Origin of the sequence: Pedobacter africanus (assembly GCF_040548825.1) — a bacterium.
Classification (GTDB): domain Bacteria; phylum Bacteroidota; class Bacteroidia; order Sphingobacteriales; family Sphingobacteriaceae; genus Pedobacter; species Pedobacter africanus_A.
Genome location: NZ_JBEPSL010000005.1, coordinates 288357 through 346027 on the forward strand (window position 1 = coordinate 288357; position 57671 = coordinate 346027).

43 protein-coding genes (2 of these 43 cut by a window edge) are annotated in these 57671 nt (G+C 43.9%); 31 read left to right on the forward strand and 12 right to left on the reverse strand.

Annotated elements, in window-relative coordinates; all coding sequences use genetic code 11:
* The 4 genes from ABIE26_RS23025 to ABIE26_RS23040 all read left to right on the forward strand — a co-directional run.
* A protein-coding gene (locus tag ABIE26_RS23025) for a formimidoylglutamase (protein WP_310145922.1) crosses the window boundary here: on the forward strand, positions 1 to 497 show its final stretch. Its footprint begins 685 nt before the window's first position; the window shows 497 of its 1182 coding nt (coding positions 686-1182); its start codon lies beyond the left edge, outside the window; its stop codon occupies positions 495 to 497.
* Positions 498 to 578: 81 nt separating this feature from the next.
* Positions 579 to 1724 carry a TlpA disulfide reductase family protein gene (locus ABIE26_RS23030; RefSeq protein ID WP_310145921.1) on the forward strand — a complete coding sequence of 382 codons (1146 nt, stop codon included), beginning with the start codon at positions 579 to 581 and terminating at the stop codon, positions 1722 to 1724.
* 155 nt (positions 1725 to 1879) lie between these two features.
* Positions 1880 to 2374, forward strand: coding sequence for a DinB family protein (locus ABIE26_RS23035; RefSeq protein WP_310145920.1), 495 nt, complete (start codon positions 1880 to 1882; stop codon positions 2372 to 2374).
* Positions 2375 to 2421: 47 nt separating this feature from the next.
* A complete protein-coding gene (locus ABIE26_RS23040; protein WP_310145918.1) occupies positions 2422 to 2673 on the forward strand; it encodes a hypothetical protein in 252 nt (83 codons plus the stop codon).
* Between the two features lie 71 nt (positions 2674 to 2744).
* On the opposite strand, the gene purD is transcribed toward ABIE26_RS23040, so the two are convergent.
* From purD to ABIE26_RS23070, 6 genes are all read right to left on the reverse strand, one after another.
* A complete protein-coding gene (gene purD, locus ABIE26_RS23045; protein WP_310145917.1) occupies positions 2745 to 4019 on the reverse strand; it encodes a phosphoribosylamine--glycine ligase in 1275 nt (424 codons plus the stop codon).
* Positions 4020 to 4101: 82 nt separating this feature from the next.
* A complete protein-coding gene (locus ABIE26_RS23050) occupies positions 4102 to 5790 on the reverse strand; it encodes a sodium/sugar symporter (RefSeq protein ID WP_310145915.1) in 1689 nt (562 codons plus the stop codon).
* Between the two features lie 36 nt (positions 5791 to 5826).
* A complete protein-coding gene (locus ABIE26_RS23055; protein WP_310145913.1) occupies positions 5827 to 7104 on the reverse strand; it encodes a sugar MFS transporter in 1278 nt (425 codons plus the stop codon).
* Positions 7094 to 7906 (reverse strand): sugar phosphate isomerase/epimerase family protein, encoded by an 813-nt coding sequence (locus tag ABIE26_RS23060; protein WP_310145911.1) that lies wholly within the window; start codon positions 7904 to 7906, stop codon positions 7094 to 7096. The genes ABIE26_RS23055 and ABIE26_RS23060 overlap by 11 nt, the downstream gene beginning before the upstream one ends.
* Position 7907: 1 nt before the next feature.
* Entirely contained in the window at positions 7908 to 8810 is a 903-nt protein-coding gene (locus ABIE26_RS23065) for a phytanoyl-CoA dioxygenase family protein (RefSeq protein ID WP_310145910.1), read from the reverse strand.
* Positions 8811 to 8831: 21 nt separating this feature from the next.
* On the reverse strand, positions 8832 to 11975 hold the full coding sequence (locus ABIE26_RS23070) for a DUF5107 domain-containing protein (RefSeq protein WP_310145909.1): 3144 nt from the start codon (positions 11973 to 11975) through the stop codon (positions 8832 to 8834).
* Positions 11976 to 12326: 351 nt separating this feature from the next.
* On the opposite strand from ABIE26_RS23070, the gene ABIE26_RS23075 reads away from it, so the two are divergent.
* Positions 12327 to 13403: a substrate-binding domain-containing protein gene (locus ABIE26_RS23075; RefSeq protein ID WP_310145908.1), complete on the forward strand. Its 1077-nt coding sequence runs from the start codon at positions 12327 to 12329 to the stop codon at positions 13401 to 13403.
* A gap of 8 nt (positions 13404 to 13411) precedes the next feature.
* Here ABIE26_RS23075 and ABIE26_RS23080 read toward each other — a convergent pair whose 3' ends face one another.
* The 4 genes from ABIE26_RS23080 to ABIE26_RS23095 are packed head-to-tail and all read right to left on the reverse strand — an operon-like array spanning position 13412 to position 19876.
* Positions 13412 to 14320 (reverse strand): class I SAM-dependent methyltransferase, encoded by a 909-nt coding sequence (locus ABIE26_RS23080; protein ID WP_310145907.1) that lies wholly within the window; start codon positions 14318 to 14320, stop codon positions 13412 to 13414.
* A 36-nt stretch (positions 14321 to 14356) separates the two neighbouring features.
* Entirely contained in the window at positions 14357 to 14992 is a 636-nt protein-coding gene (locus ABIE26_RS23085) for a carbohydrate-binding family 9-like protein (RefSeq protein WP_310145905.1), read from the reverse strand.
* Entirely contained in the window at positions 14989 to 17151 is a 2163-nt protein-coding gene (locus tag ABIE26_RS23090; RefSeq protein ID WP_310145904.1) for a right-handed parallel beta-helix repeat-containing protein, read from the reverse strand. Before ABIE26_RS23090 ends, ABIE26_RS23085 begins: the two co-directional genes overlap by 4 nt.
* A 19-nt stretch (positions 17152 to 17170) precedes the next feature.
* A complete protein-coding gene (locus ABIE26_RS23095; protein WP_310145903.1) occupies positions 17171 to 19876 on the reverse strand; it encodes a glycoside hydrolase domain-containing protein in 2706 nt (901 codons plus the stop codon).
* A gap of 339 nt (positions 19877 to 20215) precedes the next feature.
* On the opposite strand from ABIE26_RS23095, the gene ABIE26_RS23100 reads away from it, so the two are divergent.
* From ABIE26_RS23100 to ABIE26_RS23145, 10 genes are all read left to right on the forward strand, one after another.
* Positions 20216 to 23407 carry a SusC/RagA family TonB-linked outer membrane protein gene (locus ABIE26_RS23100; RefSeq protein ID WP_310145901.1) on the forward strand — a complete coding sequence of 1064 codons (3192 nt, stop codon included), beginning with the start codon at positions 20216 to 20218 and terminating at the stop codon, positions 23405 to 23407.
* A gap of 10 nt (positions 23408 to 23417) precedes the next feature.
* Positions 23418 to 25082, forward strand: coding sequence for a RagB/SusD family nutrient uptake outer membrane protein (locus tag ABIE26_RS23105; RefSeq protein WP_310145899.1), 1665 nt, complete (start codon positions 23418 to 23420; stop codon positions 25080 to 25082).
* A gap of 93 nt (positions 25083 to 25175) precedes the next feature.
* A complete protein-coding gene (locus ABIE26_RS23110) occupies positions 25176 to 27395 on the forward strand; it encodes a glycoside hydrolase family 3 N-terminal domain-containing protein (protein WP_310145898.1) in 2220 nt (739 codons plus the stop codon).
* On the forward strand, positions 27392 to 28666 hold the full coding sequence (locus ABIE26_RS23115) for a DUF2264 domain-containing protein (protein ID WP_310145897.1): 1275 nt from the start codon (positions 27392 to 27394) through the stop codon (positions 28664 to 28666). The genes ABIE26_RS23110 and ABIE26_RS23115 overlap by 4 nt, the downstream gene beginning before the upstream one ends.
* Positions 28667 to 28680: 14 nt before the next feature.
* Positions 28681 to 31914, forward strand: a complete 3234-nt coding sequence (locus ABIE26_RS23120; RefSeq protein ID WP_310145895.1) for a SusC/RagA family TonB-linked outer membrane protein — start codon at positions 28681 to 28683, stop codon at positions 31912 to 31914.
* A gap of 20 nt (positions 31915 to 31934) precedes the next feature.
* Positions 31935 to 33854, forward strand: coding sequence for a RagB/SusD family nutrient uptake outer membrane protein (locus ABIE26_RS23125; protein ID WP_310145893.1), 1920 nt, complete (start codon positions 31935 to 31937; stop codon positions 33852 to 33854).
* A gap of 23 nt (positions 33855 to 33877) precedes the next feature.
* Complete coding sequence (locus ABIE26_RS23130) at positions 33878 to 35044, forward strand: DUF5000 domain-containing lipoprotein (protein WP_310145892.1); 1167 nt, start codon at positions 33878 to 33880, stop codon at positions 35042 to 35044.
* 17 nt (positions 35045 to 35061) lie between these two features.
* On the forward strand, positions 35062 to 36180 hold the full coding sequence (locus tag ABIE26_RS23135; RefSeq protein WP_310145891.1) for a DUF4998 domain-containing protein: 1119 nt from the start codon (positions 35062 to 35064) through the stop codon (positions 36178 to 36180).
* Positions 36181 to 36187: 7 nt separating this feature from the next.
* Entirely contained in the window at positions 36188 to 37387 is a 1200-nt protein-coding gene (locus ABIE26_RS23140; RefSeq protein WP_310145889.1) for a glycoside hydrolase family 88 protein, read from the forward strand.
* A gap of 25 nt (positions 37388 to 37412) precedes the next feature.
* Positions 37413 to 41081 (forward strand): glycosyl hydrolase, encoded by a 3669-nt coding sequence (locus ABIE26_RS23145; RefSeq protein WP_310145887.1) that lies wholly within the window; start codon positions 37413 to 37415, stop codon positions 41079 to 41081.
* A 67-nt stretch (positions 41082 to 41148) separates the two neighbouring features.
* Here the strand turns inward: ABIE26_RS23145 and ABIE26_RS23150 are convergent, their stop codons facing one another.
* On the reverse strand, positions 41149 to 41496 hold the full coding sequence (locus ABIE26_RS23150) for a hypothetical protein (protein WP_084238832.1): 348 nt from the start codon (positions 41494 to 41496) through the stop codon (positions 41149 to 41151).
* A gap of 320 nt (positions 41497 to 41816) precedes the next feature.
* A complete protein-coding gene (gene metK, locus ABIE26_RS23155) occupies positions 41817 to 43067 on the reverse strand; it encodes a methionine adenosyltransferase (RefSeq protein WP_310145885.1) in 1251 nt (416 codons plus the stop codon).
* Between the two features lie 233 nt (positions 43068 to 43300).
* Between metK and ABIE26_RS23160 the strand changes: the two genes are divergently transcribed.
* The 16 genes from ABIE26_RS23160 to nuoF form a co-directional block, all read left to right on the forward strand.
* Positions 43301 to 44191, forward strand: a complete 891-nt coding sequence (locus tag ABIE26_RS23160) for a diacylglycerol/lipid kinase family protein (protein ID WP_310145883.1) — start codon at positions 43301 to 43303, stop codon at positions 44189 to 44191.
* Entirely contained in the window at positions 44181 to 44534 is a 354-nt protein-coding gene (locus tag ABIE26_RS23165) for a translation initiation factor (protein WP_310145881.1), read from the forward strand. The genes ABIE26_RS23160 and ABIE26_RS23165 overlap by 11 nt, the downstream gene beginning before the upstream one ends.
* Before the next feature lie 144 nt (positions 44535 to 44678).
* Complete coding sequence (gene pckA, locus ABIE26_RS23170; protein ID WP_310145880.1) at positions 44679 to 46286, forward strand: phosphoenolpyruvate carboxykinase (ATP); 1608 nt, start codon at positions 44679 to 44681, stop codon at positions 46284 to 46286.
* 273 nt (positions 46287 to 46559) lie between these two features.
* Positions 46560 to 47399 (forward strand): MotA/TolQ/ExbB proton channel family protein, encoded by an 840-nt coding sequence (locus tag ABIE26_RS23175; RefSeq protein ID WP_310145879.1) that lies wholly within the window; start codon positions 46560 to 46562, stop codon positions 47397 to 47399.
* Between the two features lie 84 nt (positions 47400 to 47483).
* Positions 47484 to 48101: an ExbD/TolR family protein gene (locus ABIE26_RS23180; RefSeq protein ID WP_310145878.1), complete on the forward strand. Its 618-nt coding sequence runs from the start codon at positions 47484 to 47486 to the stop codon at positions 48099 to 48101.
* A 9-nt stretch (positions 48102 to 48110) separates the two neighbouring features.
* Positions 48111 to 48650 carry an ExbD/TolR family protein gene (locus ABIE26_RS23185; protein ID WP_084238845.1) on the forward strand — a complete coding sequence of 180 codons (540 nt, stop codon included), beginning with the start codon at positions 48111 to 48113 and terminating at the stop codon, positions 48648 to 48650.
* 31 nt (positions 48651 to 48681) lie between these two features.
* The gene (locus tag ABIE26_RS23190) at positions 48682 to 49503 is read left to right on the forward strand and encodes an energy transducer TonB (protein ID WP_310145877.1); all 822 of its coding nucleotides are present in this window, start codon (positions 48682 to 48684) and stop codon (positions 49501 to 49503) included.
* Positions 49504 to 49505: 2 nt separating this feature from the next.
* Positions 49506 to 49733: a hypothetical protein gene (locus tag ABIE26_RS23195; RefSeq protein WP_310145876.1), complete on the forward strand. Its 228-nt coding sequence runs from the start codon at positions 49506 to 49508 to the stop codon at positions 49731 to 49733.
* Between the two features lie 40 nt (positions 49734 to 49773).
* A complete protein-coding gene (locus tag ABIE26_RS23200) occupies positions 49774 to 50682 on the forward strand; it encodes a substrate-binding domain-containing protein (RefSeq protein WP_310145874.1) in 909 nt (302 codons plus the stop codon).
* A gap of 72 nt (positions 50683 to 50754) precedes the next feature.
* The gene (locus ABIE26_RS23205; protein WP_310145872.1) at positions 50755 to 52464 is read left to right on the forward strand and encodes a tetratricopeptide repeat protein; all 1710 of its coding nucleotides are present in this window, start codon (positions 50755 to 50757) and stop codon (positions 52462 to 52464) included.
* Between the two features lie 1229 nt (positions 52465 to 53693).
* A complete protein-coding gene (locus tag ABIE26_RS23210) occupies positions 53694 to 54065 on the forward strand; it encodes an NADH-quinone oxidoreductase subunit A (protein WP_310145871.1) in 372 nt (123 codons plus the stop codon).
* Positions 54066 to 54171: 106 nt separating this feature from the next.
* Positions 54172 to 54714 carry an NADH-quinone oxidoreductase subunit B gene (locus ABIE26_RS23215; protein WP_084238856.1) on the forward strand — a complete coding sequence of 181 codons (543 nt, stop codon included), beginning with the start codon at positions 54172 to 54174 and terminating at the stop codon, positions 54712 to 54714.
* A complete protein-coding gene (locus ABIE26_RS23220; RefSeq protein WP_310145869.1) occupies positions 54714 to 55217 on the forward strand; it encodes an NADH-quinone oxidoreductase subunit C in 504 nt (167 codons plus the stop codon). Before ABIE26_RS23215 ends, ABIE26_RS23220 begins: the two co-directional genes overlap by 1 nt.
* A 6-nt stretch (positions 55218 to 55223) precedes the next feature.
* Positions 55224 to 56438 (forward strand): NADH-quinone oxidoreductase subunit D, encoded by a 1215-nt coding sequence (locus ABIE26_RS23225; RefSeq protein WP_310145868.1) that lies wholly within the window; start codon positions 55224 to 55226, stop codon positions 56436 to 56438.
* Positions 56431 to 56943: an NADH-quinone oxidoreductase subunit NuoE family protein gene (locus ABIE26_RS23230; protein ID WP_310145867.1), complete on the forward strand. Its 513-nt coding sequence runs from the start codon at positions 56431 to 56433 to the stop codon at positions 56941 to 56943. The genes ABIE26_RS23225 and ABIE26_RS23230 overlap by 8 nt, the downstream gene beginning before the upstream one ends.
* Positions 56943 to 57671, forward strand: the 5' portion of a protein-coding gene (nuoF, locus tag ABIE26_RS23235; RefSeq protein WP_310145865.1) for an NADH-quinone oxidoreductase subunit NuoF. It continues 636 nt past the right edge of the window; the window shows 729 of its 1365 coding nt (coding positions 1-729); its start codon is at positions 56943 to 56945; its stop codon lies beyond the right edge, outside the window. The genes ABIE26_RS23230 and nuoF overlap by 1 nt, the downstream gene beginning before the upstream one ends.

Genomic DNA, 57671 nt, shown 5'->3' on the forward strand with positions numbered 1-57671 from the left:
ATGCCAGCATGATCAGTTTCGACATCAGCGCCATTCGCTCCTCTGATGCGGGCGCCAATGCCAATGCGAGTCCGAATGGCTTTTACGGAGAGCAGGCCTGTGCCATTACCCGCTATGCAGGGATGAGTGATAAACTTACCTCTATTGGTTTCTACGAATTTAACCCCGCATTTGATCAGAACGGGCAAACAGCGATGCTGCTGGCGCAAATGGTATGGTATTTTATAGAAGGCTATTATAACCGTAAAAAGGATTTTCCGTTGAGCCCGAAGTCGCAATACCTCATTTACAGGGCCAGCTTAAACGATGGGTCTGCCGAAATGCTTTTTGTAAAAAGCAAGAAATCGGACCGCTGGTGGATGCAGGTGCCTTACCCTACAGGTATCTCTAAGAATGAACGTTACCACCTGGTTCCCTGCCGTTACGACGATTATACCACTGCAGTAAATGGCGAAATGCCGGATCTCTGGTGGCGCACCTTCCAAAAGCTACTATAATATTACATTAAACCCTGCGTTGTAATTTCAGTCTATTGAGTAAATTTGAACTACAAATAACTTTAACTTATTATTGAAATTATGAAAAAGATCGTATTGATCGCAACCTGTTTGTTGCCTGCCGCTGTTATGGCACAAGGTAAATTTACCATTAATGGTAAAGTTGGCAACCTGGGTTCTCCCGCAAAAGCTTACCTGACGTATGGCCCAAGAGCCACTCCGGTAACAGATTCAGTTGACATTAAAGGTGGTAAATTTGCATTTACAGGTTCCACAGCAGGCATAAGCCAGGCTTCTATCCGGATTAAACACGATAGCGCTCCTGCAAAACGCGGCGTGGCTGGAGATATGCTTGGGTTTTACCTGGAGCCTAAAGCTATGGAAATCGTATCGGCTACTGACTCAGTGAAACATGCTGTAATCAAAGGCTCAAAAGTGAATGAGGACAATGCAAAATACAAAGCATTGACCAAGTCCGCAGATGAAAAAGGTGCTGCTTTAATGGCAGAATACCGTAGCAAAACTCCTGAAGAGCGTAAAGATGAGGCTTATATGAAAACGGTTTATAGCCGTGATGAAGCGATCAGGAAAGAAACAACTGAACTGAACAAAAAATTCTATGCTGCAAATCTTGATTCGTATGTAGGTTTAGTGGCTTTCAGAAGTATTATGGATGTTGATGGCGACCTGAAAGGAACAGAAACAGACTTCAATAAGTTCTCTGCTGCTGTTAAGGCGACAGACCTGGGTAAAAGCATTGCACAATCCATTGATGCGGCCAAGAAAACAGGAGTAGGACAATTGGCGATGGACTTTACACAAAACGATGTAAATGATAAGCCGGTTAAATTGTCCGACTTCCGCGGAAAATATGTATTGCTTGATTTCTGGGCTTCGTGGTGCGGTCCTTGCCGTGGCGAAAACCCGAATGTGGTAAAAGCATACAATGCTTATAAAGACAAAAACTTTACCGTACTTGGTGTTTCATTGGACAACCCTGGTAAAAAACAGGATTGGTTAAATGCAATTGAAAAAGACGGCCTGACCTGGACACACGTGTCGGATCTTAAAGGATGGGACAATGCTGCTTCAAAAATGTATGGTGTACGCGGTATTCCTGCAAACTATCTGATCGATCCTTCAGGAAAGATTATCGCTAAGAATGTAAGAGGCGAGGAACTGCAGAAAAAACTTGCTGAAGTTCTGGGCGCAGGACAGTCCAAATAACTTTGGTATCTTATTATAAAAAAGACCACTGGAGGCAGCACCTTCAGTGGTCTTTTTTATTTGTCGGAATTGGCCCCCTAAAATGGCGCCGCTGCCCCCGCTTTATAGTAGAACATCTGGTTAACTTTAATTGTTCATTATAAAAACAAAAGAAGATGGAAACGAAAACAGCTAGCAGCAGAATGCAGTCACTGGTTATACTCTATGACATGCATACCGATTACTTTATAAGGGCTTTGGATGGCATTTCCGATAAGGATGCCCACAACCGCCTAGGTACCAAAGCCAATCATGTGGCCTGGCTTACCGGCAGCCTGATTCAGGAAAGATTTGAAATGGCAAAGCTTTTGGGAGTACAAGAGACTCCAGCCGCAAACGATTTCTTTAAAGACCACCAAGGTATTCAGGATAACGTTACTTATCCGTCACTGGAGGCTTTTAAGAACGACTGGAGAAAGATCAGCCCATTGCTGAGAGACGCCTTCATCAATGCAACAGATGAGCGCCTGAACGAAATGATTGAAATGCCCGGAATGAAGTTCAGCTTGTTTGAGTATGTGACCTTTTTAATTTACAGGGAGGCCAATTGTATCGGGCAGATTGCTTTATGGAGACGCCTGATGGACTACCCGGGACTTAAATACGATTAAGCGCATAATTGGTATATTTTTTGCTGAAAAACAAGGGGTTAGGTAATGTGAAAACATTAGCAAAACTCTCTATGGCTACAAAAACCACCAATTTAGAATCGCAGCAGATCCCATTTCCGAATGAGTGCTGTCCCGTTTTTATCAAGTATTTTGAGGGGTATAATTACCATGAAATTGCTGCGGCGTTAAATTTGCCGCTGAAAACGGTTAAGGAACGACTTAGAAATAATAAACGCAGGTTAAGGATCAATCTCAGGATGTTTGCCCGCAATTTCAGGGCTGCCCTACATGATTTGTAAATATACAATGCCTATGTACAGAAGAGGCCGGTAACCCGGCCTTTCTTATTTTAAAATAAACTATCGCTGTTTTAAGAAATCAGGTCAAACCCAATGTCTTCCCTGAAGTATTTGCCATCAAAATAAATGCGTGCAGCATCAGCCGTTGCAGATTGTAAAGCCTCAAACTGGCTGTCCTGCAGACTGGATACTGCCAAAACGCGGCCCCCATTTGTTTTCACTACACCGCCCTCCAGTATCGTGCCGGCATGGAATACCTGCGAATCCCTTACATTTTCAATTCCACTTATGGTTTTTCCTTTTTCATATTCGCCAGGATAGCCGCCGGCAACGATCATCACTGTAGCTGCATTTTTAGGACTGATATCCAGTTTATATCCTTTCAGTTTCTTTTTTGATGCCGCAAGGAAGAGCTCCACCAGATCGCTTTCAATCCTTGGCATTACACTTTCCGTTTCCGGATCGCCCATACGGCAATTGTATTCTATTACCAGGGGTTTTTCGTTTACTTTGATCAATCCGAAGAAAATGAAGCCGGTGTAATCTATGCGGTCTTTCTTTAAACCATTGATGGTGGGGATAATGATATCGCGTTCTACTTCATCCATAAAAGATGTGCTGGCAAAAGGTACCGGAGATACTGAACCCATACCACCGGTGTTTAAGCCGGTATCGCCTTGCCCGATGCGTTTGTAATCTTTCGCCTCCGGCAGGATTACATAGTTTTCACCATCGCTAAGCACAAATACAGAAAGCTCTATGCCACTTAGAAACTCTTCTACAACAACTGTTGCTCCTGCATCACCAAACTTACCACTTAGCATCAGTTTCAGCTCTTCCTGAGCTTCGGCTGTATTGTCCAATATTAAAACACCTTTACCTGCGGCCAGCCCGTCAGCTTTTAAAACAATAGGAAGGGCATGCGATTGCAGATAGGCCAGTCCTTCTTCAAGGGTCTCACTGGTAAAAGAGCGTGAGGCCGCTGTAGGGATACCGTGGCGAGCCATAAATTGCTTGGAAAAATCCTTACTGCCTTCCAGAATAGCACCTTCTTTTTTAGGACCGATCACCGGAATGCCTGCCAGTTCTTCATCATTTACAAAAAAATCGTGAATTCCGTTTACCAGAGGCTCTTCAGGACCGACAACTACCAATGCAATATTTTCTTTAAGTACCAGTGCTTTTACAGCTTCAAAGTTATTGGGGTTAATGTTTACGTTTTTACCATAAGCATTTGTGCCGCCATTGCCCGGAGCGATAAACAGTTGTGAGCATTGAGAAGATTGACTGATCTTCCAGGCAAAAGCACTTTCTCTGCCGCCGGAACCTAATAGTAAAATGTTCATTCGTGTTTGATTTGTTGTTTTATCTGCAGATGGATTCCCCATCTCCGGCAAATATACCGCCTAACTCAAACAAATCCTAAACTTACCAGTAAACTGTATAGAGTGCTACCAATATTCCTATTATAATGAGTGCGCCGACAGCAAAACTTCGCGTTGTTTTGAACATGCTGGTATCTACTTCCAGCCCCTTTGGATTTATGCCCTTTTTGTTTTCAATTGCACTGATGATGTACATGCCCATTGCACAAAATAAGAAAACAAAGCCCATTCTGTCGAGAAATGGAATTTCATACAGCATTGCGCCGTTTTCCTGTTTTACCAGCTTAGAAAAACCAAAGACTTGCAGAAACTCCAGGTTGACCATTGCAGGCAATTTTTTTAGCAGCACAGACAGTGAAAATCCGCCAAGCGTAGCAAATAATGCAGCATTTGAAGTTGTTTTCTTCCAGAAAAAACCAAGTATGAACATCGCAAAGATACCCGGAGAGAAAAATCCGGTGTATTCCTGGATAAACTGGAAACCTCCCTTTTTATCAATGCCCAGATGGGGGGCGATGACTACACCCAATACCATGGCTACAATAATGGTAATTTTGCCTACCATTACCAGATTACGCTCAGAAGCTTCCTTTTTAATGGCTTTTTGATAAATGTCGAGTGTAAAAATGGTAGCAATGCTATTGGCTTTACCCGCTAGTGACGCCACCACTGCAGCGGTCAGGGCTGCGAAGGATAGCCCTTTTAATCCGGCAGGCAACAGGTTCAGAAGTACAGGATATGCCCTGTCCGGGTTAACGGTTCCGTCCTGTAGCATTTCAGTCTGAAATGCACCGTCTTTGTATAGCACGTAGGCGGCAATGCCTGGTAGTACCACTATCACGGGCATGAGCAACTTCAGGAAGGCCGCGAAAAGAATGCCACCCCGGGCTGTATTCAGGTCGGCTCCAAGGGCCCTTTGGGTAATGTACTGGTTGCATCCCCAATAGTTCAGGTTTACAATCCACATGCCACCCGCCAACACGGTTAAGCCAGGTAAATCGATATAGCTTTCATTGTCGGGCTTAAGGACCATATGAAAATGTTCTGAAGCTTTTTGTGTCATTACCGAGTAGCCCTGTAAAATTCCCTCAGTACCATAATGTTCTGAAACCAGGTTTAAGGCAAGATAGGTGGTGGCCAGTCCGCCAAGAATAAGAAAGAACACCTGGATTACATCGGTGTATCCAATCACCTTCATTCCGCCCAGTGTAATGATAATGGCAAACGCAGCAATGGCATACATGCAAAGGTTTATATCAAAACCAGAGATGCTGCTAACCGCCAGGGCGCCAAGGTAAAGAATGGAAGTTAAATTAACTACAATATAAAGCAGTAGCCAGAAAATAGCCATGATCATTGCTACTGTGCTGTTGTATCGCTGGTGCAGGAACTGTGGCATGGTAAATATCCTGTTTTTAAGGTATACCGGGATAAAAAATACGGCCACAACAATAAGGGTTGCTGCCGCCATCCATTCATATGTGGCAATGGCAAGCCCCATTTTAAAACCTGAACCGCTCATTCCAATGAATTGCTCAGCCGAGATATTTGAAGCGATAAGTGATGCCCCTATGGCCCACCAGGTTAATGAACCTTCTGCCAGGAAGTAATCTTTTGATCCTGCGGATGCCGATTTTTTCTTGTTATAGATGTAGAGCCCATAAGCAGCTACAATGATAAAATAGATAAAAAATACAATATAATCTTTGGTGTCCAGCAGGTTGTTGCTCATGAGATTGGTTTATTTGGTTAGCATTGGTAAAGCGCTTTAAAGCCCGGATTTTGTCCCTTTCAGGCTGTAATATAAATTGAAAAGGTAACAGGGTATTAAAATGAAATAGGCATACTGATTATTGGTGTATTTAGCTAAAGCACCATAAACAAGTGGCATAACAGCACCGCCCGCCACACCCATGATCAGAATTGCTGAACCGCGGTTCAGCAGCTTGCCTTTTAAGCCCTTAAGGGCCTGCGGCCATATAGCTGGCCATAATAATGCATTAGACAGTCCCAGCAAGGCAATAAAGACGATAGAGCCCGTACCCGGCACAAATATAGCCAGTAACGATATACAAAGGCCGAGACAACTGGAGTAAGTGAAAGCTTTTTCCTGCGAAATGAGCCTGGGAATGGCAAATACCCCAAACATATACCCCAACATGGTGCTGGCCAATGTATAAGAGGTAAGGTGTTTGGCAATATTTAAGGATAAGCCATGGTAGATGCCATAATTACCAATGGTGTCTCCAGCAATAACCTCTAGTCCTACGGTCGAAAATATGGCAATAAAACCCATTATAAAATTTTTTCTGATCATAGCTGGTTGCTCAGAAGGGCTGTTGTTTCCGCTTGCCGGTGCCGCTGGGTTTTCAATTTCGGGCAGGTGTGCAAACCGGATCATATAGGCAATAATCAACAGCATAGCTGTAAGTACGAGGTAAGGCATTATTACTGCGTGGGCAAGGTTATCCAGCCGCGTCTGTCTCTCGGCATTCCCCATGCTTTGCAGTTCGGCAATCAGTCCATCCGAGTTTTTTAGAATAATGGCACCCAGGATAAGGGGCGCTATTACACCTGCAAACTTGTTGCAGATCCCCATAATGCTAATACGCTGTGCGGCTTTTTCTGGTGGACCCAGCAAGGTGATGTAAGGATTTACTGCAGTTTGCAGCAAAGTTGTGCCAGTTCCAACCACAAATAGCCCCAACAGAAACAGGGGATAATAGCGCATCAGTGCCGCAGGAATAAAAAGAGCACAGCCAACTGCCATGATGAGCAGTCCTACACGCATTCCTTTAACCATGCCAGTTTGCTCCAGGATCTTGCTGGAGGGAATGGCCATAACCGTATACGATATGTAAAATGCAAAAGTAACCAGGTAGGCCTGCCATTCTTCCAGCTCGCAGGCTATCCTCAGGTAAGGGATAAGCGTCCCGTTAACCCAGGTAATGAACCCGAAAATGAAGAAAAAGGCCCCGATGGTAATGATTTGCCGGGTAAGGACATTTTTTGATGGCGCAGGTATGGTCAAGGTCTCATGTGGCATAATATCTGGTTTTAAGTAAGTCTTTCATATAATTGTTGAGCGTCCATTGATGTGCGGGTGCATCAGCTCTTTTTGATACCATGTAAGGGTAAGGGCCGAACTCTGCGGTGAAAGTAAATACGCTGGATTTTATTTTTTCCTGCATCCCAACTGCCTTGTCCCAATATTTTAAATGATGATCAAGAGCCTCTGCCCATTCCGGCTCGCGTGGATCACATACCTGCGGGCCCTGGGTGAAACCAATACGGGAATGAATATGTGCTGTTCTGGATAGTGCCAGGTCAACCGCCGGGGCCTGATCTTCCAGGTAGCTTTCTGCAACGGCAAACCAATGTGAAATGTCGAGTGTCAATTGCAACCAGGGCAGCTTTTCCAGGTAGGCCTGCGTGATATGTGCAGCAAAGCTGAATTTTCCCCGATGCGTTTCATGGACAATGGGTACACCGGTCTTATCGCTGATCTCCCTTGCCAGCGATAAAAGGGCTACGTTCTGCTCAAAACTAAAGTGGTCTTTCCCGGTATGGGAGGTAATAAACATCGGTTTGGTCCGGGCAATTGCCAGTAGCCTGGATTCCATTTCCTGCCGGTGTAGCTTAAAATCAGGACTTACCGTATCCCAGTGCACGGCGATCAGTTTTAAATCCAGATCGTCAAGGGCGCGTGTCATTTTTTTTTGCACAGCAGGATCTGCTGGCAGGCTAATCTCCACACCATCGTAACCCTCTTCCTTTACCTTCCTTAAGAAGTGGGCCCATTCCAGCTGCTCGCTACCCCAGTGTGTGCAGAAAAACAGTTTTTCCATGCTAAAGCGCAAGCTCTTTTTTTGGATCTATCAGCAGGGGAAAAAACCGTCCGGTTATTTTTTCTCCTTTAGGGATGGCAGGGGTACCAGGCATGAGTTCTTTTTCCGTATCGGAGATTGTCCCATCTGCAAACATGTTCAGCACAAATGCCCTTCTTGATCTTTCGGATTTATTCTCATAGGAGCCATGTACCAATAACGGGTGGTGAAAAGTTCCGTAGCCTTTTTTCAGTTCCATGGGTATTGGTTTAAATGCTGCTTTTTGTTCGTCCGTTAAGAACTCCATCAGTCCTTCCATTTCGCCTGCCAATTCCGGTTTATCCAGTAAACCCCATTTATGGCTCTTGGGCACATAATACATACAGCCGTTTTCTGTGGTGGCGTCATCCAATGCTACCCAGCAGGTTAGGTGCTGAAGGGGCACTGTGCGTGTCCAGTAAGAATAATCCTGGTGCCAGGCCACAACACCACCATGTTTTGCCGGCTTACAGAATAGCTGATCGTGCCAGAAACGTACCGCCCTATCGCCCAGTAACTGACTTGCTGCCATTACAAAGGCGGGGTTCCATAAAATGTCGTGAAAAGCAGGTGTGATTCGCCAGGCACCCAGTGCATGGAACAAAACCGACTCCGGATCCGTTGAAGCATTGGAAAAGAATTGATGAAATAAGGTATGATCCGGGAGGTTGGGGTCTGAGATCCTTACCAGGTCCTGATTTAACTGGTCTACCTGCCACTCTTCCAAAAACTTTATACCGCTCAGGTAACCATTTTCTTTAAAAAAACTGACCTGCTCATCGTTGAGACGGTATTGTTCCCATTCATTTTTATTGGCTGGCCATTTGAAAAAGTCTGACACCAGCTGGTGGTATTCAGAAAGATCTTTGAGTTGGTTCGTATTCATCTTTTCTAATTTTAATCCAATTTATTGAGTAGTTATTGCTAAATGCGTATGCTTGTTCAGCAGGCCATTAGTGTACAGTTGTTTGATGAACCGAAACGACCGGTCTTCAAAGGGAAGTTCATAGGGTAAAACTTCTTTACGGACAATTTTTAGCTTGGATATAGCGTCAATTTCCTGCTGCACTCCCTTAAAAAAGGTCTGGCACCATTTTAACGGCAAAGCCAGGGGATCTGCTTTGAGCCAGTCGGCCAAAATTTTACCGGCTTCCGCTGTGTCTCCCGATTGCTTCAGGAGCAAAATGCTTAAAAAATCCGTAGATCCGTATGGTGTATGACCATGGTGTTTTCTGTAGTCCATTATTTTAAGGGTAAGTGCCTGCCTTTCTATAATGTTGCCTTGTTCCATGCAAATAAGTTCCATGTAATCTTCAAGGCGCTCATCCACATGATGGGGCTTGCCAATACCCATATTTTCGGGCCATGTTCTGGCTAAGCCAATGTGCGTTATTGCTTTTTCCCGATCGCCCGTTATTATTCCTTTCATTGCCGCCATAAGGTGAGTTTCCCGCCAGCTGTTCCTTCCTTCCGAAGCACCTTCATTAGGAAGTACGGTCATATTGGTCATCAGTGCAATACCCTGCTCCAGGTTTTGGGTATACATAAAGCATCTGGCCAGTTTTAAGCCCAGGTAGTAATTGTCTGGGTGTTGCTTATACCCTTTTTTTGTCACCTGAAGCGCCTGGTTCCAGTCCTCATTTTCCGCGTAATATTTAGAAAGCCCCAATATGGTACGCCATTCGTTGGGGGCCAGTGCTAAAGCCTGTTTTAGGTCTGGCAGGCATCCATCGTGTCCAAGTTCCTTCCTTAAATTAGCCCTTACTATATAAAACGGATAAAAATCCGGCAGTTGCTGGCAGCTGTTTAACAGTGAAAGCGCTTCTTCTTTTCGAAGATTCTGAATGTAGGCCAGGGCCAGGTAATATTTAAACCTCCATTCTTCCTGTTTGGCTACGGCCCAATACAATATGTTTACATCTTCTTCTCGATGAGGGAATACAAAATCAGGGTTTGACGATGCAGCCAGATCTAAGGCTGGTTTTACTTTTTTAACTGCACCTGAAACAGAATAGAGATAGGCTTTCCAAAGATGTACCATTGCGTAATCCGGCGCAGCATCAAGAATTTGAAGTGCATCGTGGTGAAGATTTAAGTTGTAATAGAAAGCTGCGAGCTCGATATAGGTCTCGTAAGGCAGTTCACTTTCAGTAAGCCTGCTTATGGGCAATTGTTTTGCCTGGGCCAGTTCATACTTTGCCAGGTAATTGAGGGGATCGGTGATCAGTAATTCTTTGATCAGATGCATCGATTCTTCATTGGCTCCCTGTAGTTTGTGGACAATTATGCTTAAATATAAAGACTGCAGGTTACCAGGCCAGCACTGTTGCGCTTTTTTTACATAACCGGATGCCCTAGCGGTCTGTCCCTCGCGAATGCTTATTTTGGCCAGTTCAATAAAAGATGCAGCTCTGAATTCAACGGACTGACTGGCAATTGAAAAGCCATCTTTTGCATCAGCCATATTTTGCAGACGGTCGTTCAGGAGTCCATATAAATAGTTTGCTTCAGGATGATAGGTGTCTACAGATAAGGCATCAATAATGAGATGGAGTGCCTCTTCATATTTCATCTGCTTAAAATATAAGCCTGCAAGTCCGCTTAGGGCTTCCATAAAAAATGGGTCTTGCCGCAGGCAAAGCAGGTATTGATCTATAGCGCGATCGAAAAAACGTTGTCTTTCCCACTCTTTTGCCTGTATGCAGCAGGCCTGTACCGATTCTGAATCGTATGCCGGATTTGTTCTTGTTGGACGTTTCAGTGCGGTATGTTGCTCCGGGCCATTGTAAATCATGGTTTCATCCAGAAAAACCTGTACATCTTTTTCCTGCACCGCAAAGGGAAGTGTAAAACTCCAGTTTTCCATTGCCCTCAAATCAATTTTTTCTGCTAAAATTTCCTTTTGGTAGTGTAATACCCTAAAGGTCTGTAACAGCGGTTTGTTGGCGCAAATGTTGATTTTATACTGGCCATTTTGTGAGCTGATGCAAAAGGAAAGTTGCCGGTTACCATAGGTCAATCCACCGGTATTTTTTACAGGAAACCAGTGCTCTTCCCAGGTGTCGTAAGTATAGGGTAAAAAAGAGCGGTGTTTAAAAGGGGTTTTGGAGCTTGCAGCAACACTTTGATTAAAAAGCCGTCCGCTTTGGACTTCGGTATACTGACCATCGGTATCCGTCAGCAAATCTTCCCAGATCATTCCGTAACGCGACAGACCCCATATCCATATTTTCTTTCCCGGTTTCTCATCGTATGAGGCTGAATGTCCTATGCCAAATTGCTGATCATGCCAGTAACAACCCCAGAAATCGCTGTAGGCTCCAAAAACATGATAGGATTTGTATTCTCCGTGGTCATTTTGATTGTAGAAGGATATTTTCCGGTTCTCCTCATCCTCAGGCCAGCTTAATGCTGTTCCGTCATGACCCAAACGTTGTTGTCCGGGGTAAATGTATTCCAGATTTCCCGAGGTTTTTATACCTACATTGTTCCACTGGTAATAAGACTGTGGCATGCAGCTGTTGTTGTGCCACCAGCATTTGGTACTGAAGCAGGCAGCATCTTTGGGCAGGTTGATCTCGACGCGCCATTCGGTGCGTGAAGGCCAGTCGGTAGCCCCAATAAAACAACTTACACTGCCATCCTCGTTTTCCATCATTTTATAGTCGACCGGTGCTGAACAGGAGGGCGTATGGCCAATGATGCCCATATTTATTTCCATACCGCCCGATGTCCAGGGCCCTCTCATCGCAACGTCCCTGAATTTTACGGTATGGTTAAAGTAGATGAATTCTTCGGCCGTCGATTTTTCTATGGCCCCCCATATTTTGCCGCCTACGGCAGGATTGATCCAGATCTTGATGTGCTCATTTTCCATTACAATCATCTCCCAGATCTGATCACAGCTTTTATTGGTATACCCGTCAAATCTGTTGTAGGGATACAGACGACCAAACTCAGGAATAGGACTGGGGTCTGAATAAGGATACGTTTTAAGCGGAACAAGTTCCTTTTTGATACTGGCTTTTTCTATAGTGTTGATGTATTTCATTCGATCTCATGAATTGAGCCGCAACAGACAGTCGGGCCCAACGTATTTATATAATCAAACTTAGGGAACAATAAATTAAGAAACAAGCTAATAAATAAAAAAATGTGTGCGCACACACTAACTTATTTGTTTCAATAATCAATAAAATGTGTTTTATTTGTAATACGCATACATTTTAATATTTCAACATTATAAAGAACATCAGGATAGCATCTATTTATGTTTATCTTCCAAACTAAATAAATACATTTGTTAAATTTTTTGAAGCAATAAGTCCAGGGGGATCCCTTGAAATGTATTGCTTTAAAAAGATTGAACGCTTAAACTAAATACTACAAAATAAACAAGGAGATGAAAAACATCCGTATTAAGGATATTGCTGTCAAAGCAAAAGTATCTGCAGGTACTGTCGACCGGGTATTGCACGACCGGGGGAATGTTTCGGAAAAGGTAAAGGAAAGGATCCTTAAAATCATTGAAGAGATGAATTACGAGCCTAATTTTATGGCACGTGCCCTTGGAACTAAAAAGGAGTATCATTTTGCAGCTTTGATAGGCGATCCAAAATATGATGCATATTGGCTTGACCCCAAATCAGGAATCCAAAAGGCCGCTAAAGAGGCCAGGCAGTATGGAGTTAAGGTAACTTTATTTATGTTCAATCCCTACGATCCGGGTTCATTTGTTAAAAAGGCAGAAGAAGCGAGCCGCAGCAATCCGGACGGAATATTGCTGGCCCCTATGTTTTACCGTGAGGTACTTCCTTTCTTTGAAACCTGGAAAGCACAGGAAATCCCTTTTGTATTGTTCAATACCCAGATTGCAGAATTTGATCCTTTGAGTTATATCGGACAGGATTCCTATCAAAGCGGACAGGTTGCCGGCAAGCTGATCCATTATGGACAGCCAAATCCCCCATCTGTACTTATTGCACACATAGATGAAGAGATCAGTAATTCTGCCCACCTTACCAAGAAAGAACAGGGCTTAAGGAATTACTTCCTTCAAAATAACCTGAACCACCAATATGAGATCATTAAGGCCGAATTGAATCTCCGGAACTATGCGCTCTTTGTTGAACAGCTGGATGCTATATTTGAAAGTAATCCACAACTACAGTTTTGCTTTGTGACCACTTCCAAGGCCTTTGAAATCGCGAGGTATTTTGAACAGAAATTCATCAGCCATATCCGCATCATTGGGTACGATTTAATCCCCCAAAACCTCCACCACCTGAATAAAGGCTCTATTAGCTTTTTAATTAATCAAAACCCGCTTGGGCAGGGCTATTGGGGTATCAATCAGTTGGTTGATCACCTGGTGTTTAAAAAAGAAATCTCGGCTATAAAGTTCCTTCCTCTGGATATTGTGACCAAAGAGAACCTGAATTATTACATAGATGACTCTTTGCTCTACAACCGGTTTTGAGGATAATGTTATAAGTAGGGATTAACAGGAATCTGTACAAGATGATACCCAGCCTTTTTTAATTGCTGAAGTTCCTGCTCGTCAGGCACTTCTTTGAAAATTATACTGGTCAGCACCTGGCTGCTGCATAACCTGAGGCTCACCAGCAGGTCAAATATCCCTTTCTTTAGCTTTAGCTTCAAAAAGCTGAAGTTATTGTTGGTTGCCAAAGTAGTTTCTGCTCCCTTATAATAGAAATTGCTGTTGATTCTCTTAAAGGCAATCAGGCGTAGATTTATTCCCGCTGCCAGCTTCTCAAATTCCCGCTCAGAAACTTTGTAAACGAAGTTTCCTACAGGCTCGTAAGAAAAGCGGTTTTTCCAGACTGTCTGCACAAGCTTGTCGTTAACGGCCGAGAGGAGGTTTGTCACAAACAGCAGTATCGGCATTTTGATTACAGGATCCTGGGGTTCAATGATCATCACACCTTTCCTGGTTACCCGGAGCATTTCATATACCGCCATAAAGGGACGGGGAAAATGGTGGTAGGTTTCCTTACACAAAACGTAATCGAAACTATTGTCTTGAAAAGAAAGTTTTTCCGCGTTTTCTGCGGAAAAACTCTGTATAAAGCCTTCCTGATGTGATATATTCAGGAAATCGCTGTTGAGATCTGTTGCGTGTGCAGTGCTTCCGTTTCCTTTCGAAATGATATAATTTGCGTCCATTCCATACGCATCGCCTACGGTTAGCCAGGATGTACCCGGTTTTTTCAGCAGTGGGTCCAGGCAGGAAAAGATGATGTTCTGCAGCCAGTTGTTAATGGTATTCTCGCCTGCGTCTTTGAATTTTTTAAAAAAAGCTTTTTTGGATTCCTCTGTAGGAAAAAGGTTATTGTACCAGTTTCCGTGTTTATTGTAACTCTCTTCTTGAAACATCTGCTTTTTTTTAGCAAGGTTATAAAAAAACTGCCATTATCCGAAATCAATTGTTCCAAAAAACTCAGGCTGATGAAAATCAGGCCTGGCAGAATGGATATTATTCCATACCAGGTAATGAGGTTGGGACAGGTCGTCTCCGCACTTAAAAAAATTGCCTTTGCACAACATGTTGCTAACTGCATTAATCTGATGAAAACAGAATGCAGTAAAAGGGATGACTAGCACAAGCTCCCAGCAGGCCAGGCCTTCGCTTTCTGCATTTTTAAATGAGCAGCTGTATTTAATTTGTCTGATCACTGCTTCAGCAACATATGCTCTTTCGTTTTTCGTACCAAAGCCCATCAGGCCTGTGCCTGCATTGTTGAATTCGAAATTATAGTATTTGGTCTCCTGGTTAAAACCTATGAAAAATTCTACGCAGCTGTCTTTATAAACCGGGTCATTGATTTTATGATAAAGTGGGATACTAAAAGGCTCCCTTACAAAGTATTTGAGCAGGATGCAGTCCTGTCCATGTGCAATGGAAAAAGCAGCAGTTACCGGTGCTGCATACCCTTTCCAGGGTGAAATCGCAATAGGGTGCCGCTTTAATCCGTTTAGCAGATCAGAGACTTCTGTAAGGTCTGATCTGCTGTTTATGTTTTGAAGAGAGGGAGCCCAAAGTGTCATTTTACTTTTTTGTAGCCTATTTTTTCAAATGGGATATTTCTGAATCCGGGAATCTTTTTCCAGATTACTGCATCTGGCTTTAGCTTGAAATTCTCTGCTGCATAATTTTCAAATCCTGGATCTTCGTTGGTTTCGTAATTGCTGTTGGTAAAAGGCAGCCATTCCTGCTTTCCTTCAACGCGGTTCAGCATTTTTACCAATACATTTCTTGAAAAAGTATCCCGTTTCGGAAGCTCCGGATCGTCTTCAAAATACTTTGAAAGCCATGGGTAACGGGTAGCATATGGCGGCTTTTTATAATTCACGGCTTCCAGTCTTTTTTGAAAAGTGCCGTCCTTTACCAACATGGCTTTTGCCCAGTGTTTCAGGCGGTCGTCTATATGTCCGGCATATTTCGTCTCCACAAAAATGTTGTTGTGGTAGGGATTGTCCCTGCCGCCACCAACAAAGCCGGCTACCGTTCCGGCCTTGTAAAAAACATTGTCGTACACTTCCATTCCGCAGGCCCCGTCGTCGTGATAAACAGCCATCGTTTTGTGGTCCCCGCCAATGTGGTGAAAGTAGTTATAGCGTACAATCTGTCCCTGTTCTGAGGGATTTCGGCCAAAATACAAGGCGCCCATGTCATCTGAATCCATAACCAGGTGATGAAAGTTATTGTATTCTATCAGGTGATTGTTGCCGTGCAGCATTACTCCTGAAGAAGGGGCATTGTAGATGTCGCAATTGGAAATGCTGTTGCCTACACCTGTAATCCAGATACCCGGGCGGTACGATCTTTCGATGCGGTTAAAGTCGTGTATGCTGCAATTTTTGATGTAATTGTTCCCTGGTTCAAGTGTAAGCCTGTTGCCACCACTGATCAGAAAGCCCCCGGAGCCGGTATTGTACACCTCGCAGTTCACAATACCATTGTTTTTCCCTGCTTCGCGATCAAAAGTGGTATGATCGTAAACGTATTGGACCAGGCTGCCTATAGATCTTGACTTGGGCTGCACAGCAAATACACTCAGGCTGTCCGATTCGGCTTCTACACCCTTCCCCATAAAAATGGCAACCATGCCAAGGTTGGTAAACTTGCAGCCATCTATCAGTACTTTTTCGGTTCTTTCCATGGTAATACCTATACCCCTGCTACAAGTAAAGTTTAAGTTTTTTATCGTCACATTACGTACATCATCTATCGCAAGCAGTGGTGTTTCCAGCTCAGATAACTCGAGTTTGCTTAAATTATCCGGTGGCAAAAAGTAGAGCATTCGGCGATCTCTATCTACATAGTACTCTCCCGGTTCGTCAATTTCTTCGGGTATATTGTAAGCGTGCCAGGCCCTCCATGGTTTTCCACTGCCAAATCCATAAGAATGCGGCTTCAAGGTAGTAATGGCCTTTTTAACCGTGTCAATGCCTTTCAGCGGAACCGCATCATCAGCGTAACCCCACATAAAAAAGCCTGCAATCCAGGCGTTATGGGGTTCTTTCCATCTGGAAGGACGGTTGATGTCTTTATAGGTGAATGTTCCTCCGCGGTTGGTAGAGTCCCCCCATCTGGGTATTGATCCTGTATCCAGTACCATGTGGATGGGTACCGTGCCCTTATTTGGCCATCGGGCTATTCTGCCGGGTTCGTCATTCGTGAAAATCTCTAATGCTGCGGGGGCAAAGGGCCTGGTGAAGCCCGTCATGCGTAGTTTTCCGGTGTTTTTAATGCCTGCTTCCCTTAAATCTACCTGTCTGATCCTGTCTCTGAATTCCGGCGAAAAACGCTCCCGGTAGTCCGGATCGCTAACCGGTCTGATGAGCTTTCGCGGAACGATCTTTCCCCCATGTAAAACAGGTTTTTCATTGTTCCAGGCTTTAATGGTTAACGGAACGGCAGAATTCCAGGTTTTGTGCTGTACAATTTCCAGGGTACTGGAAATGGGATATACCCCACCCCGTAAAATAATCTCTATAGGTTTTTTGGTTTTCCCGCTACGGATATTGGCCAGCTTTAATGCCTGTTCTATAGTAGCCAGCGGAGCTTTAATTTCTCCGCTGCCTGTTTTCTTCCCATTTGGCGAAACATATATTTTGTTGGCTTGTTGTGCATAGGTGGGTAGGATACCAATAATTAACAGCAGCAAGCCTGCAAGCCTTTTTTTTATGGCAGTAACAATCATACTCTCTTTTTTATCGTAATTATTGCTTTCTTTTGATAACGATCAGGAACCCTTTTTCTCCTTCAAGGTCAATTTCCTTGTCAAGGTTAATTTTGCGTTCTTCCTGGAAGTCGATGATTGCGGGTATCTCTGTGGTTATCTTATCCGGATTAAGCCCAAGGGCTTTCCAGTTGATATTCAATTTACATTTTTGCGGCTCAGAAGTCCAGTTGGCAAGGGCAATGATTACCTCATCTTTTCCTTTGTATATGGTAGCTTCTGTTTTTTTATTATCTGTTTTCACCGGAACATCATCGTTCCAGAATCCGATCATCTGTTTGCGTTCAATGTGGTAGTCGTCCCAGAATTTCCAGATGTGTTCAGGTGTTTTTGCTTTGAACCAGCCCAATCTGTTGGTGATGCCAAAAACCATTCCCCGCCATGGATTTCCACCTTTGTTCAGCATTTGTGATGACAATCCAAAAGGAACACCGCTGACCTCTATCAGCCAGTAATCGGATGACCTGTTGTAATCCCTGGCTTCACCTACCCATAAATGATCGATATAAGGCAGCATATCCATGTACAGGTTAAGCGATGAAGCCCATTTGGCATATTTGTTATAGTGGTTCCAGGTGTGCATATCAATTTTAGCCCCGGGGCGGTCCCTTTCCAGAATTTTACGGGTTCTTTGCATGGTTTCCCTGTCAAGGGCCAGGTCATCCATATAAATGCCATCAATGTTTAATTCTTTGCACATCCACTCCAGGCCGCCTAAAAAGAAGTTATTCAGCCTCGAATCGGGCCTGGTCAGTACCGCAAGGTCCTGACGACCTTTGTATTTGCCAGAGGTAAAGGTGGCTACCCAACCCGGGATAAAATCCTTCTTAAGGTTTTGACCCAGCCATGGATGTACACCATTTGGATTTACCAGAGTCCTGGTAGCCATACCCGGGCCAGGATAAATGATCTCATCACCCAGGGCACGCATGGTCCAGAGCTCTGGTGCATTTACGCTGATCTCTCTTGTGGTATAATAGATCTTTGTTTTAAATCCTTTTGTATGGCTGCTGTCTATAAAAGCTTTCAGGTCCGGTACATTGTCGTTTGCAAAAGGATAATCCAGGAAGGGATAGATATCCTTTTTGTGGTGTACATTAATGATGTTCGCTCCGTGTTCCTGCGCAAGTTTAATGGTGTTGCTGGTGGTGTCGATATCTGAATGATAATAGCGATCGTTAAACTGTATGTCCTTATTGATGAGTTTAAAAGGAGTTACCAGGAATTCCGCATCAAACTGGTAAGTTTCCCCTTTTTTCAGGATGCGCTTTCCGGAATAAGCCTTTATCATTACACTCTGGTCCTGCTTGTAAATGTCTACCCCTCCTTTGTTTCCATTGCCCCAGGATTCAGGTTCATGGAGCGGGCCAAAAGGATAATACAGGTTAACCAGCTGACGCTGATAGTTTTTTCCTTTAAGTTTTAATTTAAGTCCGCCGTTTACCGCTCCCATCCATACCTCGTCCTGGTGTTTTTCCTTTACGTCCCATTTCCAATGCCAGTCGGCCGGACTAAAGCCGCCCTCCTTATCCAAGCCCATCATATAGGTTGCTTTTTCGGGGCGCATGGGTACCTGCAGCCTGATGTCGTCTATTTCAATATCTTTTGAAGCGGTTACCAGGGCGCTGTACCCTATAAAGCCGTCATAATCTGCACGACCTTTAACAGTAACCGTAATGTCGCCGCCGGTTAATTTTGTTTCCCAGTGGGTAGAACCCGGGAAATGGTCTTCAAATTTCAGGGCATTTGCGCTAAGTGTCAGTTCTTTTCCATTCTGTTCAATAATGAATTTAATGGGGGCTGCGATGATCGGTTCGCCCTTCGGCAGGATCAGTTCGTTATTCTTGTCGAAATAAGTCTGTATATCAAGCGGAAGGCCTTCGTTCGATAGTTGTATGGTCCTGCCCAGAATAGAGATGTGCTTTTGCTCCCGGTCTACCTGTTTGAAGCCATTGGTAATGCCATTATCGAGTGCAACTTTTGTATTTAACCAGGCCAGGCGGGAGAGTTTAGTTTCATCATTGTAACCGTGATTGGCAATGGTGTTCCCGGTTACATTTAAGCTAACCTCTATAACTGTTGCGGGTAGTCCTTCCGGCTTAATCTGGATCTGCCCCCTGTATGTTCCTTTACTGTCTTCGGGAATTGATACCCCAAACCATAGGGGCAAAACATTTTTAGCCCTGAGGAGGAGCGGTTTGGAGAATTTTTCCCCTTTAAATGAAATGCCTCCTGTATTAAAGCAGGTAACATCTTTGATAGATTGGTTTCCGCTTCCGCTTAAAGGGGAGAGGTTTACCTTTATATTGTTTAGTGTAGGTGCGTCAGTATAAACACCTACCTGAAATACGTAATATTCTCCTGGCTGCGCGGTGCCTTTAAAGGAGCTCATCTCGGCTGCCGAATAGCGTGTCCATTTTTCTGGCAGACTGTCCAGCAGTCTGATCGGGTTTTCCCGACTTTCGGGGAATGTGAAGTATTTTTTATTTGGGAACCTCTTTATGAAAGACTTTACATCTGCTGGTTTTGCTGGTTTAGACATGATTGTAGGGTTCAGTCCGATGTAACCCGTCAGTTTCGTTTCCCGGATGGCATCTACATCGATGGGATGCAGGAGCTTGTCTTTGTTTTGTCCGTAAACAAGGCTTGCAATGAGCATCAGCGAAGAGAAGAATAATTTTTTCATAATGTTTTGGTTGATAAAAACAAATGGAACGGTTTATAGTTGGTTGTGGCAATTGGGGCCTTTTCTGGTTTAAATTCATCAGCTGACTTAGCGTCTGCATGGCTGTAAAACAAAAAACGCTGTAGCCCAAACATAGCAACAAAAAGTGGTTAATAAAAAATAATTTCAAAATTGTGTTCGCACACATTAATATTTTATTATGTTTGTGTAAGCAAGATGGGATAATTCTGTGTTCGCACACTTAGCTTGATTTTGGCTTGCTTAACATTGGCTGCGCAATTTAACCGTAGCGCAGATGACCAGAACCAAATAGAATCTTATAAACCTAATTCCTGATGTATGACAAAACTCAAACTACGAAATTGCGGCTTTTTAAACCTGAGAGTTGCAAAAATGATGCTTGCTGCTGTTTTTACAGTTTTACTGGTCTCTGCTGGTAAGGCTATGGCAGTCGAAGCCTCGCATGCGCCAATTACCATTACTGGTAAGGTGCTGGATGAGAAAGGCGAAACCATTATTGGTGCCAGTATCAAAAGTTCGGCCGGTGGTGGAGCAGTTACAGATGGCAACGGAAATTTCTCCCTAAGCACAGAGCCTAATGCTACACTTACCGTAAGTTACCTGGGGTATGTTTCTCAGGAAATTAAAATAAACGGACGTACCAAAATAAACGTTACCCTTGTTCCCTCCCCCAATCAATTGAATGATGTGGTGGTTGTAGGTTATGGTACGCAGAAAAGGAAGGATGTAACAGGAGCTATTGCTACGGTTAAGTTGGAAGGAGGGCCCAAAGAGTCTGTGCCTTTAATTAATCCCCTGGAGGCTATCCAGGGAACTCCAGGTATAAACGTGGGCCCCTCTACCACAGCGGGGGCTACACCTAATATCGTGGTGCGGGGGCAGAATTCTATTAGTGCCAGTTCAAATCCTTTAATTGTATTGGATGGGGTTATTTTCAATGGGGACCTGAACCAGATTAACATGAACGACGTTTCCAGCTTTGATATTTTAAAAGATGCAAGTTCTGCAGCTATTTATGGGTCACGTTCACAAAATGGAGTCATCCTGATTACCACAAAACGAGGTAAAAGTGAAAAGCCGCAAATCAATTTTAATACTTATTATGGAACCCAAAGCTGGACGCGGGTTCCGCAAATGCGTAACGGTGAGCAATACATCCAATGGAGGACCGATCTGGCAAAAGCGAGAGGTACTAATCCTGCTAACGTTGCAGCTGTAATTGGAGCTGCACCATTAGAGTTACAGGCGTACAATGCAGGGTATACCACTAACTGGATAAAAGATATACAGCAGGATGCCCCGGTCCAAAACTATGATGTTAGTATTTCCGGAAGAACGGATAATGTAAATTATTATTTTTCTGCCGGTTACATCAAGCAAAAAGGGGTTTTAGCTAACGACAATTACAGTAAGCCAAATTTGACCCTTAAGGTTGAGAACACCATTAATAGCTGGCTTTCTTATGGTATTAATGGCTATTATTCGTCACGTGATTATTCGGGTATACCTGCCGATTTATACATGGCTACCTATTTATCTCCTTATAGTTACAAATACGTGGAGGGGACAAACAATACTTTGCTGCAGCGTTTCCCACAAGGGAATGGCTCAAATTTTAACCCATATTGGGGAAATGCGGGCAGTAAGGTTTTGGGTTCAATTGATGATAATGTTGAAAAATATAACAGCATTAGGGGTACTGGCTTTATTAATGTGAAATTTCCTTTTGTAAAAGGCTTGTCTTACCGCTTAAGTATTAACGGCGAAAGATCAGGAAGCAATATCGCTAATTTTCATCATGAATCGGGCGAGGTAAATACTTTATTGCCAGGTAATATCGCCAATCCATCTCAATTTTTAGCCAATGCTTATGGCAACAAACAAAATGGTACTACAATTACTTATTTGTTTGATAACCTGTTAACTTACGATCGTCAATTTGGCGATCATCATGTTGATGCGCTAATTGGCTATACCCGTGATAACAGTAAAACAGAAGAACTTAGTGCTACAGGAACCGATTACGCATCTTTCGGATCCTCGGTTTTAGGTATTTACGGATTAAATAATGCAACCACGCAAAGGTCCAACAGTACCTTCAGCGAGTTTGCCAACATAGGTTACATTGGCCGGTTAAATTATAATTATAAAAGCAGGTATTTTGCCACCTTCAATTTCCGCAGAGATGGTTACTCCGCATTTGCCGAGGGAGGGAAATTTGGGAACTTTCCTGGTGCATCAATTGCCTGGGCGATGAGTGAAGAAGGGTTTATGAAAAATGTTACTGCGATCAATAATTTAAAAATCAGGGCATCCTATGGCAATACCGGTAATCAGGGGATCCCTCCGTATAAAACGCAGGCAACCGTTGGTTCAGCTGTCGGTACCAGCGGCTATCCAAATCCGGGATATGTGGTATTTGGCCCGACGTCTTTCCAATATACATTCCCATCTCAATTGGGAAATAAAAACCTGACCTGGGAAAAAACATCGGCATTTAACCTGGGGCTTGATTTTAGTCTCTTAAATAATCGCTTATGGGGCTCAATTGAGGCTTATAAAAGTTCTACAAAAGATCAGCTGATCACGCGTTTAATTCCGAATATTACCGGTTATGACGTTGTTCAGGCCAATCTGGGACAGGTGGATAATAAGGGTATTGAAGTTACCCTGAATTCAATTAACCTTAAAACAGAAAAAGGACTTAAGTGGGAAAGCGGATTCGCCTTCTGGATGAACAGAAATAAACTGGTTCACTTAAATTATAAAATAAATCCTTTGACCGGGAGAGAAGATGACGATACGGGTAATGGCTTGTTTATTGGAAAATCATTAGGAGCCATATTTGACTATACTTTTGATGGAATAGTTCAAGCCTCTGACGCAGCCTATATTTCTGCCAATGGTGGAGTGGCGGGGGATGTTAAATTCAAGGATATCAGCGGGCCAAATGGAACGCCGGATGGAAAAATAACCCAGGCCGACCGCTCTATCATCGGTTATGGAAAAGAGAATTTTAACATGAACCTTTCTAATACTTTCACCTATAAAAATTTCCAGCTGTTTTTTAGCTTAAATGGGATATTTGGAGGCGGAAAAGATAATTTCTTTATGTCAACCAATTTGAGAGGACTGAATCCAGGCGCTGTTACCATAGGCAACTGGCTAAACCTGCCTTACTGGACACCCGAGAATCCGGGAAATGAATATCCAAGACCAAACTATGGCAATCCACTTAGTTATGGCTTTTACCAATCCAGAACTTTTGTAAGGCTGCAAAATGCCTCGCTAAGCTATCTTTTTCCTAAAAATATTACAGATAAGTTAAAGATTGCGAACCTTAAAGCTTATGTAAGTGGTACCAATTTGTTTACCATTACTGGCTGGACAGGTCTTGATCCTGCAAACGGTGGACAAATAGGAGGCAATGGTGGGTCGTCAAATTCGGCGGTAAATAAATCACAACCTATCATGCGTGCTGTCTCATTTGGTTTAAATGTTGGCTTTTAATTTTTTAAATATGAAAAAGTATAAAAATATAATACTGGCAAGTGTAGGACTCGTGTTGTTAACCATATCTTCCTGTAAAAATGACAGAGATTTTTTGGAGGAAAATCAGAAGGCCCTTGACGAATCCAACTCTTTATTAAATCCTGCACAGTTTTCTGTAATGAGTGCATCTATGTATCATTATGTACAGTTGTTCTATTGTTCAGCAGACCAAACGAAAGATGCCTGGATATTAGGCCTGGGTACCGATGTGTTCTTTGACCCTCGCGACGCCACTTCGAAATATAACAATTGGAGCATAGTTAACGGAACAGATAATTTTTCAGGTGATTGGTGGAGCTGGCAATACACACTTATTAAAGTAGCAAATACTTTGATTGCCGGAGCAGCTAACCCGGCGGTTGTTTGGCCAAGTGAAACTGCAAAAAATGCCGCCATTGCTGAGGCCCGCTATTTTAGGGGCTTTGCTTACCGTAACCTTGCCAATGCATTTGGTGGCGTACCTATTGTTGACGCACCTGTTACTGAAGCTAAAGTTGATTATGTGCGCAACACACGTGAGGAAGTATACAGCTTTGCAAAGGCCGATCTAACTTACGCTGCAGCCAACCTCCCTTTAACAACAACGCAGCCGGGCAGGGTGGTGAGAGCGGCAGCCGACCATATACTGGCTGAAGTTAACATCAGTTTAAAAGATTATGATGGTGCTATTGCAGCTGCTACCCGTGTTATTGATGGTACAGATGGTAATTATGCTTTAGTAAAAGCCCGCTTTGGTGCCCGCGCAGCTGAGGCCGATAAAAACTATTATTACGACTTATTTGTAATGGGCAACCAAAACACACAAGCAGGTAATAATGAAAGCATATGGAATGCGCAATTTGCGGTTACCGCAACTGGAGGGCCGGTATTGGGAGGCGTACCAGGTACGATAACAAGGCCCCTCATCGAACGAATGATGTGGTGCCAGTATTGGGGTGCAGCCAAATTGGGTTATCCGGGAACGCCAACTGATTCAAGTGGCAGGGGAGTTGGTTTTGTAAGGCCCACTAACTATGCCAACTATAACATCTGGAAAAATTCCGGAGCCGACATGAGGAATAATGAGGTTAACATTAAACGTAAATACTATTTTGGCGCAGATATCAAAGACGCAAATGGTGTTGTCATCTTTAAAAAGAAAGACCTTATCCCTAAATCTTACCTGACAACGCGTGAAGATACCATGCTTTTTGTGTATCCAAACTGGGCTAAGTTTGGCACCGATAAACACATCAATGCAGTGCCAGATAATGGATATGTAAGGAATTTCTACGTCATCCGTTTACCTGAAACCTATTTTTTAAGAGCTGAAGCTTATTTAAATAAAGGCCGTAGTGATTTAGCCGCAAATGACCTGAACATTGTCAGGGGACGCGCTAATGCGACACCTGTAGCAGCTGGTGATGTTAACATGGACTACATTTTAGATGAACGTGCGCGTGAGTTATTTGGCGAAGAATTCAGGATGCTGACCCTCACCCGTCTGGGTTTGGTTTACGATCGTACCAAACGGTTTGGTTCACCGGAATCAGCAGCATCTGTTCAGCAGTTCAACAATTTAATGCCAATTCCGCAAACCGCAATTGACAGAAATGTAGGCGCAACGCTGGCGCAAAATCCTGGTTACAATTAGAGACCAATAGGCTTATCATCAAGTTTTTCATACACACAATTGGTGCCGTGCAGAGAATTTATTCTCTGCACGTTTTTACCTTATCAACTACTCATGAGGTTAACTAAAATTATATTACTCTTCTTTATTGTCCTGCCATTTTTTAATACCAGGGCACAGGAAAAAAGCGGCTATATTCCTTTAACCCAGAAAGAAAGACAAAAAGTGGAACTTCTGCTCAGCAAGATGAGCCTGGAAGAAAAGGCACATCAGCTGGCTTCATTTTATCCCAATGCCAATAAAAGGTTAAATATCCCGCACATGCAGGCGGGCGAATGTCTGCACGGCGTAGTTGCCGCAGGAACCACTTCCTTCCCACAGGCCATTTCTATGGCCAGTTCCTGGGATCCGGAACTGATAGAACGTATCGCTACTGTAATTGCAAAAGAAGCCCGGGCACTGGGTATCCACCACTGCTATACACCCATGTTGGGGGTATTGCGCGATGCCCGTTGGGGACGTTTTGAGGAGGGATATGCCGAGGACGCCTACCTGGTCAGCAAAATAGGTGCGGCTTTTATCAACGGCCTGCAGGGGCGGGGGAAAGAGCGTTTCAGTAAAGACCGTGTAGTCGCTACGGCCAAACATTTTGTGGCCGACAGCGAGCCTTTACTGGGGGCAAACGGTGCTGCGGTCGAGATTTCCCTGCGCAGCCTGCACGAGATCCACCTGCCGCCATTTCGCGCTGCTGTGGAAGAAGCAAATGTAGGTTCGGTGATGCCAGCGCACCATACCTTAAATGGAGTGCCATGTCACATCAACACCTATACCTTAAATGAGGTGTTCAGAAAAGAATATGGCTTTGATGGCCTGGGTGTTTCTGATAATAATGACTTGCGTTGGGTACAGGATCGCCTTTTTGCCACCGAAACCCGTGAAGAGACCATCCGCAAGGCGCTGGAAGCCGGCGTACATACGGAATTGGCCTTTAAGCAAACCTGGGCTGATAAAAGAATGTACGGTCCGCCGTTGGTAACCGCCGTGAAAAGCGGAAAGGTTCCAGTGAAACTGCTGGACGAGGCCGTAAGAAAAGTACTTGAATTTAAAATCGCCCTGCGCCTCGATGAAGAAGAAAATCCCCTGGGCAAGGAAATGACCGAATTGCAAAAAGGAACCAAAGATGCCGATGTAAATGCCGATGTGTTCTTCTCACAGATCGATGGCTCATTGTCCAGTCCAAGGTCAAACTACAAATCCATACTCAACAATCCTGCACATGACGCCCTGGCGCTTGAAGCAGCACGTAAAAGCATCATCCTGTTGAAAAACGGGAATAATCTGCTGCCTTTCAGAAAAGATCAGTTCAAAAAAATTGCCGTAATAGGGCCCAATGCCGATACCATCCGATTAGGAACTTATTCTACGCAGCAACCCAAACATTTCATTACAGTTAAACAGGGCATTGAAGTCGCGGTAGGCAAAAACACCAGGGTCCTGTACTCAAAAGGTACCGACATACAGCGCCCTGATTCCCGGCACATTGCCCAGGCAGTAAAGATAGCGGAGGAGGCCGATGCATGCATCCTGGTACTGGGTGATGACGATAAAACGGTAATGGAAAACGTAGACCGGGATGATATTGCCCTGCCCGGCGAACAGGATAAACTGATGCAGGCCATCGTAGCTACCGGAAAACCTGTAGTGCTGGTTTTATTGCATGGCCGTCCGGCAGCCATACAATGGGCCAGAGACCATGTCCCAGCCATCTTAGACGGTTGGTTTCTGGGCCAGGAAACGGGGAAAGTTGTTGCTGAAGCTATTTTTGGGGACATCAATCCATCCGGAAAACTAACCGTTACCTACCCAAGAAATGTAGGGCAGGTCCCCGCATTTTACAATACCTTAATCCCTGGCCGGCCCAGGATGATGTGGGGAACCACCGAAGGGGCTACCTATCCTTTCGGTTATGGTATAAGCTATACCCAATTCAAATATTCGGAACCGAAACTTTCAAAAAATATCATGAACGATAAAGAGACCGTTTTTGCAGAAGTTGAGGTAAGCAATACAGGTAAAATGGCCGGGGATGAAATTGTTCAGCTTTACATACGTGACGATATTTCTTCCCTGGCCCGTCCCATTAAAGAGCTCAAAGGCTTCAAACGCATCAGCCTGAAACCAGGAGAAACACAAAAGGTTGCCCTGCCCATCAACTCACGTGCGCTCGAGTTCTGGAAAGATGGCCGTTGGGTAACTGAACCCGGGAGCTTTACCATAATGATGGGCCCCAATTCTGAAGCGCTCAAATCTGTTAAACTTCAACTGACCAAATGATGTACAGACGCCGTTTTTTATCTCTTGTACCACCTGCAGCCTTAATGGGACTAAATTTTAATGCCAGGGCCACTCCTGTGCCGGTTAAACAGCAGGGAGAAAATGATGTAATGGGTAGCAATGCAGAAAGCAGGGAATACTGGGTCTCGGTAATCACCAAAATAGCCAATCCTGTGCTGCAAAACCTGAGTAGGGCAACCCTTAAGAAAAATATGCCGGTTGAAGTTAACCCCACCAGTACTTACGACCGAAGCAAAGTAACTCATCTGGAGGCCTTCGGTCGTTTGATGGCAGGAATGGCCCCCTGGCTGGAACTGGGGCCTGATCAGACTGAGGAGGGACGCTTAAGGGAAAAATACATCCAGCTGGCGCGTAAAAGTCTTGCCAATGCGGTAGACCCGGCCTCGCCCGACTTTATGCAATTCAGCTCACAAAAGTATGAACAGGCATTGGTCGACGCCTCATTTTTAGCACATGCACTGATCAGGGCGCCCAAGCAACTCTGGGAACCCCTTGATCTTAAAACAAAAGCCAACGTGATCAAGGCCCTTAAAGCTACACGGAGCATAAAGCCCACCTATAACAACTGGTTACTTTTTATGGGCATGATAGAAGCCTTTTTAATCAGTATAGAGGAAGAGGGCGATATTGTGCGCGTAGACTATGCCATCAGGAAGCTCGAAGAGTGGTATAAAGGCGATGGTATATATGGCGATGGACCAAAGTTTCATTTTGATTACTACAACAGCTTCGTGATACACCCTATGCTACTCGATATTGTAAAAATATTGGTCGATAAAGGGCTTGAAAAAGCAGAAGTTTACGATACAGTATTAAAGCGGGCCCTGCGCTATGCTGATATTCAGGAACGCAGCATTTCACCTGAAGGGACATTTCCACCCATCGGAAGGTCGCTCGTTTACCGTTTTGGTGCCCTGCAGGCACTTGGCCAAATTGCGCTGCTGTCCAAACTGCCATCAAATATTCAGCCTGCACAGGTGCGGGGTGCGATGTCGCTGGTTATTAAACGTATGATCGAAGCACCAGGGACATTCGATAAGAACGGCTGGCTTACCATCGGCTTTTGCGGCCATCAGATCGATGTGGGTGAGTATTACATGTCTACCGGAAGTTTATACTTATGCACAGTAGGCTTGTTGCCTCTTGGCCTGCCAGCTGGTGATATGTTCTGGAAAGGCAAACCGGCCGACTGGACTTCCAAAAAATTATGGGGAGGTATAAATATGCCTGCCGACCATTCGATTCCATAAAACCTCTAAATAAAATGAACCACAAACCAAACAAACCAAAAATTTACCTGCTTCTTTCCAGCATGCTCATTTGCTGCTCGCTCTACGCACCAGCGATGATCCATGAGCTGCGAAAAAAAACATTTTATCCCGGTCCGGGCATTTTTAACCATGCCGCGGTTCAACCTGTCTTCCAACGTGTGGTTACAGGAACTGTCTTTGACGAAACCGGACAATCCCTGCCCGGTGCAACCATTAAAATAGAAGGAGCAGAGCGGGGGGCTGTAACCAATATAGATGGCAAATATACCATCCAGGTGAACAGCGATTCCGAAGTACTTATTGTTTCTTATATCGGCTATATCAGTCAGAGAATTGTGATTGGTGATAAAAAAGTGCTGGATGTAAAACTCTTGCCCAATCCAAAGAATGCCCTTGATGAGGTCTCTGTAGTTGCTTTTGGTGTGCAGAAAAAGGAAAGTGTCATCGGCTCTATCACCACCGTTAAGCCGGGAGAGCTGAAAGTTCCATCCAGCAACCTCACCACTGCCCTTGCAGGCAGGGTTGCCGGTGTAATTGCTTACCAGAGAAGCGGGGAGCCCGGAGCTGACAATGCCGATTTCTTTGTTCGGGGGATCACCACTTTTGGTACCAATACCCGGCCCCTTATCTTAATTGACGGGATCGAACTCACCACCACAGACCTGGCCAGGCTGCAGACTGATGATATTGCTACTTTCTCTATCATGAAGGATGCTACTGCTACGGCACTGTATGGTGCACGCGGAGCAAACGGTGTAATTCTGGTAACCACCAAACAAGGTGTTGCCGGAAAGGCAAAAGTCTCTTTACGGGTCGAGAGCTCTGCAAGTACGGCCACCAGTGATGTTGAACTCGCAGATCCGGTAACCTATATGAAGCTGGCAAATGAGGCCACGGCTACCAGAAGTGCCATTACACCGGTGCCCTACCTGGAAGATAAAATAGAAAATACCGCAAAGGGCCTTAATCCCCTGGTCTTTCCGGCAAACGACTGGAAAAAAATGCTGTTTAAAGACTATGCTACCAACCAGCGTTACAACTTAAATGTTAGCGGCGGAGGTACCGTGGCCAGGTATTATGTGGCAGGTGCTTTTACACAGGACAATGGCTTGCTTAAAGTCGACAATAAGAACAACTTTAACAACAATATCAATTTAAAAAGCTACTCTTTGCGTTCCAATGTTAATATTGACCTCACTAAATCTACAGAACTGATCGTCCGCCTGAGTGGTAATTTTGATGATTATAACGGACCAATAGACGGAGGTACCTCCATGTACCGGAAGGTAATGCGCTCCAATCCTGTACTTTTTCCGGCCTATTATCCCATCGATAAAGACCACCAGTTTGTAAGGCACATCATGTTTGGTAATGCGGGCTTAGCCAACAACTATATCAATCCTTACGCCGATATGGTAAGAGGCTATCGCGATGAAAGCAGATCCCAGATGCTGGCGCAGTTTGAACTTAAGCAGGGCCTCAATGCCATCACCGAAGGACTTTCTGCCAGGGCCATGGTGAATTTAACCCGTACTTCCAACTTTAGCTACAGCCGGTCTTACAATCCTTTCTATTACCAGCTTGGAGGATACGATCTGCTGACCAATAATTATTCCGTATCCATTGCCAATACCAATGGGACAGAATACCTGGGCTTTTCGGAAGGGCCAAAAACTTTAAATTCTACTTTTTACTTTGAGTCTACGCTGAACTATAACCGTACTTTCGCCTCAAAACATGAAATAGGGGGATTGCTTGTAATGATAGCCAGGCAAAGTCTGAACGCAAATGCGGAAGACTTGCTGCAATCGCTTCCGTCACGAAATATGGGGGTATCCGGTCGCGCAACCTATGCGTACGACAGAAGGTATTTCGCAGAGTTCAACTTTGGTTATAACGGAACCGAAAGGTTTGCGGCAAATAACCGCTTTGGCTTCTTCCCTTCCGCTGGCCTTGCCTGGAGCGTTTCCAATGAGAAATTCTTTGAACCCCTGAAGCGTGTAGTGAGCAATTTAAGGTTCCGCTATACCTACGGACTGGTAGGTAACGATCAGATTGGGGATATCAGGGACAGGTTCTTCTACCTGTCTAATACAGACTTAAACAATGTCGGCCGTCGCGCCGTTTTTGGAAGGGATTTAACCGAAGTAAAAAACGGTGTAGTGGTGCTCAGGTATCCCAACCCCAACATCACCTGGGAACGGGCCATCAAACAAAACATGGCCATGGAACTTAGTCTTTTTGGCAAGGCCAATATCATTGCCGAATATTTTACCGAACAACGTGACAATATTCTCATGTCACGGGCCTCCATCCCAAATACCATGGGCCTGTCTTCCGATACCAAATCTAATATCGGCGAGGCAAGCGGCCGCGGAATCGATGTGTCGCTCGATATGCAACATTCCTGGAACAAAGACCTTTGGCTTTCTGTACGGGGAAATTTTACTTATGCAACCAGTAAATACAAGGTGTATGAAGAACCACAATATGCTGAGCCCTGGAAATATAGGGTGGGGAATTCCCTGCAGCAAACGTTTGGCTATATCGCAGAACGTTTATTTGTCGACGATCAGGAAGCGGCAAACTCACCACGACAGGAGTTTGGTGGTGTGTATGGTGGTGGCGATATCAAATACACCGATGTAAACCGTGATGGAAAGGTGAATGAGGCCGATATGGTGCCTATCGGCAATCCTTCCGTCCCCGAAGTGGTATATGGCTTTGGCTTTTCACTTAGCTATAAGAAATTCGATATTTCTGCATTTGCGCAAGGTTCGGCCAATCAGTCGTTCTGGATTGATCCCGCTGCAACTGCGCCCTTTGTACCCTATTATTACCCAAATACATCCGAGTTAGCATCTGGCAGGATATTTACCAATCAGCTGCTTAAGGCCTATGCCGATAGCCATTGGTCTGAGGAAAACCGCGATGTTTATGCCACCCTGCCACGTCTCAGCAACACACCAAATGCCAATAACAACCAGGTTAGTACATGGTACATGCGCAATGCGGCTTTTTTAAGGCTTAAACAGGTCGAAATAGGATACACCTTTCCCAAAAAACTGGTCGAACGCATCAGGGCAGCAAACTTTCGTATTTATGCAAGCGGCACCAACCTGCTCATGTTCAGTAAGTTTAAAATATGGGATTCTGAAATGGCCGGCAACGGCCTCGGCTATCCCCTGCAAAAGGTCTTCAACTTCGGACTCAACTTAACCTTTTAATTAAAATTTAGATGTACGATATGAAATATTTAAAAAAAAGGAACTGGGCAGCAAGGGTCGCCATCCTTATTATTTTTTCTGCATTAAGTGCCTGTAAAGACTATCTGGATATCATTCCGGATAATATCCCTACAATAGACAATTCTTTTACGATGCGTACAGAGGCCGAGAAATACCTGTACACCTGTTATTCCTATATGCCTAAAGATGGCAATCTGGAACAGGACCCCTCGCTGCTCGGTGGGGATGAGATCTGGGCAATCGACGGCCCCCCAAGACCCAACTTTAACCATGCCATTTTTAATATTGCCCAAGGCCGCCAGGCGACTATAAACCCGGTTGGAGAAAATATCTGGGTAAACCTTTATCGCGCGTTGCGCGACTGTAATATCTTTCTGGAAAACATCGGTAAAGTGCCCGACCTGAGCGAAGAAGAAAGGAACCAGTGGATTGCAGAGGTTAAATTTCTGAAAGCCTATTATCATTTCTACCTGGTTAGAATGTACGGGCCGGTTCCACTGATCAAAGAAAATTTACCTGTTGAAGTGGATATTTCCTCTGTTAAGATTTCGAGGGCACCTGTCGACGACTGTTTCGCTTATATCGTGCAGCTTATTGATGAGGGTAAGAACGATCTTCCTCCAGTTGTCACGGATCCGGTTAAAATGCTGGGCAGAATTACAAAGCCCATTGCCTATGCTTTAAAAGCCAAGGTGCTGGTTACTGCAGCAAGCCCGCTATTTAACGGAAATTCGGAACAGGCTACCCTAAAAAATCCCGATGGTACCCAGCTTTTCAACCAGCAGGTAATGCCTGCAAAATGGGATGCTGCGGCCCTGGCCTGCAAAGAGGCAATCGACATTTGTGAGGCTGCTGGCCACCGTCTCTATAAATTTGACCGTGCCAACTCAACCTTTGTACTTACAGATCAGATCGTTCAGCAGTTGTCGCTCAGAAATGCCTTTACTGAAAGGTGGAACCCCGAAATTATCTGGGCGAATACACAGAGCCTTTCGGCAAACACACAGCTACAGGCCACCCCGAACGTAGATTTTCGGTATCAGGACAATAATGTTATTGGGTATGAACTAGCCCCGCCCCTGAAAATAGTAGATATGTTCTATAGCAAAAATGGCATCCCGATAGAGGAAGACCTTCAGTGGAACATCAACCAGCCAGCAGTACGTGCCGGAACACCAGCCGATCAGCGGTATATTAAACTTAATTATGAAACTTCCTCGACCAATTTTGACCGTGAGCCTCGCTTTTATGCCAGTCTGGGTTTTGATGGGGGGGTATGGTATGGCCAGGGTTATTATACAGATGCTACCCCAACCGGAACTTATTATGTCTCGGCAAAAAAAGGCCAGCCCAATGGTAAGGGAAAGCCAGACTTTGGTTCGGTAACAGGCTACTTCATTAAAAAATACGTACATTTTCAGAATACCCAGGGCGCATCTGCAGGTGATTACAGCATCAACAACTATCCATGGCCTATTTTCAGGCTGGCACAGCTGTACCTGCTTTATGCAGAAGCACTAAACGAGAAAAGCGGACCTTCCGCAGAGGTATATAAATACATTAACCTTGTACGGGAAAGAGCAGGGCTGCCGGCTGTAGAGGTTGCCTGGCCTGCCTACTCCAGCAATAAGACCAAACATTTAACTCCAACTGGTTTGAGGGAAATCATTCACCGCGAAGAACTCATCGAGCTTGCATTTGAGGGCGCACGTTTCTGGGACCTGAGAAGATGGAAAGAAGCACCTCAGGAATATGTCAAGCCTATTCAGGGCTGGGATATTGAACAATCGGCTACCAGCTTGTATTACCGCAAAAGGCTGATCTTCTCGCCGAGGTTTGGATTGAAGGATTATTTCTGGCCTATCCGCGACAATACCATATTAAACAATAGAAATTTAGTTCAGAACATAGGCTGGTAGCTTATCATTTAAATAGCATTGTTATGAAAAAAATAGCATACTTCATTATTGGCTTTGTTATAGCGGCAGGTTTGCAAAGCTGCAAAGAAGATCCGAGACTGGATCACCACGATGCCAATGCACCCGCGCCTGCACAGGTAACAGACTTTAAGCCGGAAAACACCCCCGGCGGGGCAAATATAATTTACCGGTTAAATGCAGATGTTAACCTGGCGTACCTGAAGGCGGTATACGAAATCCAGCCTGGTGTGTTTAAAGAAACCAAATCCTCGGTTTATACCGATACACTCAAACTTGAAGGTTTTGGCGATACCAGGGAGTATGACGTCAAAATCTATAGTGTAGGCAAAAACGAAAAGGAATCAGCCCCGGTTATTGTTAAGATCAAACCCCTCCCTCCACCTGTCGCCCTCGCGTTTAACGACCTGAGTATTGAGCCAGGTTTTGGTGGGGTAAAAGTGAGGGTCAAAAATGAACTGCAGGCCAGCCTTGCCATAGTAATTGATGCCGATACCTCCGGAAGTGGACTGCTTAGGCCCCTGCAAACATTTTATACCAAATCTGCTGCGGGATCTTATTCCGTTCGGGGGCTTACGGCTACCCCTAAAAAATTCTCTGTTTACCTGCGCGATCGCTGGGGAAATAAATCGCAAGCCATTGTAAAGGACCTTACACCATTGTTTGAGCAGCGTGTTCCCAAACCCTTTGCCATGTACGCCCTGCCAACCGATCAGGCTGCCCTTGCACCAAATGTACTTGCCAACATATGGGATGGGCTGGTTAACCTGAGCATCTATGCATCTGCAAACAACTCCCCTATTCCACAGTGGTTCACGGTCGACCTTAAAATTCCTGTGGTACTGAGCCGAATGAAAATGCACCAGCGCACACCGCCCTATACCTATACCGGCGCCAATGTAAAAGTGTTTGAATTGTATGGTTCCAATGCACCTGCCCTCGACGGTAGCTGGGCTTCCTGGACACTCATCGGTAAATTCGACTCTTTTAAACCTTCGGGCAGCGTAGGAGTAACCAAGGAAGATGAAGCTTACGGTTTCACCAATGGTGAAGATTTTGAAATGCCGGATACACCACCGGCTTATCGCTACCTGCGCTTTAAAACCCTGGAAACCTGGGGCGGAACCGGACAGGTTACCCTGGCGGAAATCACTTTTTGGGGCAAACTATAAATTAAAACAGTCAGAAAATGAAAATCAGAATATATTTATCAATCGTACTGCCTGGCATTTTTATGCTTTCTGTGCCCTCCGCCTGTAAAAGAATGGACAGCACCTACGATCAGTATGTGGTGCCCAATGGCATCATCTACCCGGGAAAAGCTACAGCACCAAGCCTCAAATCAGGATATAACCGCGTACAGATCTCCTGGCTGCGCGGCACCGATCCAAAAGTGGTCAGGGCGAGGATTTATTGGAATAATTTTACGGATTCAGTAGAAGTTCCTGTTGCGGCAAACCAGGAGGTGATCAGCCATACCATCTCCAATCTTTCAGAAGATTATTACAGCTTCACCATCAAAACATTCGATAAAGATGGTCATGTATCAGTTCCGGTTGAGGTATCGGGAAATGTATTTGGCGAGCGCTACCGCTCTACATTGCTAAACCGTGTGGTATTGTCGTCAACAATTAACCTGGCCAATGTGCTCACGATTCAGTTTGAACCCAACTTGCCCGGCAGCACCATTGTCAAATCAGAAGTGGAATATATCAGTACCTCCGGGGCTTCAAAAACCGTCACGGTTTTACCCGGAGTCTCGTTGCTGCAACTGACCGACTATAAGCTGGAAACCAGCTATAAGTTAAGGACCCAGCATTTAAGTCCTGTTGCAATAGATCCGCTTTATGCTGCTGATCAGCTGGTAGAGAGTTTTTTACTTAACAAAACAGAATGGAAGGTGATCGATTTTTCTTCACAAAATCCCGATGCCAATAACGTAAGCATCCCGGCAAACATGATTGATGGGAATCCTGCCACACGTTGGCTTACCCTGGCCAGCACTTCAAAATACCCGCATCACATTACTGTTGATCTGGGCGCAGCCAGAACTGTGAAAACAGTAAGCCTTTGGCGCTGGGTGCAAACCGCACCCGATGAGCGGGGACCTAATGTGGTGCAATTTTTTGGAAGCACAAACAATACCACATGGAACGACCTGGGCACTTATAATTTCGACCGGTTAACCAATAACGAACAAATTTATGCCCTTCCCGGTTCAGCACAGCTCCGTTACCTTAAAATTGTTGCTGTTAGTGGTCCGCAAACTTATGTCATTCTGGGAGAAGTAAATGTAACCGTTAAATAATATGATCATGAAATGTAAACTATACAAGGTCTGCTATCTGCTGTTATCCATACTCCTGATGGGCTGCGCATCGCAGAAAAAAGACTTTGAGTCAGATCCGTCACTGCTCGTTCGGATTGACAGTAACTTTGCCAGTGCGGGCAGACAGTACCATTTGCTGATGAAAAACCTGCCGCCCGGACAGTTCCCAAAAACCTATTATCCCCTTACAGGAAAGTTTGAAGCCTGTAATTCCGATTGGTGGGTAAGCGGCTTTTACCCCGGTTCGCTCTTATACATTTACGAGCAGACCAATGACCGCCTGCTATTGGATGAAACGCGGCGCATATTAAAGCTACTTGAAAAAGAGAAAAATAACAGGACAACGCACGATCTTGGCTTTATGATGTATTGTAGCTTTGGACAGGCAAATGCCATTAGCCCGCAACCTGGTTACAAAGATGTGCTCATCGCAAGTGCAAAATCCCTGGCCAGCCGTTTTAACCCTAAAGTGGGTTGCATACAGTCATGGGATGCCAGGCCGGATGAGTTCCTGGTCATCATTGATAATATGATGAACCTGGAACTGCTTTTCTGGGCAACGCGCGAGACCGGGGATTCCAGCTATTATAACATAGCGGTAACCCATGCCAATACCACCATGAAAAACCATTTCCGGTCAGATTACAGCTCTTATCATGTGCTCAACTACCATCCAAAAACCGGCGCTGTACAGCAGAAAAGGACAGATCAGGGCTATGCTGATGAATCGGCCTGGACACGTGGGCAAGCATGGGGACTATATGGCTATACCCTGATGTATCGTGAAACCAAAGACCATAAATACCTGGATCAGGCCAATCATATTGCTGCATTTATCCTGAAAAACCTTCCGGAAGACAAAGTGCCTTACTGGGATTTTAATGCCCCTGATATTCCAACGGCATTAAGGGATGCTTCTGCGGGAGCGATCATTGCCTCGGCGCTACTGGAGCTTTGCGGTTACAATAAGGGCCAAAATGCAAAAACCTTTTTCAATACTGCAGAAAAAATAATCGAGACATTGTCTTCTGACCGGTATACAGCTGCCGAAGGGAGCAATGGGGGGTTTATCCTTAAACATGGTGTAGGGCATATGCCCAAAAGGTCGGAAGTTGATGTGCCGCTTACTTACGGCGATTACTATTACCTGGAAGCCATGAAACGATACAAAAGTTATGCAGATTAACCTGCTTCATTTAAAATGAAATATCATGAAACGTTTAACCAGAATAGTCTTTTTGCTTGCTGCAGCATTTCCCCTGATGAGTGGATATGCACAGAAAAAAAATGGCGTGCCGCACGATACAAAGTTTAGTGGCTATCCTTCAAGGGCTGCGAATTTCGATGTGCGTCCCGGTTTTACCAATCCACCCAGGGGCTATGGAAATGTCCCTTTCTTCTGGTGGAACGGAGATACCCTCTCGCGCGCCCGTTTAACTGAGCAGCTTGACATCCTTAAGGAATCTGCTACAGATGGTTTTGCAGTGAGTTATCTGCATACCGACCCTAAAGGAGCAGACGCCGAGTTAAACAAAAAAATGGGCTACGGATTGTACGGACGGACAGAACCCGGTAAGCCCGCTGTGTATTCTGATGAATGGTGGAAGATATGGAACTGGTTTTCTGGTGAAGCAGCTAAAAGGGGTATGGCCGTTGGTCTCGACGACTATACTATTGGCTGGGTAGGCAATGGGTATTCCACTGATGAGGTCCGGGACCTGGATAAATTCAAATCCTATAAAGGCACACTGGTTATAAAGATCGATACGGTAAAGGCGGGGGGCTCCCTAAAAAAACTGCTTCCGCCAGATCTGGTCAGCCTCACAGCCTGGCCGGTTAATGCTGTAAAAGGCAAGTCTGTATTTGTTGACCTGAAGGCAAAAGTTAAAAATGGAAGCATAGCATTTAAAGCCCCGGGCAGCGGCGACTGGAAAGTATATACCATCGTAGCTGCAAACAATTATATGTTGCACCCCGATCATGGTAAAGAACTGGTAAAGCATTATTTCCAGCGGTTTGAAGATAAAATGGACCCACAAGGGAGAAAGGGTATGAATTACTTCTTCCAGGATGAACTTTTTATCCCATTCAACATGAATACCTGGTCGGAAGATTTTGCTGCGCAGTTCAGCCGCATAAAAGGCTATGATGTGCTACCCTATCTTCCAGCATTAAAAGAAGATATCGGGGCCATTACCCCGAAAATACGGATGGACTATGCCGATGTGCTGATGGAACTGGCAGAAGAAAGATATTTTAAACCCGTTTACAACTGGCATGCGAGCCGTGGCCTTATTTATGGCTCAGATAATCTGGACAGAGGGTTGGAACCGCTCAATTATGTAGATTATTTTAGGGTAGAAAGCTGGTACACCGCACCAGGCAATGATGCCCCCGCCAGGGGTTCTTCGTTTATCCAAACTAAGGTTTCCAGCTCTGTTGCACACCTATACAAGCGCCCGCGCACATGGCTCGAGGCTTTTCACAGTATGGGCTGGGGCAGTAGTGGTGAATGGCTGACCGAGCAGCTCGATCATCATTTTATAGCGGGGGGCAACCTCATCTGTATGCATGGGCTCTATTACACCACACATGGAGGATGGTGGGAATGGGCACCGCCAGATTTTCACTACCGTATGCCCTACTGGCCGCACATGAAAAAATGGCTGGAATATGGCGAGCGCCTGAGTTACCTGATGAGCCAGGGCACCCATGTTAGTGATATTGCCCTGATGTATCCTACCGAGCCTATGCAGGCTTTCCCTGGCAGCAGGCCAGATGTGAGTTTTGCCACCGCAAAAACACTGAGCAATGCCGGCCTGGATTATGATTTTATGGATTACCGATCGCTCCTTAAAACAGAGATCAGCGATAAATCACTGAAAGTCTCAGATATGTCTTATAAAGTACTGATCCTGCCTGATATGAAGGCAATGCATTATGAAGCACTGCAGCAGGCATTAAATTTTTACCGTAAAGGGGGAATAGTAGTGGCTACAGGTAGCTTACCTATGGCCAGCACGCGCAAAGGCAGTAACGATCCGGAGGTTGATGCCCTTGTAAAGGAAATCTTTGGCCTGACGGCCAGGGAACAGGAAGCTGGCAAAAAAGCAGGCATTCGTCAGAACGCAGCCGGTGGTAAGGGGTTGCTTGCCGATACGCTGAATATTGCTGCCTTGGTGGCGGAGCACATTACACCGGATTTTATTCCGGGTGAAGGCGGCGGTAAGGTATTGCACCGCAGGGTAGGGAACAAAGACCTGTACATGACCATGAATGTAAAACCTGGCAACGTAGTTTTTTACCGGGCACAGGGGCGCCCCGAATTATGGGATGCCAAAACAGGGGGAACTAAAATTTTACCTGTTGTAAAGCAGACAACCGAAGGAACTTATATTCGCTCGGACGCAGGCTATACCAATTCTTCCATTATAGTCTTCTCTCCAGGAGAACCTGTTGTCGAAAACAAAAAACAGGCTCAAACTGTAGTTGCCGACCGGATTCAGCTTAAAGGAGATTGGAAAATAGAATTTCTCCCCACGATGAACAACAAGTGGGGGGATTTCCGCTTGCCGGCTTTTGAAGGGATGATCAGTACTGAGGCCCGGACCTTTAAATTCAGTGCCAGGGCGAATGCTTCCCGCGACTGGACTGCGAAGTTTTTTGCCGATAACAACTGGCAGGAAGGGATTTATGATTACGGCTACCAGATGCAGTGGCTGCTGGATTCCACCTCCAATAATTTTGAGGCTTTAGTTGAACAGGCGCTTCATGAAAAGCTTAATGGCTGGAAACCTTATCGGTTCAGTTGGCGTTTTGGCGTATGGGACCACCCGGGGCCACAGGGTTACCATGGACTAAAGGCGAGGGTAAACGATGGCTTCCTTATTCTGGACGGGGCTGGTGATCACCTTTTTAAAACCTATGTTTATGCCCCCCAGGAGCAACTGTACCATGTTGAGCTGGGTGAACGGCTGCCCGACCGCTTTTATGTGGATGGTAAAGTTTTAAAAGATACTAAGCTTAAACTAAGTAAAGGGTGGCACGCTGTTTTGGTCGCTTATGCCAGGATCCCTAAAAAAGGATACAAGAGGGGCCCGAACTCCCGAGATGAACGCCCAAGAAGCGCAATTGTATTTTTACCAGCCGCAGACCCGCTTCCGGAAAAAGTTTCCCCTTACTCCAGTATACTGGCCATGCGCTGGTACCAGACATCGCATCTCCGGTTTGATCCTGCCAAAGGTGAAAACCAAGCTTATTGTTACCGTTTTAAATCCGCGCCAGGTCTGGAAAAGATGGAAATGGCTATTTTTGGTAAAAAACCTGCCATTTGGATAGAGGGGAAACAACTGGAAGAGAAATACGTCAGACTGCTGAAGACTGAAGCAGGTTTAAACACCTACCAGGTAGATTTGCCTGTTAAACACGAAAAGGAAGCTGAGGTGGCCATGCAGATCGAGACCCAGCCTGGCATCCAGGATGTGGCCGTATTTCCTTTTCCTATAAAGCTATTCTGCCATACCGGCTTATTGGAAGCTGGCGACTGGGCATTGACCGGACAAATGCGGCATTACTCCGGTGGTTTGTATTACCGGAAAACTTTAACCCTCAGCGAAGCACAACTGAGGAAAAAGATCTCTCTTGATCTGGGCGAAGTGGTCGCCACCTGTGCCCTCAAAGTGAATGGAAAGGAAGTGGCCACAATGATGTCCCCGCCTTATAAAGCAGACATCAGTAAATTTCTGAAAGCAGGAGACAACCAGCTGGAGGTTTTGGTATACAGCACCTTGTCTAACCATTACCAGACCATCCCATCTGCCTATCGGGGAAATCCAAGGGCCGGACTGATTGGCCCGGTTATACTTGAACTTGGGCAATAAAATGGAGGGGTAAATGTAAAAGCTTGTGTGATTATTTTTACGCAAGCTTTTACATTGTTGAAGGGAGCTAACTCAATAGCTCCTGAAGATCACGATCGGCCGTAGGTATTTTTTTTAGGAAATCGTCAAAACCAGCATTTTCCTGTGAAGTGTACATGCCATAGGCATCCAGGATATAGCCAATCTGCCCATCTTTATCTTCCAATAAATAAAGTACAGAATTATCACCCGGGTCAGAATCCCCTTCAAAACGATATGTTTTTATAATCGTCAGGTCTTCCGGATTATAGATTTTATTGACACCAACTCCCTGCATTTTGCCATGGTCGGTCATTTTAATTTCGTTGTCCAGCCCCTTAGTTCTCAGCTTTTCTAAAATCTGGCTCAATGTGTTCATTTCTATAGGATGTTCCATGGTTTCTGTTTTTTTATAATAGAACAGCAGGAGCGGGAAATAGTTTTAGCCCAGATTGCTTTAATCCAGGTCCCGGGTTGGAATGTGTTCAAGTTTCCTTTTAGTTTAATTCAATAAATGAACATTTTTAAAACATTCTTTATACAATTTTAAATTGTTTAAAGAATGTATAAAGAATGTTTAAGTATTGTATAAACATTGTATAAACCCAAAACGAAACTAATTCAAAACCCGGCTGCTTTACAGGTAAATTCCAACTGGAGAGCCAAAAAAAAGCCTCTCTGTTATGCAGAAAGGCTTTTTATCAGCGTGACTATTTTCTACAAAGCAAAAGCGGCTTTTACTTTGTCTACGAAATCAAGTTTCTCCCAGGTGAACAGGTCAACTGTAACTGATTTTTCTTCGCCGTTAGGCGACCTGAAAACCTTGGTTACTGTCTCTGGTTTGCGGCCCATGTGACCATAAGCAGCAGTTTCACTGTAAATCGGGTTCCTCAGTTTCAGGCGCTGTTCAATGAAATAAGGGCGCATGTCAAATATACCTTCAACGATCCTGGCAATCTCTCCATCGGTTTTGTTCACTTTGGCGGTACCGTAGGTATTGATATAGATACCCATAGGTTGTGCTACGCCAATGGCATAACTCACCTGTACCAGGATCTCGTCTGCAACACCGGCAGCAACCAGGTTTTTGGCAATGTGACGGGTAGCGTAAGCCGCAGAACGGTCTACCTTGCTTGGGTCTTTTCCGGAGAAAGCACCACCACCATGGGCACCTTTACCGCCATAAGTATCTACAATGATCTTACGACCAGTTAAACCGGTATCGCCATGCGGCCCTCCGATCACGAACTTGCCGGTAGGGTTGATGTGGTACTGGATCTTATCGTTAAACAGATGGGCGTATTGAGGGTATTTGGCAATGATGCGCGGGATCAGGATCTCTACCAGGTCTTTTTTGATCTTGGCCAGCATTTTGGCTTCTTCATCAAAATCGTCATGCTGGGTAGAAATTACGATGGCATCAATGCGGACAGGTTTGTTGTCGTCTGAATATTCCAGGGTTACCTGAGATTTGGCATCCGGGCGTAAATAGGTGATCTCCTTGTTTTCGCGCCTTAAGATGGCCAGTTCCTGTAACAGGGTATGGGAAAGGTCTAATGCCAGCGGCATATAGTTTTCGGTTTCATTGGTGGCGTAGCCAAACATCATGCCCTGGTCGCCGGCACCCTGCTCTTCTTTGCTGGAGCGGTCTACACCCTGGTTAATGTCCTGGCTTTGCTCATGGATGGCCGAAAGGATACCGCAGGAATTCGCTTCAAACATATACTCACTTTTGGTGTAACCGATCTTGCGGATCACCTCGCGGGCAATCTGCTGTACATCCAGGTAAGTAGTAGATTTTACTTCACCAGCTAAAATCACCTGACCGGTAGTTACCAGGGTTTCACAGGCTACTTTAGATTCGGCATCAAAGGCCAGAAAGTTATCAATAAGGGCGTCTGAGATCTGATCGGCTATCTTATCTGGATGGCCTTCCGAAACAGATTCTGATGTAAATAAATACGACATTTTAAATAATTAATTTAAAGAGTAAACAATTATTAAAATGGAAGATGACCCTGTATCAACAGGCGGTAAAATGAAGTGTATGACAGGTTAGCACTTTTTTTTACGTGGTTGCAATCCCGCTATTTTTACATAGCATCGCAAATCAGTCCACTTTAGTGCCGCGAAATTACATTATATATTTAAATAGTCAAAAAATATCGATTATTTTGTAGGCTAATTAACCGGGAAAGGCCTTGTCAAAATCAAATATCTTATTTATCATCAATCCAATATCCGGCGGAAAGGACAAGCTCAGGATCCCCGGGTTGATTGACGCAAATTTAGACCGGCAGAAATTTAATCCAAATTTTGCTTTTACTGAATATATTGGTCATGCTTCTGAAATAGCAGAGGAGGCCGCAAATAAAAATTTTGACATCATTGTAGCTGTTGGGGGCGATGGAACGATAAACGAAGTGGGTACTAAAGTGGTACAGCAAAACAAAATACTTGGTGTTTTGCCTTTCGGATCGGGGAATGGCCTGGCGAGGTTTCTGAGGATCCCCATGAACACAATAAAAGCTATTAAAACGATCAACAATTGCCGGGTTAAGCAGATTGATACGGCAACATTTAATGACAAACATTTTTTTAACATGGCGGGAATGGGCTTTGACGCCCATATCAGTTCCGTATTTGCGGGGAATAAAGGCCGTGGCCTGAGCGGCTATTTAAAGCTGGGGCTTCGTGAAGTGCTGAGCTATAAGCCGCAAACCTATCGGATTACAATTGACGGAAAGGAGTATGTAAGGACTGCATTTGTGATCAGTGTTGCCAATTCATCGCAGTATGGCAACAATGCCCACATTGCGCCAACCGCTTCCGTTACGGATGGCTTGCTGGATGTTTGTATTGTTAAGGAGTTTCCGATGTATAAACTGCCCGTGCTGGCTTATGAAATGTTGAACTCAAAAACAGACAATTCAAACCTGGTGGAGATCATAAAAGGAAAAAATATACACATCAGCAGACCAAAGGACGATGCGATACATATAGATGGGGAACCTTTTTTTATGGGCCGGGAAATCGCTGTGTCGGTTAAACCTTTGTCGCTGAACATCATTACACCTGATTATGAAGGCTAAAAAGAAAACACTGAATGATTTTGGGGGGATTATGTATTCTACCGATCCTTCTTTTATTTATGAAGAGGAGAATGCGGCCCCTGCTGAAGAACTTGCCAATAACCAGCAGGACCTGAGGGTAATGCTGGACCGCAAGAACCGTGGAGGGAAAGCTGTAACATTGGTTGCCGGCTTTATCGGGACTGATGCTGCGCTGGATAAACTTGGCAAAATGCTGAAGAGTAAATGCGGGGTAGGTGGATCCACCAAGGACGGAGAGATTTTAATACAGGGTGACTTCAGGGACAAAGTATTACTGCTGCTCCAGAAAGAGGGCTATAAAGTGAAAAAATCTGGCGGTTAAAACCCGGATATGAAATCGTTTTAAATTATTGATAATAAGCGATTTAAATGTTAGTGTATCGGCGACAATAAGTAAATTTTTCGGGCAAAATCATATTTTTTCCCTTTTAATCTGTATAACTTTGCCGGACTAACTTATTTATTTATGAGCAAAGCTTTTATGCTTAAGCCTGATTTGAGTTATCTGAATTTAAATTCGGATAGGGCATTGTATCAGCTTAATGTAGCAGAATTGGTTGAAGAGGCCTTGAAAAACGGAGAAGGCACACTTGCCGATACCGGGGCGCTGGCAATTGATACGGGAAGATTTACCGGTCGTTCGCCTAAAGACAGGTTTATTGTTTGTGACGCTATTACTGAAAATACAGTTTGGTGGGGAGACATTAACATCAAGTTTGACCCGGCAAGATTCGACTCACTTTTTGAGAAGATCACCACTTACATGAACAAAAATGATTTTTATGTAAGGGATGCTTATGCCTGTGCAGATGAGCAGTATAAAACCACCATCAGGGTAGTAACCGAAACGGCCTATCAGAATCTTTTTGCAAATAACCTGTTTTTGCGGCCTGCATCAGCAGAGGAGTTGTCTTTAAGGCCGGAGTGGACGATCATTGCGGCGCCGTCGTTCCTGGCAGACCCGCAAGTGGATGGCACCCGGCAGTCGAATTTCTCGATCCTGAATTTTACCAGGAAAATGATCATCATTGGCGGCTCAGGTTATACAGGTGAGATCAAAAAAGGAATATTCTCTGTACTTAATTTTGTTTTACCCGAGCAAAGGGACACTTTATCTATGCACTGTTCTGCTAATGTAGGCAAAGACGGGGATACTGCGATTTTCTTTGGATTGTCGGGCACCGGGAAAACCACGCTTTCTGCTGATCCTGAACGTGGCCTGATTGGCGACGATGAACATGGCTGGAGCGAAAACAGTGTTTTTAACTTTGAGGGCGGCTGCTATGCAAAATGTGTAGATCTTACTGCTGAAAAAGAGCCTCAGATTTTTAATGCCATTAAATTTGGATCATTACTGGAAAATATCAACTATTTTCCGGGGACACATACTGTTGATTTTTCGAATATCGATAAAACAGAGAATACAAGGGTGGCTTATCCGATTCATTATATCGACAATGCCATTATTCCGTCGATTGCCGGAATGCCAAAAAATATTTTCTTTTTAACTGCCGATGCTTTTGGCGTATTACCCCCTATCTCCAGACTGAGCGCAGGGCAGGCAATGTTCCATTTTGTTTCGGGTTATACGGCAAAGGTTGCCGGAACTGAGGCGGGCGTTACAGAACCTCAGCTTACTTTCTCTGCCTGCTTTGGAAAGGCATTTTTGCCTTTGCATCCTACACGTTATGCCAGTTTGCTGGGAGAGAAAATGCGTAAACACCAGGTTAATGTATGGCTGGTCAATACTGGCTGGAGTGGTGGTGCGTATGGTGTAGGAAACCGTATGAAGCTGGCCTATACCCGCGCTATGATTACTGCCGCACTGCACGGTGAGTTCGAAAATATAGCTTTCGAAGCTGATCCTGTATTTGGACTGCAGATGCCGTTGAGTTGTCCTGGTGTTCCTGCCGAAATATTAAACCCAAGGAATACCTGGACTGATGCGAGGGAATACGACCAGAAAGCCAACGAACTTGCGGTAGCATTTATAAATAACTTTAAACAGTTTGAAGCTGATGCGAGCGAAGAAATGCTGGCATCCCTGCCTAAAGTTGTTGAAAACACACATTAATAGCATTTTTTTTACGAAAAATTTGCATTTCATTTTTTTTTTAGTTTTAATTGCGAAAGATTGTCTCCCCACCGAGGCAATCTTTTTTAATTATAACTAATACGTGAGGGGAAATACTCGGGGAATAGACTAACGATTATTTAATTTGGAATTAAAATCAAAATTATAATTTTGTTGTTACAACAATTGTTTATAATGGTCGTTGTGTGTATTACGGAATATTTAATCTAATTTTAAAAAACAAAGTACTAAAAACTAAAAAACTAAAAAAAAATGGCAAACGCACCAAAACCTACAACAGTAAAGAAAGAGAGCTCGTCAGCTTCAAATTTATTCGCAACGTTAACAATTCCTATTTGTATCATTATCGGAATCTGTGTTTACAAATTCATTTTCGGTGACAGAGGTAACTTTATAGATGGCGCTGATCCTGATTTGCACGAAACCTTACCGAAAGTAGGTAACTATATGGGTATGGCTTACAAAGGCGGATTTATCGTGCCTGTACTTTTGGGTATGTTCCTGATGGTAATCGTGTTCTCTATTGAGCGTATGATCGTGATCAGCAAAGCTACAGGCAAAAGCGGATTGGATTCTTTCGTTAAAAAAATCCAGTCACTGTTAAATTCAAACAACATTGAAGCTGCTATGGCTGAGTGTGACAAACAACAAGGTTCTGTTGCAAACGTTATCAAATCCGGTTTGAAAAAATACCGCGAGATGGAAGTTGAGCCGAATATGGATACAGATCAGAAATGTTTAGCTATCCAGAAAGACATTGAAGAGGCAACTACTTTAGAGATGCCGATGTTAGAGCAAAACTTAACCGTAATTGCTACTTTGGTTTCAGTAGGTACATTGACAGGTCTGTTGGGTACAGTAACAGGTATGATCAAGGCCTTCGGTGGTTTGGCCAACTCAGGTGCTCCGGATCAGGCTGCTTTGGCAACTGGTATTTCTGAGGCCCTGATTAACACAGCTACTGGTATCGGTACTTCAACATTCGCAATTATCATGTACAACATCCTTACTTCTAAAATTGATAAGTTAACTTATGCAATTGATGAAGCAGGTTTCAGCATCATCCAGACTTACGCTAGTACGCATAAATAAAAAATAATGAATTTTTTTTACCGGCTTTATGGAAAACCGGAAGAATAAACATCATTAGTAAAAACATTAATAATTTTTAAAATTATGCCAAGAGCAAAGGTTCAGAGAAAGAGTACTTCGATTGATATGACCGCCATGTGCGACGTGTCTTTCTTATTGCTGACTTTCTTTATATTAACAGCGACAGCACGTCAGCCTGACCCTCTGGATGTAACTATTCCTTCGTCAACTTATAAACTTAAAGTTCCTGATACGGATATGGGTATATTATCCATTGGAAAAGGCAAGGTGTTTTATGAGATTGTAGGACAGGACATCAGGAAGGCTACCCTGCCTAAAATGGGTGAGAAATACGGCATCCAGTTTACAGACGAAGAAGTTAAACGCTTTGGGGTAGTTGGATCTTTCGGGGTTCCGATCCAGAATTTAAAACAATTTCTTGCGATGAGCAGTGATGAACGGAAGAAGTTTCAGGAAACAGCAGCGGGGATACCTGCTGATTCAACCAACAATCAACTTGCTGAATGGTTGATGCAATCCCGTCACTCAGTTGCTGAATTACATTCTACACCAATGCGTGTGAGTATTAAGGGTGATGCGAATGAAGAATATCCTACTGTTAAAAAGATAGTTGACATTCTTCAGAAGCAGAAAATTAACAAATTTAGTTTAATTACGTCTGCCGAAGGCGGAGCGCAATAATTATATAACATGGCAGAATTAGATACCTCCAGCGGGGGTGGCAAAAAAGGCGGGAAAGTAAGAACCAAGAAAGCGAATACCAAGGTAGATTTAACTGCCATGGTGGATCTGGCCTTCTTGCTGATCACCTTCTTTATGTTAACCACCTCCCTATCGAAACCGATAGCAATGGATATTGCAAAACCTGATAAGGACGATAACTCCCAGGAGCGGAATGAACTGCGTGCATCTGAGACGATGACAATTTTGTTGGGTAAAAACAATAAGGTTGCATGGTATATGGGCGAGGCAGGAAAATCAACGCCTAATATTGAGAGTTTTTCTGACATCAGGAAAACAATACTTGACAATAAAAAGAAGGTAGCAGATGCTACCGGTGGCAGGCAGATCATTATGGTGATCAAACCTACTTCCGGGGCAACTTATAAGAACTTTGTTGATATTATGGACGAGTTGGCGATCACAAAGATCACCACTGCGCCTGCAATTGATGACGAGAACATTACTGATGCTGAAAAAGATTTCATGAAACAAGGTGGAATTTTATAATAAAATAATTGACAATATTAAATAGTAGGCTATGTTTGGTTCTAAGATAGATTTATTAAAAACAGAATGGCTTGACGTAGTATTTGCGAATAAGAACAAGAAATACGGGGCTTATGAGCTGCGCAAAGAAAGTTCCTCAATTACTACAAGAGCATTATTGATATCGGCAACTGCGTTTGTGCTGTTATTCATCTCGCCTAAGATCTTTAGCTTGATCAAAGGCAAGCTGCCTGAAGATGAGGTAGTGAAACAGGTTGAGGTAGTGGTTGCACCACCTCCACCGGTAAACCCGGAGACACCTCCGCCGCCACCGGTTGAGCCTCCGCCACCAAAACAAGACCAGGTAAAATTCCCGCCTCCGATTGTAAAACCGGATAATGAGGTGGTAGATAAAGAGCCTGTTCAGATTGAAGATTTGAAAAAAGCCGATCCAGGTCAGAAAACCGTCGCCGGCGATCCTGATGCTGATATTGTTATTGCCGGACCTGTAGGAGACGGACCTAAGCAGGCAGCAGTTGTAGAGGATACCAAAGTTTATGACTTTGTGAGTATCGAAACCCAACCAAGCTTCCCGGGTGGTATGGAGAAATTCTATGCCTATCTGAAGAAAACGGTAAGGTATCCTGCAATGGCTCAGGAGAACAATATTCAGGGTAAAGTGTTCATGTCGTTCGTTGTGGAGAAGAATGGTTCATTGACAGATATTAAAGTGGAAAGAAAACTTGGTGGTGGTACCGATGAGGAAGCCATCAGGGTATTGAGGGAAAGTCCGCGTTGGACTCCAGGTATCCAGAACGGTAAGCCTGTACGTGTAAAATACAACATTCCAATCAGCTTTACATTATCGAATTAAGAATGTTTAATCTTGAAACATTTAAACAGAAATCGCCTCAACAGCGATTTCTGTTCATTTTAGGCCTGGTCATGTTTCTTTTTTACATGGTACTGGGAAGTTTGCTGATTTTTGGGACCAGACTGCTAAGTGAATTTCAGCCCAAATACAGGATCATGCTGGGATGCCTGCTAATCGTGTATGGGATTATACGGTTTGTCCGTTTAATGAACCAGAAAGCTGAAGAATAGGGATTGCGCTTTTGCTCAAATAAATTAAAATATCATTTCAATGAAAAACCTTGGGTTTATCCTTTTACTGACCGTATTTGTTGCCTGCAAGCAGAAACCAAAGCCGGTAGATGCTGTAGAACAGACACGTACATCCGGTAACGTAGAGATTCTGGTAGATGAGTCTTTTTCTAATGTACTTGCGGATCAGATTGAGGTATTTAAGGCGGATTATACAAATGCGGAGTTTAAGATTAAAGAGGGGAATGAACAGCAGATCATCCCTACTTTTTTAAACGACAGCATCCGGGTAATTGTTTTGTCTAGAATGCTGACAAAAGATGAGGATAATAGCTACAGAAAGCGGAGTATTGTACCAAAAACATCAAGATTTGCAATTGATGGGATCGCTTTAATTACAAATAAAGAAAACCCGGATTCAAATATTACCGTAAATGAGGTTGTAGATATTTTAAAGGGTACTTCGGGCAGTGGTAAACAATTGGTGTTTGATAATGCTTATTCGAGTACTTTAAGATATTTTAAAGACCTTGCAGGTATAAATACCCTTCCCGCAAAAGGCGTTTATACTTTAAAGACAAATAATGATGTAATTAAGTATATTGCAAAAAATAAAGGGATGATCGGTGTGCTTGGTGTAAACTGGCTGATGGCCAACGACGACAGCATGTCCGTTGATCTGGCTAAAGTAAAGCCGATGGGGATTAAGAATTTGAAAGGAAAAAAGGGGGATGATGCTTTTTATAAGCCTATTCAGGCGAATTTAATCAGCGGCATTTATCCGTTTTTAAGAAATGTATATTTCATTGATGCGCAGGGCAGAGATGGTTTAGGCACAGGTTTTGCAAACTGGTTAGTAAGCCAGAGGGGACAATTGATTGTACTTAAATCCGGACTAGGTCCGCATAAACTGACTTCAAGAGATTTTAATTTTAAGAATACGAACTAAATTTTATATTTGAACCATGAAGCACGTAAACGGTGCTTTATATGAACTAAAATCAATAAACGAACCATGAAAATGACAAAGAAAGCAATAACCTTAGGTTTAGGGTTGGTAGTGATGGGTTCTGCCTCTTTTGCTCAGAGCTTAAACGACGCGAAGAAGGCGATAGATGCCGAACAATATCAGAAAGCGGCTTCGATGCTGAAAACATTGGTAAATTCGCAAGCCAGTAAAGGCGAGAATTACTATAGTTTAGGTGAGGTTTACCTTAAAATGGATTACGTAGATTCGGCACGTGCGGTGTTTACCAAAGGAGTAACTGCAGATCCAAAAAATTCACTGAATTATATCGGTTTAGGAGAAGCAGATTTGCTGTCAAATAATGCTGCTTCGGCAAAAACAAATTTTGCGAAGGCCGTAGAGGTATCCTCTAAAAAAGATTATATCCCGCAATTGTATATCGGAAAAGCTTATATCTCTACAGATAAGCCTGATTTTGAGGCGGCATTGCCTTATTTACAAAAAGCAGAAGAGCTGGATGCCAATGATAAAGAAGCGGAAACTTTTGTTGCATTGGGTGACTATTATGCCTTGCAAAAGAAAAATTCTGAAGCATTACAGAATTACATGAGAGCAATGAACATCAACGAAAATCTGTTGAGGGCACCTGTTCAGATTGGTCGTATGTACAAAGAATCGAGGGCTTTTCCTGAATCGGAGGAGCGCTTGAAAGAGGCGATTGCCAAAGATGCCAACTATGGTCCTGCTTACAGGGAACTCGCTGAGCTTTATAGACAATGGGCGGATTTCGATCCTGCAAACTCTGCAAAAAAATATGCAGAGGCAATTCAATATTATGAAAAATATCTTGAGTTAACAGATAAGTCGTACGAATCCAGAATCAGGTACGCACAGATCTTGTTTTATGCTAAAGATTATCAAAAACTAGCACAAGAAACTGCTGCTTTAGTTTCTATGAATCCGAACGATTCGAAAAATTTGGTAGTTCTAAGGTTGAGAGGTTATTCAGCCTATGAGAACAAGAATTACCCTGAGGCTTTACAGTTTATGAATGATTTCTTTGCAAAGGTAAAGGACCAAAACCGTATAGTGCCTTCAGACTATCTGTATCTGGGTAAGGCGCAGCTGCAAAATAAGCAAGATAGCTTGGCTTCGATTACACTAACCAAAGCGGTGCAATTGGATTCAACTTACGCTGACGCACTTGCGGAAGTAGCAAAGTCCTACTTCGACCAAAAGAACTATGGAAAAGCGGCGCAGATTTATGAGCAGGCAACTAAGGCTGCTCCTAATGCAAAAGGTGTATTGTACAGCTTTTTCTATCAGGGCCTCGCTTACTATTTTGATTATGCAAATAAAATGAATGCGCCGACAAAGCCATCTAAGGATATTTTGGTGAAAGCAGATTCAGCTATAGCGAAAGTTGCGCAGTTGGCTCCAGAAACTGCGGATGCTTATTTATACAGAGGACGGATTAATAACTTAATGGATGATGAGGCAAATCCTAAAGGGTTAATGGTGCCACATTATGAAGCATTTATTAAAAAGGTTACTGTAGATAAGCCAGAGCTTGCTGCCTCAAGCGCAAGAAAGCTTTCAGAGGCATATGATAATCTCGCTGGTTTCTATGCCACTTCGGATAAAGCTAAGGCAGTTGATTATCTGAACAAGAGTATAGCCGCCAACCCTGCTGGTACTTTTGCTCCTGCGAAATTGAAGGAGTTGACTTCTCCAGCTCCTAAAGCACCGGTTAAGAAAAAGTAGCTGTCTAATTAACTTTTTAATACTTTATTAGGGCATCATTGCAAATAGCAATGATGCCTTTTTTTATCTTCCTGTCCGTTGTTATATGGCTCCGTTAATTATTTCATTTTGATATATTTAACGAAGAGGCTTTTAGAGAAAATATCAATCTTTCATGATCATGACTACTCAAGAATACTTTGTATAATTGTTTTGTTATTTAATCATTTTTTTATAGCTTTAAATAACCAGACTTTATTCGATGCTCTTATCCTCTCCATTTCATAAAAGAAACACTGTTTCAGTTCTAACAACTCTTCTTAATGAGGGTTCGAATGTTCGAACCTTGGAAGCCACTAGTTCCTACTATAAAGAAAATAGCGGGCTGATCCTAATCACTGGAGACGATTTACTTCAGAATTCTGTGTTGATTATCGCTGCTTTAGCTAGTTTGCTACTTGCCTGTTTTCAATATTATATTACTGAGTGTTTGACAATTTTAAGTCTATTTACTTTGCCATGCTTGCTCTCAATTGATGCCAAGCATGTTAGCTGATATTGGGTGTCTTTTGAGTTAAAGATCTTGTATACAAAATGAATTGTTGAGTTGCAACGATACAGTTCAAATAACCAACATGAAGTTGTAAAATACATGTCGCTAAAAGTAGCTAAGCGTGATTGGGCTACGAAGTCTAATATCTATAATCCTAAGTAAAAGTATGAAAAAATCAAATTTAAATGCTTCTCCTCAGATTGGTGTGGTGTTAACAAGAAGTCAGTTGAAGAAAGTAATTGGAGGTAATTTAACAGTAGGTGGAGACTGTCATTCAGGGACATGTCAATCTAATGCTGATTGTCCTCCACAGTCATGCAGTGAATGCGTGCCGATGTTTCCGGGCGGCAGTTTTAAATTCTGCACTTTTCCGGTGTAGGCGATGCTTGTAAAAAATGAGCATGAATTCTGCATAAGTTTGTGACTTCAGCTTTTTTTGGTCATCAAACTTCATTTTAGCCTGGAATAAATCTATTACAGATTGATTAACATAAAGGTTAGGCATTTTTTAGCTTATCCTTTATGTTAAGATGAACTTCTGGGGTGGCTTAAGTATTAATCATTAAGGCACTCTCAAAATTTATAAGCCGGCTAACACACAATATTTTTAATTATAATCTATTATACATGGCAACAGGTTTGCCAAAGCTTGTATATCCTGCCTTTTTGTTTTATTTTTGTCTCAAATTATTATCAAATGGAAACGCAAAGTGTACCTGTAGATTTTTTACCCATTATATTTCAAGTTGTTGTTGCTTTAGGTTTTGTGGTTACCACCCTGATTGCTACACATCTTTTAGGCCCCAAACGGAAAACCAAGGACAAGCTGGAAACTTTTGAAGCGGGGATAAAAACGATTGGTAATGCGCGTCAGCCTTTCTCTATCAAGTATTTCCTTGTGGCCATCCTTTTCGTATTGTTTGATGTGGAGGTGATCTTTATGTACCCATGGGCGGTGAATTTCCGTGAGTTGGGCATGACCGGAATGATAGAAATGTTTGTGTTTATGGGCACCCTTTTACTGGGTTTTATATACGTTTTGAAAAAGAAGGCGCTGGACTGGAATTAGTCTATTTAGATCGTTTCTAAATGCTGATGATGTAGGTCTTTTGCTTCAAAAAATTGTAAATTTGTGGTTCATTCTTTAAAGGAATGAACCTTTTTCGTTTTTTATCATGAGTGACATCAATATAGTAGACGCGCCGCCAGGCATAGAAGGATCCGGTTTTTTTGCAACCTCCCTTGACAAAGTTATTGGTTTGGCTCGCTCGCATTCCTTATGGCCTCTGCCATTTGCCACGTCTTGTTGCGGTATTGAATTTATGGCAACAATGGGTTCTCATTATGATTTTGGTCGCTTTGGATCTGAACGCTTAAGTTTCTCGCCTCGTCAGGCCGATTTGCTTATGGTGATGGGGACCATTGCGAAAAAGATGGCGCCTGTTTTAAAACAGGTTTACCTGCAGATGGCCGAGCCGCGTTGGGTAATGGCTGTTGGTGCCTGTGCATCAAGCGGGGGGATATTTGACACTTACTCTGTATTACAGGGTATAGATGAAATTATCCCTGTTGATGTGTATGTGCCAGGTTGTCCTCCAAGACCCGAAGCCATTCTGGATGGCTTTGGTAAAATCCAGGAGCTGGTTAAAAATGAATCGTCAAGAAGAAGAAATTCTGAGCAGTACAAGGAAATGTTGGCTTCATACGGAATATTATAATGACAGAAGTAACTAATCAGACAGTAATCGAGTCGCTAAGCACAAAATTTGGAGACAAGGTGACCAATGTGAATGAACCTTATGGTTTGCTTACTTTTGAAACCACTAAAGACGTAATCATTGAGGTGTTAAGATTTCTGAAGGAAAATGAAACTACGCGTTTTGGTTTCCTTACAGACATTACAGCAGTACATTATCCTGAAAAAAAACATGGCATTGCGGTGGTTTATCACCTGCACAATATGATGAACAGGATCAGGGTAAGGGTGAAAGTTTTTATAGACGAGCAGCATCCTACAGTCCCTACAGCTACAGTGCTGTGGAATGGCGCGAACTGGATGGAACGCGAAACGTATGACCTGTTCGGTGTAAAATTTGAAGGACATCCTGATTTGAGAAGGATCCTGAATATGGACGATCTTGGTGTTCATCCGATGCTGAAGCAATATCCTTTGGAAGATCCGAACAGAGTAGATAAAAAAGACGAATACTTTGGTAGATAAGTAATTATGAATCACAATCAGCCAATATATACAGATAACGATCCGCAGAGTGAATTGGTTACCCTTAACCTGGGCCCAACACACCCTGCAACGCATGGTGTTTTTCAGAATGTGATCCAGCTTGACGGAGAGCGCATCGTAAGTGGTGTTTCTACCATAGGGTATATTCACCGTGCATTTGAAAAGATAGCAGAGCACCGCCCTTTTTACCAGATTACCCCGCTTACTGACAGGTTAAACTACTGTTCATCACCCATCAATAACATGGGCTGGCACATGACAGTAGAGAAACTGCTGAACATACAGATGCCAAAGCGTGTAGATTACCTGAGGGTGATCATTATGGAGTTGGCGCGCATTTCTGATCATATCATTTGCAACACGATTATTGCCCAGGATACCGGTGCAACCACTACTTTCCTGTACTTGTTCCAGTTCAGGGAGCATATTTATGAAATTTACGAAGAGATCTGCGGAGCAAGGCTTACCACCAATATTGGCCGGATAGGCGGTTTTGAACGTGATTTTAACGACATCGCTTTTGCAAAGATCAATAAATTTTTAAAGGAGTTCCCTGCAGCTTTGCGGGAATTTGAGAACCTGCTGAACAGAAACAGGATCTTTATTGACCGTACTTCAGGGGTGGCCTGTGTAACTCCGGAGCAGGCTTTGGATTACAGTTGGTCTGGTCCTTTACTGCGTGCTACCGGCGTAGATTATGATGTACGCGTCAGTGAGCCCTACGCTTCTTATGAGGATTTTGATTTTGAAATTCCTGTAGGTACAGCGGGTGATATTTACGACCGTTATCGGGTACGTAATGAAGAAATGTGGCAAAGTGTGCGCCTGATCGAGCAGGCAATGGAGAAACTGAAAAAAGAGCCTGCAGGAATTTTTCATGCAGATGTTCCTGAGTTTTACCTGCCTGCCAAAGAGGAAGTGTACAACAATATGGAGGCCCTGATCTATCACTTTAAAATTGTGATGGGTGAGATTGATGCACCAAAAGCCGAAGTTTATCACGCTGTTGAAGGTGGTAATGGTGAACTTGGTTTTTACCTGATCAATGACGGAGGGAGAACGCCTTATCGTTTGCATTTCAGGAGGCCTAGTTTTATAAATTATCAAATGTTTGCACCCATGAGTAAAGGCATGCTGTTATCGGATGCCATTATCAACATGAGTAGCATGAATATTATTGCAGGAGAATTAGATGCTTAAAGTAGAAGAACAACAACCTGTAGAATTTTCATCAGCTTTGACAGCAAAGTTTGATGAGATTGTAAAAAGATACCCGGAGGGACGACAAAAATCGGCCCTGCTGCCTATCTTGCATGAAGTGCAGGCCGAACTGGGCTGGTTGAGTACTGATGCGATGAATAAAGTTGCAGCGTACCTCGACATTCAGGATATTGAAGTATATGAAGTGGCTTCATTTTATACCATGTACTTTTTAAAACCTCAGGGCAAGTATATGCTTGAGGTTTGCAGAACCGGACCTTGCTGTTTGGTTGGTGCTGAAAAACTGATGAGCCATATCGAAAACAGGCTTGGCGTGAAAGAGAATGAGGTGACCCCCGACGGCTTGTTTAGTTGGAGAGGAGTGGAATGTCTGGCTGCCTGTGGTTACGGACCTGTTTTACAGATAGGGCCGGAATATACATTTTATGAGAACCTGGATGAGGATAAGGTAGACAAATTGATAGAAGATTTACGCAGAAAATAATGGGACGTAAACTGTTATTAGAACATATTAATGTACCAGGCATCAATACTTTTGATGTTTATCGCCAGAAAGGCGGGTACCGTGCTGTAGAAAAGGCATTGAAAACCCTTACTCCTGATGAAGTAGTAGAAGAGGTAAAGAAGTCCGGTTTGCGCGGCAGGGGCGGTGCAGGGTTTCCTACGGGAATGAAATGGAGTTTCCTGGCTAAACCTGAAGGTGTACCGCGTTATCTGGTGTGCAATGCCGACGAATCTGAGCCGGGAACGTTTAAAGACCGTTATCTGATGACGCATATTCCGCATGCATTGATAGAAGGGATGATTGTTTCCAGTTTTGCACTGGGTGCGAATACCTCTTATATTTATGTACGTGGTGAAATGATGCCGCAGATCCGTATCCTGGAAAAGGCAATAGCAGAAGCAAAGAACGCCGGTTTCCTGGGAAAAAATATTTTAGGCTCGGGTTACGACCTGGAGCTGTATGTACAGCCTGGAGGCGGTGCCTATATCTGTGGTGAGGAAACAGCCCTGCTGGAATCACTGGAAGGTAAAAGGGGGAATCCGAGGATCAAACCGCCTTTCCCGGCAATTGCAGGACTGTATGGCTGTCCTACTGTTGTAAATAACGTAGAGTCTATTGCCGCTGTTGTGCCTATTGTTAACGATGGGGGCGACGAGTATGCAAAGATCGGTATTGGCCGCAGTACAGGAACGAAATTAATTTCAGCT

Bases quoted from the DNA above. Each gene is read 5' to 3' on its own strand.
- ABIE26_RS23030 (WP_310145921.1), top strand. From the start codon at position 579: ATGAAAAAGATCGTATTGATCGCAACCTGTTTGTTGCCTGCCGCTGTT.
- ABIE26_RS23035 (WP_310145920.1), top strand. From the start codon at position 1,880: ATGGAAACGAAAACAGCTAGCAGCAGAATGCAGTCACTGGTTATACTC.
- purD (WP_310145917.1), bottom strand. From the start codon at position 4,019: ATGAACATTTTACTATTAGGTTCCGGCGGCAGAGAAAGTGCTTTTGCC.
- ABIE26_RS23050 (WP_310145915.1), bottom strand. From the start codon at position 5,790: ATGAGCAACAACCTGCTGGACACCAAAGATTATATTGTATTTTTTATC.
- ABIE26_RS23055 (WP_310145913.1), bottom strand. From the start codon at position 7,104: ATGCCACATGAGACCTTGACCATACCTGCGCCATCAAAAAATGTCCTT.
- ABIE26_RS23060 (WP_310145911.1), bottom strand. From the start codon at position 7,906: ATGGAAAAACTGTTTTTCTGCACACACTGGGGTAGCGAGCAGCTGGAA.
- ABIE26_RS23065 (WP_310145910.1), bottom strand. From the start codon at position 8,810: ATGAATACGAACCAACTCAAAGATCTTTCTGAATACCACCAGCTGGTG.
- ABIE26_RS23070 (WP_310145909.1), bottom strand. From the start codon at position 11,975: ATGAAATACATCAACACTATAGAAAAAGCCAGTATCAAAAAGGAACTT.
- ABIE26_RS23075 (WP_310145908.1), top strand. From the start codon at position 12,327: ATGAAAAACATCCGTATTAAGGATATTGCTGTCAAAGCAAAAGTATCT.
- ABIE26_RS23080 (WP_310145907.1), bottom strand. From the start codon at position 14,320: ATGTTTCAAGAAGAGAGTTACAATAAACACGGAAACTGGTACAATAAC.
- ABIE26_RS23085 (WP_310145905.1), bottom strand. From the start codon at position 14,992: ATGACACTTTGGGCTCCCTCTCTTCAAAACATAAACAGCAGATCAGAC.
- ABIE26_RS23090 (WP_310145904.1), bottom strand. From the start codon at position 17,151: ATGATTGTTACTGCCATAAAAAAAAGGCTTGCAGGCTTGCTGCTGTTA.
- ABIE26_RS23095 (WP_310145903.1), bottom strand. From the start codon at position 19,876: ATGAAAAAATTATTCTTCTCTTCGCTGATGCTCATTGCAAGCCTTGTT.
- ABIE26_RS23100 (WP_310145901.1), top strand. From the start codon at position 20,216: ATGACAAAACTCAAACTACGAAATTGCGGCTTTTTAAACCTGAGAGTT.
- ABIE26_RS23105 (WP_310145899.1), top strand. From the start codon at position 23,418: ATGAAAAAGTATAAAAATATAATACTGGCAAGTGTAGGACTCGTGTTG.
- ABIE26_RS23110 (WP_310145898.1), top strand. From the start codon at position 25,176: ATGAGGTTAACTAAAATTATATTACTCTTCTTTATTGTCCTGCCATTT.
- ABIE26_RS23115 (WP_310145897.1), top strand. From the start codon at position 27,392: ATGATGTACAGACGCCGTTTTTTATCTCTTGTACCACCTGCAGCCTTA.
- ABIE26_RS23120 (WP_310145895.1), top strand. From the start codon at position 28,681: ATGAACCACAAACCAAACAAACCAAAAATTTACCTGCTTCTTTCCAGC.
- ABIE26_RS23125 (WP_310145893.1), top strand. From the start codon at position 31,935: ATGAAATATTTAAAAAAAAGGAACTGGGCAGCAAGGGTCGCCATCCTT.
- ABIE26_RS23130 (WP_310145892.1), top strand. From the start codon at position 33,878: ATGAAAAAAATAGCATACTTCATTATTGGCTTTGTTATAGCGGCAGGT.
- ABIE26_RS23135 (WP_310145891.1), top strand. From the start codon at position 35,062: ATGAAAATCAGAATATATTTATCAATCGTACTGCCTGGCATTTTTATG.
- ABIE26_RS23140 (WP_310145889.1), top strand. From the start codon at position 36,188: ATGAAATGTAAACTATACAAGGTCTGCTATCTGCTGTTATCCATACTC.
- ABIE26_RS23145 (WP_310145887.1), top strand. From the start codon at position 37,413: ATGAAACGTTTAACCAGAATAGTCTTTTTGCTTGCTGCAGCATTTCCC.
- ABIE26_RS23150 (WP_084238832.1), bottom strand. From the start codon at position 41,496: ATGGAACATCCTATAGAAATGAACACATTGAGCCAGATTTTAGAAAAG.
- metK (WP_310145885.1), bottom strand. From the start codon at position 43,067: ATGTCGTATTTATTTACATCAGAATCTGTTTCGGAAGGCCATCCAGAT.
- ABIE26_RS23165 (WP_310145881.1), top strand. From the start codon at position 44,181: ATGAAGGCTAAAAAGAAAACACTGAATGATTTTGGGGGGATTATGTAT.
- pckA (WP_310145880.1), top strand. From the start codon at position 44,679: ATGAGCAAAGCTTTTATGCTTAAGCCTGATTTGAGTTATCTGAATTTA.
- ABIE26_RS23175 (WP_310145879.1), top strand. From the start codon at position 46,560: ATGGCAAACGCACCAAAACCTACAACAGTAAAGAAAGAGAGCTCGTCA.
- ABIE26_RS23180 (WP_310145878.1), top strand. From the start codon at position 47,484: ATGCCAAGAGCAAAGGTTCAGAGAAAGAGTACTTCGATTGATATGACC.
- ABIE26_RS23185 (WP_084238845.1), top strand. From the start codon at position 48,111: ATGGCAGAATTAGATACCTCCAGCGGGGGTGGCAAAAAAGGCGGGAAA.
- ABIE26_RS23190 (WP_310145877.1), top strand. From the start codon at position 48,682: ATGTTTGGTTCTAAGATAGATTTATTAAAAACAGAATGGCTTGACGTA.
- ABIE26_RS23195 (WP_310145876.1), top strand. From the start codon at position 49,506: ATGTTTAATCTTGAAACATTTAAACAGAAATCGCCTCAACAGCGATTT.
- ABIE26_RS23200 (WP_310145874.1), top strand. From the start codon at position 49,774: ATGAAAAACCTTGGGTTTATCCTTTTACTGACCGTATTTGTTGCCTGC.
- ABIE26_RS23205 (WP_310145872.1), top strand. From the start codon at position 50,755: ATGACAAAGAAAGCAATAACCTTAGGTTTAGGGTTGGTAGTGATGGGT.
- ABIE26_RS23210 (WP_310145871.1), top strand. From the start codon at position 53,694: ATGGAAACGCAAAGTGTACCTGTAGATTTTTTACCCATTATATTTCAA.
- ABIE26_RS23215 (WP_084238856.1), top strand. From the start codon at position 54,172: ATGAGTGACATCAATATAGTAGACGCGCCGCCAGGCATAGAAGGATCC.
- ABIE26_RS23220 (WP_310145869.1), top strand. From the start codon at position 54,714: ATGACAGAAGTAACTAATCAGACAGTAATCGAGTCGCTAAGCACAAAA.
- ABIE26_RS23225 (WP_310145868.1), top strand. From the start codon at position 55,224: ATGAATCACAATCAGCCAATATATACAGATAACGATCCGCAGAGTGAA.
- ABIE26_RS23230 (WP_310145867.1), top strand. From the start codon at position 56,431: ATGCTTAAAGTAGAAGAACAACAACCTGTAGAATTTTCATCAGCTTTG.